This window comes from Caulobacter sp. GW821-FHT10F06 (assembly GCF_058809215.1).
The window spans coordinates 1-57,671 of record NZ_JBXASK010000008.1 but is presented as its reverse complement, the minus strand read 5'-3'; the positions used below and the strand labels follow the sequence as shown (position 1 = coordinate 57,671).

The 57,671-nt window shown below is 68.2% G+C and carries 44 protein-coding genes and 2 pseudogenes (1 of these 46 running past the window's edge); 19 read left to right on the top strand and 27 right to left on the bottom strand.

Annotated elements, in window-relative coordinates; translation table 11 throughout:
- Positions 1–3, top strand: partial view of a TonB-dependent receptor plug domain-containing protein gene (locus AC1RUS_RS17655; protein ID WP_492917912.1) — the 3' end only. It extends 2,826 nt beyond the left edge of the window; 3 of the gene's 2,829 nt are visible here — the last part of the coding sequence; its start codon lies beyond the left edge, outside the window; the stop codon is at positions 1–3.
- A 67-nt stretch (positions 4–70) separates the two neighbouring features.
- Here the strand turns inward: AC1RUS_RS17655 and AC1RUS_RS17650 are convergent, their stop codons facing one another.
- The 3 genes from AC1RUS_RS17650 to AC1RUS_RS17640 all read right to left on the bottom strand — a co-directional run bounded on the left by AC1RUS_RS17650 (position 71) and on the right by AC1RUS_RS17640 (position 8,366).
- Positions 71–2,554 (bottom strand): PAS domain-containing protein, encoded by a 2,484-nt coding sequence (locus AC1RUS_RS17650; RefSeq protein ID WP_492917911.1) that lies wholly within the window; start codon positions 2,552–2,554, stop codon positions 71–73.
- Positions 2,555–3,426: 872 nt separating this feature from the next.
- Positions 3,427–5,742 carry a TonB-dependent receptor gene (locus AC1RUS_RS17645; protein ID WP_492917910.1) on the bottom strand — a complete coding sequence of 772 codons (2,316 nt, stop codon included), beginning with the start codon at positions 5,740–5,742 and terminating at the stop codon, positions 3,427–3,429.
- Positions 5,743–5,843: 101 nt separating this feature from the next.
- Positions 5,844–8,366, bottom strand: a complete 2,523-nt coding sequence (locus AC1RUS_RS17640; RefSeq protein WP_492917909.1) for a TonB-dependent receptor — start codon at positions 8,364–8,366, stop codon at positions 5,844–5,846.
- A 289-nt stretch (positions 8,367–8,655) separates the two neighbouring features.
- Between AC1RUS_RS17640 and AC1RUS_RS17635 the strand changes: the two genes are divergently transcribed.
- The 5 genes and pseudogenes from AC1RUS_RS17635 (at position 8,656) to AC1RUS_RS17615 (ending at position 12,466) form a co-directional block, all read left to right on the top strand.
- A complete protein-coding gene (locus AC1RUS_RS17635; RefSeq protein WP_492917908.1) occupies positions 8,656–9,231 on the top strand; it encodes an RNA polymerase sigma factor in 576 nt (191 codons plus the stop codon).
- The gene (locus tag AC1RUS_RS17630; RefSeq protein WP_492917907.1) at positions 9,185–10,213 is read left to right on the top strand and encodes a FecR family protein; all 1,029 of its coding nucleotides are present in this window, start codon (positions 9,185–9,187) and stop codon (positions 10,211–10,213) included. The genes AC1RUS_RS17635 and AC1RUS_RS17630 overlap by 47 nt, the downstream gene beginning before the upstream one ends.
- A gap of 109 nt (positions 10,214–10,322) precedes the next feature.
- A pseudogene (locus AC1RUS_RS17625) lies at positions 10,323–10,448 on the top strand (hypothetical protein); the annotation flags it as partial.
- Positions 10,449–10,669: 221 nt separating this feature from the next.
- Positions 10,670–12,154 carry an amidohydrolase gene (locus AC1RUS_RS17620; protein WP_492917906.1) on the top strand — a complete coding sequence of 495 codons (1,485 nt, stop codon included), beginning with the start codon at positions 10,670–10,672 and terminating at the stop codon, positions 12,152–12,154.
- 99 nt (positions 12,155–12,253) lie between these two features.
- The gene (locus AC1RUS_RS17615; RefSeq protein ID WP_492917905.1) at positions 12,254–12,466 is read left to right on the top strand and encodes a hypothetical protein; all 213 of its coding nucleotides are present in this window, start codon (positions 12,254–12,256) and stop codon (positions 12,464–12,466) included.
- A 19-nt stretch (positions 12,467–12,485) separates the two neighbouring features.
- Here the strand turns inward: AC1RUS_RS17615 and AC1RUS_RS17610 are convergent, their stop codons facing one another.
- From AC1RUS_RS17610 to AC1RUS_RS17580, 7 genes are all read right to left on the bottom strand, one after another.
- On the bottom strand, positions 12,486–13,328 hold the full coding sequence (locus AC1RUS_RS17610) for a fumarylacetoacetate hydrolase family protein (protein WP_492917904.1): 843 nt from the start codon (positions 13,326–13,328) through the stop codon (positions 12,486–12,488).
- A gap of 22 nt (positions 13,329–13,350) precedes the next feature.
- Positions 13,351–14,226 carry a VOC family protein gene (locus tag AC1RUS_RS17605; RefSeq protein ID WP_492917903.1) on the bottom strand — a complete coding sequence of 292 codons (876 nt, stop codon included), beginning with the start codon at positions 14,224–14,226 and terminating at the stop codon, positions 13,351–13,353.
- A 9-nt stretch (positions 14,227–14,235) separates the two neighbouring features.
- Positions 14,236–14,676, bottom strand: a complete 441-nt coding sequence (locus AC1RUS_RS17600; RefSeq protein ID WP_492917902.1) for a GlcG/HbpS family heme-binding protein — start codon at positions 14,674–14,676, stop codon at positions 14,236–14,238.
- A complete protein-coding gene (mhpA, locus tag AC1RUS_RS17595) occupies positions 14,664–16,244 on the bottom strand; it encodes a bifunctional 3-(3-hydroxy-phenyl)propionate/3-hydroxycinnamic acid hydroxylase MhpA (RefSeq protein WP_492917901.1) in 1,581 nt (526 codons plus the stop codon). Before mhpA ends, AC1RUS_RS17600 begins: the two co-directional genes overlap by 13 nt.
- On the bottom strand, positions 16,241–17,041 hold the full coding sequence (locus AC1RUS_RS17590; RefSeq protein ID WP_492917900.1) for an alpha/beta hydrolase family protein: 801 nt from the start codon (positions 17,039–17,041) through the stop codon (positions 16,241–16,243). Before AC1RUS_RS17590 ends, mhpA begins: the two co-directional genes overlap by 4 nt.
- Positions 17,042–17,045: 4 nt before the next feature.
- Positions 17,046–18,287 (bottom strand): amidohydrolase family protein, encoded by a 1,242-nt coding sequence (locus tag AC1RUS_RS17585; protein WP_492917899.1) that lies wholly within the window; start codon positions 18,285–18,287, stop codon positions 17,046–17,048.
- Between the two features lie 171 nt (positions 18,288–18,458).
- The gene (locus AC1RUS_RS17580) at positions 18,459–19,364 is read right to left on the bottom strand and encodes a LysR family transcriptional regulator (RefSeq protein ID WP_492917898.1); all 906 of its coding nucleotides are present in this window, start codon (positions 19,362–19,364) and stop codon (positions 18,459–18,461) included.
- A gap of 277 nt (positions 19,365–19,641) precedes the next feature.
- Between AC1RUS_RS17580 and AC1RUS_RS17575 the strand changes: the two genes are divergently transcribed.
- From AC1RUS_RS17575 to AC1RUS_RS17550, 6 genes are all read left to right on the top strand, one after another.
- Complete coding sequence (locus AC1RUS_RS17575; RefSeq protein ID WP_492917897.1) at positions 19,642–21,963, top strand: TonB-dependent receptor; 2,322 nt, start codon at positions 19,642–19,644, stop codon at positions 21,961–21,963.
- Positions 21,963–22,898, top strand: coding sequence for an alpha/beta hydrolase (locus AC1RUS_RS17570; protein WP_492917896.1), 936 nt, complete (start codon positions 21,963–21,965; stop codon positions 22,896–22,898). The genes AC1RUS_RS17575 and AC1RUS_RS17570 overlap by 1 nt, the downstream gene beginning before the upstream one ends.
- A gap of 47 nt (positions 22,899–22,945) precedes the next feature.
- Positions 22,946–24,259 carry a glycoside hydrolase family 1 protein gene (locus AC1RUS_RS17565; RefSeq protein WP_492917895.1) on the top strand — a complete coding sequence of 438 codons (1,314 nt, stop codon included), beginning with the start codon at positions 22,946–22,948 and terminating at the stop codon, positions 24,257–24,259.
- Between the two features lie 4 nt (positions 24,260–24,263).
- Positions 24,264–24,467 (top strand): hypothetical protein, encoded by a 204-nt coding sequence (locus AC1RUS_RS17560; protein ID WP_492917894.1) that lies wholly within the window; start codon positions 24,264–24,266, stop codon positions 24,465–24,467.
- A gap of 50 nt (positions 24,468–24,517) precedes the next feature.
- Positions 24,518–27,793, top strand: coding sequence for a glycosyl hydrolase (locus AC1RUS_RS17555; protein WP_492917893.1), 3,276 nt, complete (start codon positions 24,518–24,520; stop codon positions 27,791–27,793).
- Positions 27,794–27,961: 168 nt separating this feature from the next.
- Positions 27,962–28,756, top strand: coding sequence for an IclR family transcriptional regulator (locus AC1RUS_RS17550; RefSeq protein ID WP_492917892.1), 795 nt, complete (start codon positions 27,962–27,964; stop codon positions 28,754–28,756).
- Here AC1RUS_RS17550 and AC1RUS_RS17545 read toward each other — a convergent pair.
- Positions 28,727–29,344, bottom strand: coding sequence for a TetR/AcrR family transcriptional regulator (locus AC1RUS_RS17545; RefSeq protein ID WP_492917891.1), 618 nt, complete (start codon positions 29,342–29,344; stop codon positions 28,727–28,729). The genes AC1RUS_RS17550 and AC1RUS_RS17545 overlap by 30 nt on opposite strands.
- 134 nt (positions 29,345–29,478) lie before the next feature.
- Between AC1RUS_RS17545 and AC1RUS_RS17540 the strand changes: the two genes are divergently transcribed.
- Positions 29,479–30,804 carry an oxygenase MpaB family protein gene (locus tag AC1RUS_RS17540; RefSeq protein ID WP_492917890.1) on the top strand — a complete coding sequence of 442 codons (1,326 nt, stop codon included), beginning with the start codon at positions 29,479–29,481 and terminating at the stop codon, positions 30,802–30,804.
- Here AC1RUS_RS17540 and AC1RUS_RS17535 read toward each other — a convergent pair.
- The 4 genes from AC1RUS_RS17535 to AC1RUS_RS17520 are packed head-to-tail and all read right to left on the bottom strand — an operon-like array spanning position 30,801 to position 35,522.
- Positions 30,801–31,565 (bottom strand): SDR family NAD(P)-dependent oxidoreductase, encoded by a 765-nt coding sequence (locus tag AC1RUS_RS17535; RefSeq protein WP_492917889.1) that lies wholly within the window; start codon positions 31,563–31,565, stop codon positions 30,801–30,803. The two genes, AC1RUS_RS17540 and AC1RUS_RS17535, sit on opposite strands and share 4 nt — an antisense overlap.
- 2 nt (positions 31,566–31,567) lie before the next feature.
- Entirely contained in the window at positions 31,568–32,893 is a 1,326-nt protein-coding gene (hisD, locus tag AC1RUS_RS17530; RefSeq protein WP_492917888.1) for a histidinol dehydrogenase, read from the bottom strand.
- Between the two features lie 11 nt (positions 32,894–32,904).
- On the bottom strand, positions 32,905–33,909 hold the full coding sequence (locus AC1RUS_RS17525; RefSeq protein WP_492917887.1) for a zinc-binding dehydrogenase: 1,005 nt from the start codon (positions 33,907–33,909) through the stop codon (positions 32,905–32,907).
- A complete protein-coding gene (locus AC1RUS_RS17520) occupies positions 33,906–35,522 on the bottom strand; it encodes an FAD-binding oxidoreductase (RefSeq protein WP_492917886.1) in 1,617 nt (538 codons plus the stop codon). Before AC1RUS_RS17520 ends, AC1RUS_RS17525 begins: the two co-directional genes overlap by 4 nt.
- 115 nt (positions 35,523–35,637) lie before the next feature.
- Between AC1RUS_RS17520 and AC1RUS_RS17515 the strand changes: the two genes are divergently transcribed.
- Together AC1RUS_RS17515 and AC1RUS_RS17510 are read left to right on the top strand one after the other, a co-directional pair.
- The gene (locus AC1RUS_RS17515; protein ID WP_492917885.1) at positions 35,638–36,642 is read left to right on the top strand and encodes a zinc-binding dehydrogenase; all 1,005 of its coding nucleotides are present in this window, start codon (positions 35,638–35,640) and stop codon (positions 36,640–36,642) included.
- Between the two features lie 96 nt (positions 36,643–36,738).
- Entirely contained in the window at positions 36,739–36,936 is a 198-nt protein-coding gene (locus tag AC1RUS_RS17510) for a hypothetical protein (protein WP_492917884.1), read from the top strand.
- On the opposite strand, the gene AC1RUS_RS17505 is transcribed toward AC1RUS_RS17510, so the two are convergent.
- From AC1RUS_RS17505 to AC1RUS_RS17480, 6 genes are all read right to left on the bottom strand, one after another.
- Positions 36,933–38,270, bottom strand: a complete 1,338-nt coding sequence (locus AC1RUS_RS17505; protein ID WP_492917883.1) for an MFS transporter — start codon at positions 38,268–38,270, stop codon at positions 36,933–36,935. The two genes, AC1RUS_RS17510 and AC1RUS_RS17505, sit on opposite strands and share 4 nt — an antisense overlap.
- Before the next feature lie 124 nt (positions 38,271–38,394).
- The gene (locus AC1RUS_RS17500) at positions 38,395–39,042 is read right to left on the bottom strand and encodes an isochorismatase family protein (protein WP_492917882.1); all 648 of its coding nucleotides are present in this window, start codon (positions 39,040–39,042) and stop codon (positions 38,395–38,397) included.
- A 121-nt stretch (positions 39,043–39,163) separates the two neighbouring features.
- Positions 39,164–40,336: a CaiB/BaiF CoA transferase family protein gene (locus AC1RUS_RS17495; protein ID WP_492917881.1), complete on the bottom strand. Its 1,173-nt coding sequence runs from the start codon at positions 40,334–40,336 to the stop codon at positions 39,164–39,166.
- Between the two features lie 36 nt (positions 40,337–40,372).
- Positions 40,373–42,256: a hydantoinase B/oxoprolinase family protein gene (locus AC1RUS_RS17490; protein ID WP_492917880.1), complete on the bottom strand. Its 1,884-nt coding sequence runs from the start codon at positions 42,254–42,256 to the stop codon at positions 40,373–40,375.
- Positions 42,257–42,259: 3 nt separating this feature from the next.
- Positions 42,260–44,317, bottom strand: coding sequence for a hydantoinase/oxoprolinase family protein (locus tag AC1RUS_RS17485; RefSeq protein ID WP_492917879.1), 2,058 nt, complete (start codon positions 44,315–44,317; stop codon positions 42,260–42,262).
- A gap of 154 nt (positions 44,318–44,471) precedes the next feature.
- On the bottom strand, positions 44,472–46,955 hold the full coding sequence (locus tag AC1RUS_RS17480) for a TonB-dependent receptor (protein WP_492917878.1): 2,484 nt from the start codon (positions 46,953–46,955) through the stop codon (positions 44,472–44,474).
- A gap of 159 nt (positions 46,956–47,114) precedes the next feature.
- Here AC1RUS_RS17480 and AC1RUS_RS17475 point away from each other — a divergent pair, with 159 nt between their 5' ends.
- Together AC1RUS_RS17475 and AC1RUS_RS17470 are read left to right on the top strand one after the other, a co-directional pair.
- A complete protein-coding gene (locus AC1RUS_RS17475) occupies positions 47,115–47,762 on the top strand; it encodes a GntR family transcriptional regulator (RefSeq protein ID WP_492917877.1) in 648 nt (215 codons plus the stop codon).
- 8 nt (positions 47,763–47,770) lie between these two features.
- Positions 47,771–48,694: a hydroxymethylglutaryl-CoA lyase gene (locus AC1RUS_RS17470; protein ID WP_492917876.1), complete on the top strand. Its 924-nt coding sequence runs from the start codon at positions 47,771–47,773 to the stop codon at positions 48,692–48,694.
- A gap of 7 nt (positions 48,695–48,701) precedes the next feature.
- On the opposite strand, the pseudogene AC1RUS_RS17465 reads toward AC1RUS_RS17470, so the two are convergent.
- The 6 genes and pseudogenes from AC1RUS_RS17465 to AC1RUS_RS17440 all read right to left on the bottom strand — a co-directional run.
- Positions 48,702–48,813 (bottom strand): annotated as a pseudogene (locus tag AC1RUS_RS17465) (hypothetical protein); the annotation flags it as partial.
- On the bottom strand, positions 48,812–49,234 hold the full coding sequence (locus tag AC1RUS_RS17460) for a DUF2141 domain-containing protein (RefSeq protein ID WP_492917875.1): 423 nt from the start codon (positions 49,232–49,234) through the stop codon (positions 48,812–48,814). The pseudogene AC1RUS_RS17465 and the gene AC1RUS_RS17460, both read right to left, overlap by 2 nt.
- A 4-nt stretch (positions 49,235–49,238) precedes the next feature.
- On the bottom strand, positions 49,239–50,417 hold the full coding sequence (locus tag AC1RUS_RS17455) for an aromatic ring-hydroxylating dioxygenase subunit alpha (RefSeq protein ID WP_492917874.1): 1,179 nt from the start codon (positions 50,415–50,417) through the stop codon (positions 49,239–49,241).
- Positions 50,414–51,637: a serine hydrolase domain-containing protein gene (locus AC1RUS_RS17450; RefSeq protein WP_492917873.1), complete on the bottom strand. Its 1,224-nt coding sequence runs from the start codon at positions 51,635–51,637 to the stop codon at positions 50,414–50,416. The genes AC1RUS_RS17455 and AC1RUS_RS17450 overlap by 4 nt, the downstream gene beginning before the upstream one ends.
- Positions 51,637–52,527, bottom strand: a complete 891-nt coding sequence (locus AC1RUS_RS17445) for an SMP-30/gluconolactonase/LRE family protein (RefSeq protein WP_492917872.1) — start codon at positions 52,525–52,527, stop codon at positions 51,637–51,639. Before AC1RUS_RS17445 ends, AC1RUS_RS17450 begins: the two co-directional genes overlap by 1 nt.
- Before the next feature lie 79 nt (positions 52,528–52,606).
- Positions 52,607–53,152 (bottom strand): TetR/AcrR family transcriptional regulator, encoded by a 546-nt coding sequence (locus tag AC1RUS_RS17440; RefSeq protein WP_492917871.1) that lies wholly within the window; start codon positions 53,150–53,152, stop codon positions 52,607–52,609.
- A gap of 265 nt (positions 53,153–53,417) precedes the next feature.
- Between AC1RUS_RS17440 and AC1RUS_RS17435 the strand changes: the two genes are divergently transcribed.
- Complete coding sequence (locus AC1RUS_RS17435) at positions 53,418–56,063, top strand: TonB-dependent receptor (RefSeq protein ID WP_492917870.1); 2,646 nt, start codon at positions 53,418–53,420, stop codon at positions 56,061–56,063.
- An 88-nt stretch (positions 56,064–56,151) separates the two neighbouring features.
- Complete coding sequence (locus tag AC1RUS_RS17430) at positions 56,152–57,468, top strand: MFS transporter (protein WP_492917869.1); 1,317 nt, start codon at positions 56,152–56,154, stop codon at positions 57,466–57,468.
- The last annotated feature ends 203 nt before the right edge of the window (positions 57,469–57,671 follow it).

Sequence of the window (57,671 nt, the reverse complement as noted above, 5' to 3'; positions counted from 1 at the left end):
TAGATCGGCCAAGCTCGACCAAGCGGGATCGGATGCGAAGGCGTCCGGTCCCGTCTTGCGTTCGAGAGGGTCAGATCGACGGCTCGCGCAGCATGCGGTCGACACGCCCCGCCAGTTCGCCGACGGCGAAGGGTTTGGTCAGCACCTCCATGCCCGGCTGGATGTGGCCGTGGTTGAGCACCGCGTTCTCGGCGTAGCCGGTGATGAACAGCACCTTCAGACCTGGCCGCAGAGCCCGCGCGGCGTCGGCCACCTGCCGGCCGTTCAGCCCGCCGGGCAGGCCGACATCGGTGATCAGCAGGTCGATCCGCTGGCCCGACTGCAGGATCTTCAGGCCCGCGGGACCGTCGGCGGCCTCGGCGCAGGCATAGCCCAGCTCACCCAGCGCATCGACGATCAGCATGCGGATGGTTGGCTCGTCGTCGACGACCAGCACGGTCTCGCCCGCGCCGTGGCTTGGCGCCGCGGCTGGTTCGATCGAGGTGTCGACCTCTTCCTCGCCGAAGTGGCGGGGCAGGTAGATGCAGACCATCGTGCCCTGGCCAACCTCGGAATAGATCCGGACGTGGCCGTGCGACTGGCGGGCGAAGCCGTAGACCATCGACAGGCCAAGGCCCGTGCCTTCGCCGATCGGCTTGGTGGTGAAGAAGGGGTCGAACACCCGCTCCAGGATCGCCTTGTCGATGCCGACGCCGGTGTCGCTGACGCAGACCGAGACATACTGGCCCGGCTCCAGGCCGTGTTCGCTGGCGGCCCGACGGTCGAGCCACTTGTTGCCGGTCTCGATGGTGATGTGACCGCCGTCCGGCATCGCGTCGCGGGCGTTGATGCACAGGTTCAGGATGGCGTTCTCGAGCTGGTTGGCGTCGACCAGGGCGGGCCACAGGCCGCTGGCGGCGACCGTCTCCACCGCGATCGCGGGACCGACCGTTCTGCGCACCAGATCGACCAGCTCGGCCATCAGGCGATTGATGACGATGGGCTTGGGTGACAGGGTCTGGCGGCGGGAGAAGGCCAGCAGGCGGTGGGTGAGGGCGGCCGCCCGCCGGGCCGCGCCCTGGCCGGCCGACAGGTATTTCTCGACATCGCGGGTGCGGCCCTGGGCCAGGCGCGCACCGACCATCTCGAAGGCTCCGGAAATGCCCGAGAGCAGGTTGTTGAAGTCGTGGGCCAGTCCGCCCGTCAGCTGGCCGACGGCCTCCATCTTCTGGGCCTGGCGCAAGGCCTCCTCGGCGTCCTGAAGACGCGCCTGTTCCCGAAGTCGTTCGGTTACGTCATAGCCGAACTGATAGGCGCCGATCGGTTCGCCCGTTTCGCCGCGCAGGGGTGTGAAGCGCATTTCATGGAACCGGCGATCGAGGTCCGACGTCCCGAACTCGGCGATTTCGACAAACGGCTCGCCCGCCAAGGCGCGGCTCCAGCAGGCCTGAAGGGCTGAAAGCTTTTCCGGCTGGCCGGCCAGCAGCTCCAGCATGCTGTCGCCAATGCGCGGCGTGACGCCGTAGGTCAGGCCAAACTCCCTGGCGGCGGCGCCGTTGACCGCCAGCCAACGGAAATCCTTGTCGATGACGTGGACGAACGCTTCGGTCCCTTCGACGATGTCGGCCAGGACTCTGCGCTCGGCGAGGGCCTCAGTGACCCGGGTCTCGAGCGTCTCGTTCAGGCGCTGCAGAGCCAGTTCGGCGTCGCGGCGCTCGGTGAAGTCCTGGAACAGCACCGCCACCTGCTTGCGGCTGGGCGGCTCGATGCGGAAGGCTGACAGCGACAGGTGCCGTCGGGTCGCGATCAGCTCCTGCTCGAAGCGGATCGGGACGCCCGTCCTGAGCACCTCGCCATAACGGGCGACCCAGCTGTCGGCCTCGTCCGGCACCATTTCCCGCAGCTTTTGCCCCACGACATTGGGGATGCCGGCGTGACGCGTATAGGCCGCGTTGGCGTCGACATGAATGTAGTCGCTGAGCGGACCGTGCGGACCGTCGAAGAATTCGATGACGCAGAAGCCTTCGTCCATCGAGTCGAACAGCGTGCGGTAACGCAGCTCGTTCTCGCCGCTCAGCTTGAGCGACAGGCGCAGGTCCAGCTGGCTCATGACCTGGCGGGCCAGCACCTGCAGCGTGCGCTGCTGCAGCGGCGTCAGCGTCTTGGGCTGGGTGTCGAGCACGCACAGGGTGCCGATCGGCAGGCCCTCGACGGTCTTTAGCAGGGCGCCGGCATAGAACCGCAGGCCGGGATCGCCGACGACCAGCGGATTGCCCTCGAACCGCGGATCGACCGTGGCGTTGGGCACCAGCAGGAAGTCGTCCTCGAGGATGGCCTTGGCGCAGAACGAGCTCTCCAGCGGCGTTTCGCGAACGCCCAGGCCCACCTCGGCCTTGAAGAATTGCCGGCCGTCGCCGATCAGATTGACCACGCCGATCGGAGTTCCGCAGATCTCCGCCGCCAGTTGGGCGATCTCGTCGAAAGCGGCTTCACGCGGGGTGTCGAGGATCTCATAGCGATAGAGCGCTTCGAGGCGTCGGGCCTCGCGATCCGTCAGATCGGCGTCGTCGGTCATATGTTTCGGACGCCCATGCTTGCCCCTCGGTCGCGCCATAACGCTATAATCGGCCAAGCGTTGCAGGGCTATGGCCGCGACGACCGAGCGCGGGCCATCGACCTCGCGCTTTCGCTGCGAGGATAAGGGAAAGGGTCGTGGAGCGTCCGGACGACGTCCGGATAAGAATGAAGAATTACCGTTTCGACGAAGCCGTCCGCTCCGCGCGATCGTGATCCGCCAGCCTCCCGTCGGGTGGCCCTATTCGGGCCTTACCGGGACCCGAGCTCTTCCGTTTCCGCAAGCGCCCGACGGTCTAAGAGGACGGGCTTTCAGCCAGACACGCCCTTTTGCCTTCAACCACGCCGACGACGGGCGGGCCTGGCCAGCAACCAGGTCCCCGGACACGATCGAGTATCCCCCTCGACCCCAGTCCCGCTCGATCGCACCCCGCCGCCGCATAGGTCGCTGGCCTAGCGCCCTTTCCTCCGCGACGAGGTAGGGAGAGAATACGGGAGGCGTGGGCGCGTTGGATAAGAGGCCGCGAATGCCCACTCTAGAAGCGAAAAAAGTCCGTCATCACCCGGCTTGTCCGGGTGACCCAAGCCGACATCGAAGTCGGCCAAAGTCAGCGAACGCAGCCGCCAGCGCCGCTTGGGTCCCCCGCATGAAGCGGGGGATGACGACTTTCGGGCCGGCTTTTGGTGCGCTCAGAAGAACCTGTAGGACGAGGTTGAACGCTCCGATCGTCACGCTCCCGATCCTCGCGCGGGCGGTGGGCCAGAACGCAGAAAGGGCGGCTCCGCCTAGGCCGAGCCGCCCCCACAGTCGCTCCCGACAGCTCCCTACAGGGGGAGCACCTTCAATCAATCGCGGAGCGACGGCCGCTCAAACTAGAACCGCTTACGGACCGAGAAGCCGGCCGTGCGCGGGGTGATGCTGACGACCTGTTGCTTGTTGTTGACCGCCGAGGTGACGCTCATGCGGCCCACTTCGTTGGCGACGTTGTTGACGAACAGGTAGGCGCCCCAGTCCGCGCCCTCGATCCCGCCGCGCAGGTTGGCGTAGCCGTAGTCGCCCTGCTTTTCGTAGTAGACGTAGGTCGGGCGGAACTGCGAGGCGGACTCGCCGACATAGGCGTAGTCGGCGCGCACCAGGCCGTTCAGGTCGCCCGTGATCGGCCAGGTGTATTCGGCCGAGGCCGAACCGCTGAAGTCGGCCACGTTGGGGAACTCGTCGCCGCGAAGACCGGTCGAGCCGGTGATCAGGATGGTCGAGTTGGCCTGGTCCTCGGTCAGCTTGGCGTCGACGAAGGCGGCCGTGGCGTTCAGGGTCAGGCCGCGGATCGGACGGGCGATGGCTTCGATTTCAAAGCCCTTGATGCGCGCCTTGCCGGCGTTGGTCAGGTAGCTGAAGGCCCCGTTGGCGCTGGTCGCCGAGATCTGCATGTTGCTCCAGTCGATCTGGTACGCAGCGGCGTTCACGGTCAGGCGGCGGTCGAACCACTGGCTCTTCACGCCAGTCTCGTAGTTCCACAGGCTGTCGGGCGCATAGGCCAGCAGCGCCGTGGCCAGGCCCGGGATGTTGTTGGCGCCGCCGGGACGGAAGCCCTTGGCGGCCAGGCCGTAGACCATCAGGTCCGAGGTGACCTGATAGCTGACATTGACCTTGCTGACCCAGCCGTCGGCGCTGGCGTCGACCTGGGCGGCCGGACCGACATAGGACTGGGTGATGAAGTTGCTGATCAGCACCTGGCCCGAGACGGTCTTGTCGTAGTTGAAGCGACGGACGCCGCCCGTCAGGCTCAGCTTCTCGATCGGCTTGTAGGTGATCTCGCCGAAGAACGCGGTCTGCTTGGTGTCGGTGCCGACATGGCGCCAAGCGGTCAGGTCTTGAGGGTTGATGATACCGGTCGCGGCGTCGGCCTTGGCGACCTTGCTCTCGATATAGTCCGTGCGGTCCTCGTAATAGACGCCCGCAGTCCAGTCGATCTTGTCGGCGAACAACGAGCCGTTCATCCGCAGTTCGTGGTTCCACGAGGTCAGGCCCATGGGCTGGTACAGCGCGCCGGGGGTGCGGCTGTCGGCATAGGCGGTGTACTGCGCCATCTGCGCGGTGGTGCAGGCTGGGGCCGTGCCGGTCGCGGGCGGGCCGCCGGCGATGTAGTTGCGGCACGAGGTGGCGTTGGCGCGGCTGCCCGAAAGGGTGGGGCTGTAGTCGGAATTCCGCAGCAGGGTCCACTTGTAGTAGGACGACGTGCCCGTGAGCGTGGCGAAGCCCAGCTCCCACTTGCCCGTGACGTTGTAGACGCGAAGATTGTCTTCGGTCGGGGCGATGACGCGGGCGTTGGTCGAATAGCTGTCTTCGCCCAGCGAGCGGTACCAGCTGTTCTGGCCGTCCAGGGTGGTCTTCTGGAAGATGCCCGAGGCGTTGATCGTGATGTCTTCGGTGGGCGTGAAGCCCAGCATCAGGCGGCCGCCGGTCGAGTGCTGGTCGTTGATGTCCTTCTTGTTGAGCAGGACGTCGTCGACATAGCCGCCTTGCTCGGCTTCATACAGCACCACGCGGGCGGCCAGCTTGTCCTGGATCAGCGGCACATTGACCATGCCCTTGACCGAATAGCCCGTGCCGCCGTCCTTGGTGGCCGTGCCCTGGGCCTCGACCGCGCCCGAATACCGGGTGCTGTCGGGCTTGTTGAGGATCACGCGCAGGGTGCCGCCCATCGAGCCGGAGCCGTACAGCGTGCCTTGCGGGCCGCGCAGCACTTCGACGCGCTCGACGTCGAACAGGTTGACGTCGGCGCTGGTCGAGCTGGCGTCGGCGGTGGTGCCGGCCGGGCCGGTCAGCGGAGTTTCGTCGTAATAGAGGCCGACCGTGGCCTCGCCGGCGCTGCGCACGCCGCGCAGGGTCAGGCGGCGGCTGGTGGGCGAGTTGCCGTCGACCTGCAGGTTCGGAACGGTGCGGAAATAGTCCTGGATGCCCGACGCCCCCAGGGCTTGCAGGGATTTCTCGGTGACGGCGCTGATGCTGATCGGGGTGGTCTGGATCGTGGTCGACCGCTTCAGTGCGGTGACGACGATTTCCTCGATCGAGCCGTTGTCGGTCGATTGAGCCGCCGCGTCCTGCGCGAACGCGTGGCCCGCGCTCAGGCTGGTCAGGGCGGTCGCGCCTAGCGCCAGGGCCTTAAGGCCTCGAAACTGCAGTTTCATAGAGATCCCCTCTTATCGACCGCTCGCCGGCGGCCTGTAGGATCAGACGCAAGACAGGGCCGGGCCCTCAGCGTGTTCGCAAAAAATGGGCTGGAAGCCGATCAGTAGCGGCGTTCAAGCGTCAGGCGGACGGTTCGGGGCGAGACCCCGAAATACTCCACGGGCCCTGAGGTGTTGCGCAGCGCCGAGGCGCGTCCGGCGCGGTCCAGCAGGTTGTCGAGCGAGAGGTCGGCGGTCCACAGGGCGTGTCGCAGACCCAGGGTCAGGCCGAACACGGCGTAGCCGCCCATCTTGATGTAGTCGGCGTTGTCGGGATTGAACGCCGACCGCGCCTCGCCGGCGTAGGAGGCGTCGAGCCGCAGTCGGCCGTCGACATCGGGGGTGAGCGTCCAGGTCCGCTCCATCGAGGCGGCGCTGGCGAAGCGGGGCACGGTCGGCAGGCGGTCGCCCTTCAGGCCCAGGCCGATGGCGATGTTGCTGACCTGGTCCTGGGTCAGGCGGGCGTCGGTGAAGGTGGCGCTGGCGGCCAGGTCCCAGCCCGCCACCTGACGCGCCGTGAACTCGCTCTCGACGCCGCGGATGCGGCTGGCGCCGACATTGGTCAGGAACGAGAAGGCCCGGTTCTGGGTCTGGGCGCTGTACTGCATGTCGCGCCAGTCCAGCTGGTAGACGGCGACATTGGCGGTGACGCGCCGGCCGGGCGACTGGCCCTTCACGCCGATCTCGTAATTGGTCAGGCGGTCGGAGCGATAGACCGCCAGGGTGTCGGCCAGGCCGGGGACCACGTTCACCCCGCCCGGCCGGAAGCCTTGCGAGATCTGGGCGTAGCCGAAGACGGTCGGGCTGAGCTGCTGGCTGACCAGGGCCTTCAGGCTCCAGCCGCGCTCGGGCGTGCGGGCGTCGATCGAATAGTCGGCCCAGGTGCCGGAGACCGGGTTGGGGATCTGCACCGCGCCCCGGTCGCGCTTGACGTAGTCGAACCGGCGCGCGCCCAGCGTGAAGCGGGTGTCGGGACGCGGGTCGTACGAGACCTCGCCGAACACCGCCGTCTGGCGCAGGCGATTGTCGATGTCGCGGCGGCCGATCAGGGGGACCGGGGCTATCAGGGCGCCCGTCGTGGCGTCGACATGGGCGACCTGGCTGTCGATATGGTCCTCGCGCACCTCGCTATAGGCGCCCAGGGTCCAGCTGATCGGCGTCTCCCGCACCGACGAGGCGCGGATCTCGTGGATGGTGGCGGTCAGGTTGGCCGGCTGGTTGAGGATGGCCGGATAGACGCTGTCGACATAGGTCGAATAGGTCTGCATCTGCAGGGCGTCGCAGGCGCTGGAGAGCGACAGATAGCGCATGCAGCTGGTCGGGTTGGTCCGCTCGCCGATCAGCACGCCACTGTAGTCGGAGCGTCGCGTCAGCCGCCAGCGGTACCAGGACGAGGCCGCCGTGACGTCGACCGCGTCGCCCTTCCACCGCAGGACGGCGCTGCCCAGGCCGATGTTCCCGTCGAACGGCGCGCGGGCGGCGTGGACGGTGCGCCAGGGGCCGGCGGTGTCGTTCCAGGCCGTGATGTCGTCGCGATGCGTGATCTGGGTCGTGCCCGACAGCAGCAGAGACAGGCGCGGGATCGGCTCCCAGCGCAGGCCCAGCCGTGCGCCGCGGGTGCGCGAGGCGTCGACGTCCGACAGGCCCAGCCGGGCGTTGTCGATCACGCCGGGCGTCCTCTGGTCGTAGACCGTCAGGCGGGCGGCGAGGGTGTCGGGCGTGAGCGCCAGGTTGGCGGCGGCCATCGCGCTGCCGGCTTGCTCGCCATGCGCGGCGGCCGTCACGCTGCCGCTGACCAGCAGGCTGTCGTCGCCAAGCTCGGGATGCTTGAAAAGCACGCGCAGGGCGCCGCCCATCGCGCCGGCGCCATAGAGCGTGCCTTGCGGGCCGCGCAGCAGCTCGATGCGGTCGACGTCCACGAGGGCCAGTTCCGGCGCCATGACCCCGGGATCGGCGGTGGTGCCGACCGGGCCGGTCATCGAGGTCTCGTCGTAATAGAGCCCGGTCGTGGCTTCGCCCGCGCCATAGACCCCGCGCAGCACCAGCCGCCGGCCGAAGGCGGTCGAGATCAGCTTCAGGCCGGGCAGCAGGGGCGCCGCGCGCTCGAGATCGACCATGCCCAGGCGCGACAGCTGCTCGCCGCCGATCACAGTCATGCTGATCGGGGTCTGCTGGACGAGGCTTGAGCGCTTCAGGGCCGTGACGACCACCGAGTCCAGCGCGGCGGGCGGGGCTGGCGGCGCGGCGACGGACGCCGGCGGCGCGATCAGCGCGACGGGGCGGGGCGGCGAGACCACCAGGAAACTGCGGCCTTCCAGGCGAACGTCCAGGCCCGAACCGGCCAGCAGGCGCGTCAGCGCATCCTCGGCCGTGAAGGTTCCGGTCACCGCCGCGCTGCGCCGGCCGGCGGCCACGGCGGGCGAGAATAGGATCTCGCGATTGCTCTGCAACGCCATTTGATTGAGCGCCTGGCTCAGCGGCTGGGCGGGGATGGCGAAGCGGTAGACGGGATTGGCGCGGACGGACTGGGCGGTCGCCGCCGACGGCGCGAGCGCCAGGACTGCGGTCGCGCAGGCCAGGGCCAAGGCGGCGCCGCGCCCCGCCGACGCTCCCGACCAGCTACACCCCGACACAGCGAATCCCGACCTCCCTGGATGCGGCGCGACCGCGTGGCGCGACGGCTGCGGACCATGCCTCAACCGCCTTCGCCGCCCGTCCGCCCCGTGCATCTTGGCTCCGCAAGATCGCCTGTTGCATATCCAATAGGCAACAGGCCAGCGGTTGCATGCGCCCTGTCCCATGCCGGCCGCTCGCCTTGACAGGGGAGGGAACCCACCTTCACCTCGCTGTCATCGAAGTTGGGGCCGCGAGAGAATGATACGGATCGGCAAGCCGGCGACGCCTCCGGAGGGCGATGAAGCCCTCGTGGATCTGGGCGCTCGCTTCACGCCGGCGCTGCGGGCTTTCTTCTCGCGCCGCGCTCACATCAACGACGTCGACGACCTCGTGCAGGAGGTCCTGCTCCGCATCCAGAAGCGCCAGCCCGCGCCCGTCGTGAACAATGTCGAGGGCTATCTCTTTGAGGTCGCCGCCAACGTCCTGATCGACCGCAGCCGGCGCGATCGCACCCGTCGACGGTCCGATCACTGCGAATTTCAAGAAATTCATCACCCGGTTGATGAAATGTCGCCCGAGCGCGTCTTACAAGGACGCGAGCAGATGGCGCGGGCCATGGCGGCTCTCAACGAGCTGCCGGAACGGACACGACGGGTTTTCATCCTCGTGCGCTTCGAGGAGATGAGCTACAAGCTCGTCGCCCAGCGCATGGGTGTCTCCGTCAGCGCTGTCGAGAAACATGTGATGAAGGCGCTGCGTCATATGCACGAGCGTCTGCGGGACCAGGATGACGTCGACCACGCCGGGCAACGAGATACACGACGACCCGGATAGCGCGGCGGCCGCCTGGTTCTCGCGCCTGCAGGGCGACGACGTGCTGGCGGAAGACCGTCGGGCCTTCGAACGCTGGCTGAAGGCCGATCCGCGCCATGCCGACGCCTGGGGCGGCGTAAAGTCCGTCTGGAACGACCTGAGCTTCCTGGAGGCCGATCCGTCGTTCTCCGCCCTGCGCGCGGACGCTCTGGGCGATGTCGCCGCCGCGCCGCGCGCGCTCGGCCGCCGCGCCTTCGGAGCCCTGGCCGCGGCGGGCGTCGTCGCGATCGGGACCGGCGCGTTCCTGGGGCGACGCTGGTTCGCCCCCGGCGGCAAGACCTCGACGGACGGCGCCGAGGATCCGGTCTTCACGACGGCGGTCGGCGAGCGCTCGACCTTCCGCCTGGCCGACAGCTCCGTCGTCACCCTGGGCACCAACTCGGCCGTCCGGGTCAATCCCTGGGGCCAGGAGCGCCGGCTGACCCTGCTGCGCGGCCAGGCCTTCTTCCAGGTGGCCAAGGATCCCTCGCGCCCGTTCATCGTGGCGGCCGGCGACAAGCAGGTGACCGCCGTCGGCACCGCCTTCGACGTCCGCATGGACCCGGGCAAGCTGTCGGTGACCCTGGTCGAGGGCAAGGTCCGCATCGCCGGCGAGTCGCCGCGCGGCCAGCGCACGGTCGAGATGATCGCCGGCTCGCGGTTCGTGGCGCAAAATCCCGCCGACTGGGTGATCGCCGCCGTCGACACCGCCAAGGAGTCGGCCTGGCTGCAGGGCCGTCTGGTCTTCGACGGCGAACCGCTGTCGGCGGTGGTCGACGAGATGAACCGCTTCTCCGAGCGCAAGCTGCGGGTGAGCGATCCGCGCGTGGCCGCCACGCCCGTCAGCGGCGTCTTCAAGACCGGCCAGATCGACGCCTTCGTCGCGGCGATCAAGAGCTATGGTCTCGCCGACGTGGGCCAGGCCGACGAAAGCCAGGTCGAGCTGATCCGCCCGAAGGCTTAGGTCTTTCCGGGAGTTGGCTGCTCGAGCCGTTTGCGCAGGTCAAGCCAAGGCGCACGGCTATGTCCGCCATCGACCCTGAGCGACCTTTGGCGATGCGGCCCCCGCTCGACGCCCCCTCCGTCACGATGCGTATTCGCATCGCGCCACCTCCCCCGTTGCACGGGTGAGGAGGATGAAGCTGTTCTTCTCCTGCCCCGTAGCGAAGCGTACGGGGGAGGTGGCGCGGCGCCGATAGGCGACGTGACGGAGGGGGCGCTGCTGAGCCGGCCGTCCGACATCCACTTAAGCAGACATTCGCCGGCGAGCCCCCCATCGAGCCCGACGCCATGGCGCTCAAGAAATTGCCGACCTAGATAAAATTCTCTCGCGCCGGGGGTGAGGTGCGGCTCTGGTGGTGCGTCTTATCAAGCAGCCGACCAAACGGCGCTGTTGTTCGTCCACCCGGGAAACGTCTCCATGAAGCTCTCTTCCCTGAAGCTTGCCTTGCTGTCGGCCGCGATGGCGACCGGCGTTTTCGCGACCCAGGCCTCCGCCGCGCCGCTCAAGGACGCCGACCGCGCCATGATCCTGAAGGCCGTCGACGCCGACGCGCCGCAGATCCAGGACGCGGCCCTGAAGATCTGGGGCTTCGCCGAGGTCGGCTATCAGGAGGTCAAGAGCTCGGCCGTGCTGCAGGACCAGCTCAAGGCCGCGGGCTTCGACGTCAAGGCCGGCGTGGCGGGCATGCCGACCGCGTTCCTGGCTAGCTTCAAGAACGGCGACGGGCCGGTTATCGCCATCCTGGCCGAGTTCGACGCCCTGCCGGGCCTGGCCCAGACCGCCGATCCGGTGAAGACCGGCATCCCCGGCCAGGTCGCCGGCCACGGCTGCGGCCACAACCTGTTTGGCGCGGCCTCGGTCGGCGCGGCCGTCTCGCTGAAGGAATGGATGGTCAAGAACAACATCAAGGGCGAGCTGCGCGTCTATGGCTCGCCGGCCGAAGAGGGCGGTTCGGGCAAGGTCTATCTGGTGCGCGACGGCCTGTTCAAGGACGTCGACGTCACGCTGCACTGGCACCCTGCCAACGAGAACTCGGCCGTCCAGGGCGTGTCGATGGCCAATATCAGCGGCAAGTTCCGCTTCTACGGCGTCTCGGCCCACGCCTCGGGCGCGCCGGAAAAGGGCCGCTCGGCGCTGGACGGCGTCGAGGTGATGGACGTGGCGGCCAACTTCCTGCGCGAGCACGTGCCGGACAAGACCCGCATCCACTATGTGATCACCGGCGGCGGCACCGCGCCGAACGTCGTGCCGGCCTTCGCCGAGGTCTATTACTATGTCCGCCACCCCGATCCGGCGGTGGTCAAGGACGTCTGGGCGCGTCTGGAGAAGGCCTCGCAAGGCGCGGCCCTGGCGACCGGCACCACGGTCAAGACCGAGATCACCGGCGGCGTCTATGCCCTGCTGCCCAACGACACCCTGGGCAAGGTGATGGACGCCAACCTGCGCAAGGTGGGCGGCATCACCTGGACGCCCGAGGAGCAGGCCTTCGCCAAGAAGATGCAGGAAAGCCTGCCAGGCGCGCCGTCGATCGACACCGTCAAGAGCGTCACGCCCTACAAGATTGAGATGGAAGGCGGCGGCGGCTCGACTGACGTGTCGGACATCAGCTGGGTGACCCCGACGGTGGGCCTGGGCACCGCGACCTTCGTCCCGGGCTCGGCCGGCCACAGCTGGCAGAACGTGGCGGCGGCGGGGTCGTCGATCGGCGTCAAGGGCGCGGTCAACGCCGCCAAGACCCTGGCCCTGACCGGCGCGGACCTATTCTCCAATCCTGACACCATCAAGAAGGCCAAGGCCGAGCTCGACCAGCGTCGCGGCCCGAACTTCGCCTACAAGGCCATGCTGGGCGACCGCCCGCCGGCCCTCGATTACCGCAAGCCCTCGGCCGGCGGTCAGCAATAGCGTTCGATCCTTCTCCCGATCGAGCGTTCGCGGCCGGCGCCAACACCCCCCTTGCGCGTCGGCCGCCCCCCCAATTTGCATAGAGTTTGGAGAACCTTCATGGCCGAGGTCATGACCGTCCCCCGGGAATCCTTCGAGATGCTGAAGGGGCCGCTGCCCGCGATCACCCGCGAGCACCTCTTCAGCGTCTACGGCATCAGCGAGACGACATGGTGCAAGCTGCGCAACGGCGCGCCGATCAAGCTCAGCACCTGGCAGCGCATCCTGGCGCGCTACGAGCGGGTGCGCCCGGCCCTGGTTCAGGCCGCCTGACGCACCCGAGGTTGGAGGCTCATGCCTCGTCGACGATGGTGTTTTGCAGCAGGCCGACGCCGGCGATGTCGACCTCGATGGTGTCGCCGGCCTTCATCCAGACGGGCGGTTCGCGCTTGGCGCCGACGCCGCCGGGCGTGCCGGTCAGGATCAGGTCGCCGGGCGACAGCGGCGTGAACGCCGACAGATAGGCGATGATCGTCGGCAGGGGGAAGATCAGGTCCGCCAGGCTGGCGTGCTGCATCACCTGGCCGTTCAGGCGGGTGGTGACGGTGACGGCGTCCAGGTCGGCGATCTCGTCGGGCGTCACCAGCCAGGGGCCCAGGCCGCCGGTGGCGGGGAAGTTCTTCCCGGGCGTGAACTGCTGGGTGTGCCACTGCCAGTCGCGCACCGAGGCGTCGTTGGCGCAGGCGAAGCCGGCGACGTGCTCCATGGCGTCGGCCTCGGCGATATGGCGGCCGCCCTTGCCGATGACGATGGCCAGCTCGCCTTCGTAGTCGAGGCTGGTCGAGACCTTCGGGCGCACGATCGGACCGCCGTGCGGGGTCAGGGTGTCTGCAAAGCGGGTGAAGATCGACGGATGGCCGACCTTGGCCCGGCCGGTCTCCTGGCGGTGGGTCTCGTAGTTGTGGCCGACGCAGAAGATCTTGCCCGGGGTGGTGACCACCGGCAGCAGCTCGACCTCGGCGAACGCGATGTCGAAGGCGGCCTCGGCGGCCAGGTCGGGAAGGGCGCCGACCGTGAGGGCCGCGACCAGGTCACCGGCGTCTGGGCCGGCGATCGTCCCGAAGTCGGCGACGCGGTCGCCCTGCACCGCGCCGTAGGTGGCCGCGCCCTTGTGGCGGAAGCTGATCAGTTTCATGGGAAATCTCGTGCGTGAAAGGTCAGCCGGCGGTCAGCGGCAGGTGTCTGAAGGTGCGTTCGGCCACGCCCAGATTGGCCAGGTCCTTGTCGGACATGCCCCACTGGTCGATGCGGCCCTCGGGCCAGGTCCAGTCCTCGGGCGCGCCGACGCGGTAGTCGTCGGGGACGATCTCGACGGCGGTCGAGAACTCCACGACCGCGCCGAACGGCGAGATGTAATAGGCGAAGACGTTGTCGCCCGGTCCGTGGCGGCCTGGACCCCAGGCGGGGGATGCGCCGGCGTCGCGCAGGCGGCCGATGCCGCGCATCACCGCGTCCAGGTCGGCCATCTCGAAGGCGATGTGGTTGAGCGAGGTGAAGCCGGCGCGGGCGAAGGCGGTGGAGTGGTGCGAGGTGTTGCAGCGCACGAACACCATGCCCTTGGTGCGGTCCGAGACCTTGAAGCCCAACACCGCCTCGGCGAAGTCGGCGGTGGCCTCGGCGTCGGCCGAGTTCATCACCACGTGGGTCAGCTTGACGGGCAGGTCGCGGCCTTCGATCGGCGGGACGGTCTCGTCGCCGTGCAGGAAGCGCAGCACCTCGCCCTCGGGCAGCTGGACCAGGATCCCCTGGCCGCCGCCCAGATCGGTGGAGACCGTGTCTTGGCAGGGCGCGCCGGCCGCCTTGGCGCGCTCGGCGATGGCGGCGACCTCCTCGGCCGTGCCGACGAAGGTGGTGCTGCGGATCGACGGCGCGTCGGCCTCGGTCAGGGAGACCAGGTACGGAAACGCGCCCGAGCCACGCACATAGACGGTGGCGCCGACCGCGCCGGCGTCGGCCGCGCCCCAGATGTCGGTCAGGAAGTATTTGGCCGCGACGGCCTGCGGAACGTTCAGTTCGATGCTGCGAAGGCGCATGGCGGGGCTCTAGGCTTGCGGGGCGGGATCGGAGATGAGACCGGCCGCCAGGACGCCAGCGATGGCGCAGACCTCGTCGGCGTCGCCGGTGTCGCCGCTGACGCCGACCGCGCCGATCAGCTGGCCGTCGGCGTTGCGGATCAGGACGCCGCCGGGCGAGGGGGCCATGGCGCCGCCGCTGATCGCGAAGAGCGCGGTGTAGAAGACCGGGCTGCCGTTGGCGCGCTTGGCCAGCTCGCGGCTGCCATAGCCCATGCCCAGGCCGCCGGTCGCCTTGGCGATGGCGATCTGCGAGCGCATCAGGCTGGCGCCGTCCTCGCGCTTGAGGGCGATCAGGTGCGCGCCGGCGTCCAGCACCGCCACGCACAGCGGCGAGTAGCCTTGGCGGCGGGCTTCGGCCAGGGCGGCGTCGACGATGGTCGAGGCGGCGTCGAGGGTCAGGCGGTGCATAGGGTGTCCTCGGGAACGCGCAGGGAGAGGTCTGCGGCCAGATGGTCGAGCAGGGCAGGGAGGTCGGCGGCCGCGTCGACCAGGCCATAGACATAGGCGTCGGGGCGCAGCAGCACGGCGCGGGCCGACTTGGCCTCGAGCCAGGCGGCGATCGCGCCGTCGGTGTCGACGAGGTCGGCGCCGAGCGTGAAGGCTTGGCCATCCAAGGCCTTCCAGGTCGCCGCCTGGGATGGCGTGAGGCCCTCCAGCGGCGCGGCGTCCAGCGTCAGCAGCACGAAGCCGCCGCCGGTCACGTCGTCGAGCAGCGCGGTGCGCTCGCCCTGGCCGACGCGGGGATGGATGAAGCGCTCGCCGCTTTCAGGGCGGGCGACGCCGGCCTGGTAGCGCGGGATCAGGTCGGCCGCCGACGCGCCGGGCTTGGCGGCGGCCATGGCGGCGCGCAGTTCGACGTCGCGCTGGGCGGCCAGGGCCGGGTCCAGCTGGCAGATGTAGCGTCCAGCCCCGACCGCCGCGCCGATCACGCCACGCACATGCGGATCGCGCTCCGGCTGATAGGTGTCGAGCAGCGCCGCGTCGGCCTTGCCGTCCAGCACCAGTGGCAGCTTCCAGGCCAGGTTGGAGACGTCGCGCAGGCCATGGCACATGCCCTGGCCGAAGAACGGCGGGGTCTGGTGGGCGGCGTCGCCGGCCAGGAACACTCGGCCCACCTGCCAGCGCTCGGCGACCAGGCCATGGAAGCGATAGGTTGCGGCGCGGACGATGCGATGGGGCGAGCCTTCGACCCAGGGGGCGATCAGGGCCTGGACGGACTCCGGCGCCATCATCGCCTGGTCGTCCTCGCCGGGCAGCAGCATGAACTCCCAGCGCCGGTGGTTTCCGCGTCCCGGCACGATGGTCGCCGGGCGGCGCGGATCGCACAGCATCACCGACAGCTGTTGCAGGTCCGCGCCCTGCGGCACGCCGGTGAAGGCCGGAAAGGCGATCGGGCCGTCGACCTCGGCGTCGACCACCAGCCAAGGCTCCTCGAAGTCGAGGTCGTCCAGCTTCACGCCCAGGCTCTTGCGCACCGCGCTGCGCGCGCCGTCGCAGGCGATGACGTAGCGGGCGCGCGCCGCGACGCCGTCGGCCAGGGTCAGGGTGACCGCCTCGGCGTCCTGGATCAGGCTCTCCAGCTTGGCCCCCAGGCGCAGTTCCACCTTCGGGAAGCGGGCGAGAGCCTCGCGCAGGTGGGCTTCCAGCTCCGGTTGGTAGAAAAAGTAGTCGTTGGACCAGCCGAACCGCTTGGCGTGACCGGCGGTGCCCATGTAGCGGATCACCCCGCCGTCGGCGCCGATGTGCAGGTGGCCATGCGTCTCGCGCATCAGCGGCAGCAGCTGGTCGGCCAGGCCCGCGCCTTGGAAGAGGCGCATCATCTCGTGGTCGATATGGACGGCGCGGGGCAGGGGATGCGGCGCGTGCTCCTGCTCGAGAACCAGCACCGACAGGCCCGCCTGGCCCAGCAGGTTGGCGGCCATGGCCCCGACCGGGCCGCAGCCGACCACGGCGACGTCATAGGTCATCGCGCTCATGCCAGGTGCTGCTTCAGGAACGAGACGAGGGCGGGCGCGACCTTGCCGGTGTTGCTGTTGGGTCCGTCGATCGGCTCGTCGCTGAACCAGAAGTGGCCCGCGCCGGGCACGGCCAAGGTGCGGACGAAAAACCGCGCCTGGCGCAGGGCGCGGGCGAAGCTTTCGGACTGGGCGGGCAGCACGTCGGCGTCGTCCGCGCCCCAGATCAGCAGGGTCTTCAGGGCGTTGCGGGCGTAGCGGACATGGCGGATCGGCGAGGCGTCGAAATAGAGCTGCTGGTCGTCATAGGGCGTTGCGCCCAGCATCCGAACGGTGTGGTCCTGGCCAGGCTCGGGGTTCTTGTCGAGGTCGGCCTGCCAGTGGGCGAAGAGGTCGTAGACGCCATAGACGCCGACCAGCGTCTTGAAGGTCACGGGCGCGTCGTGGGTCAGGGCGGTCAGCGCCGCCAGGTGCGCGCCGGCCGAGGCGCCCAGCAGGCCCAGCCGAGCCGGGTCCAGCGACAGCTCGCCGGCCTTCTCGACGAGGAATCGCGCCGCCGCCAGCACGTCCTCGGCGTTCTTCGGGAACACCTTTCCGGCCGTGGCGCGGCGATAGTCGATGGCGAACACCGCAAAGCCGGCCGCCGACAGGTGCCGGCCCCAGTGGTCCAGCTGCTTCTTGTCGCCGCGCAGCCAGGCGCCGCCAGGAACGGCGACCAGGACAGGGTGCGGACCGTCGCCCTCGGGCAGATAGAGATCGCCCTTCAATTCGACGCCGTCGGCGGTCGCGAAGGTCAGGCCGGACTGGATCGTGGTCATGGCGTCAGGCCGCCTGGGTCGCGGGCAGCAGCGACTTGTGGGCCTTGCCGCCCTTCATGATCATCAGCAGGTTGGCGCGGTTCTGGAGGATGGAGACGTCCTGGGTGGGGTCGCCTTTGACCAGCAGCAGGTCGGCCAGGTAGCCCGGCTTGATCTGGCCCAGCTCGTGGGCCCGGCCCATCAGCTCGCCGCCCAGCTTGGTGGCGGCCACGAGGGCCTCGGTTGGGGTGTAGCCGAAGAGATCGACGAAGTGCTGCAGGTCGCGGGCGTTCGTGCCGTTCGGATTGAACGGGAAGCCGTAGTCGCCGCCCGGTAGGATGCGGACGCCGCGCCGCTTCAGCTCGGGAATGAGCTTTTTCGACAGCTCGATCACCGGTACGGCCGCTTCCTTCATGCCGCTCATGTCGATGTGCGGCGGCGGCTTGGCCTCCAGGGTGGCGACGATCACGCCGATGGCCGGGGCGACGAAGATCTCGTCCTTCTTGGCCTCCAGCATGTCGAGGGCTTCGGCGTCGGCGTAGGTGCAGTGGTAGAGGACCCGCACGCCGGCTCGCAGCGCCATCTTGATGGCCTCGCTGGCCTGGGTGTGGGCCGACAGCCAGATGTCGCTCTCGCGGGCCTGCTCGCCGGCCGCCTGGGCTTCTTCTTCCGTGTACAGAATGTGCTGCGAACTGCCGGGCAGGAGAGCGTCTTCGCCGGAGATCTGCAGCTTGACCTGGTCGATCCCGATCTCCTTGCAGAACTTGACGAAGGCCTTCATCGCGTCGGGGCCGCGGCCGTGATGGATGTCGCCAGTGGCGATCGGGTCGCCCTCGGGGCTGCGCTCGATGGTCGAGGCGCGCAGGCGCGGACCGGGGGTCCAGCCGCCGTCGATCTCGTTGCGGACCACCACCTCGATGCGCTCGCCCAGGGCCCCGGCCGAATAGGCGCTGGTGAAGCCGCTCTCCAGCAGGATGCGGGCGTTGCGCACGGTGGCCAGCAGCTGCTCCTCGGGCGGCAGCACGAACTCGGGGATGAAGCGCTCGATCGAGGAGGGCCAGGACAAGTGGGCGTGCGCCTCGACCATGCCGGGCATCAGGGTGGCGCCGCCGCCCGAGATCACCTCGGCTCCGGCCGAGGCGAGGGCGGGTTCGCCGCGACGGCCGACCTGGACGATGCGGTCGCCCTCGATCAGGACCTCGCCCTCGAACAGCGCTGCTCCGGAGCCGTCGAAGATCCGGACATTGGTGATGAGCAAACGCGACACGTCGATTTCCACCCTTTGATTTCTCGTTGGGCGGCGTCTGATCGTCTCGGAAGGACCGGTTACGCCACCTAGGGTCCATCTAGGGACAGGCGGCGTCTCGGCGGAAATTCAATCGCGGAATGTCTCGCATCATCGCCGGTGATGCGAAGATATCGTAGGGGAAACAGTCGGTTATAAGTCGCGCGCGTGGTTGACCAGGAAGTCTCGCATCCAGATCGTGCCGGCGTCGGCCTGCTTGTTCTTGTGCCACTGCAGGCACTCGGTGAAGGTCGCGATCTCGACCGGCGGCGGATAGACCTTGATCGGCAGCCGCTGGGCGTAGAGCTCGGCCGCGCGCGCGTGGACGGTGGCGATCAGGTTGCCGCCGACGACGGCCTCGGCCACCGCGTTGAAGGTGGGGGCGTGGACGGCGATCTTGCGGATCACCCCCTGGGCGTCCAGCGACTCCTGCTCGATATGCGGCGGATTGTGGGGGCCGAGCACGACGCTGACATGCTCCAGCTCCAGGTACTTCTCCAGCGTCAGCACGTTGCCGATCAACGGGTTCTGGGCCCAGGCGATGCAGGCGAAGCGGTCGGTGAAGATCGGCGCGGAGGGGTGCTGCAGGTCGCTGCGGCGCTCGGGCACCACCATGAAGTCGACCTTGCCGTCGGCCAGCAGGCCTCGGGTCAGGTCGGTGGATAGCAGCACCTGCAGGCGGATGCGCGGGGCGATGGTCGCCAGCTTCTGGATGGCGCCGGTCAGCAGGACGCTGAACACATAGTCCGAGCAGACGAAGCTGAAGGTGCGCTCGGCCACCGACGGGTCGAACTCCGACCGCGTGACCACGATGCGGCGCAGGTCGATCAGCGCCTGACGCACCGGTTCGGCCAGGCTTTCGGCGAACGGCGTGGGCACCATCTTGCGGCCGACCTGCACCATCAGGTCGTCCTGGAAGTGCTGGCGCAGGCGCGACAGCGCGTTGCTGATCGCCGGCTGGGTCAGCCGTAATTCCTGCGCGGTCTGGCTGACGCTGCGCTCGCTGAGCAGCGAATCGAGGACGACGAGCAGGTTCAGATCGAGATTATGGAAGCGCATCGCCAATCCTTAGGCGCGTCGCGCAGGGGTCGGCAATGCCGTTTGACCTGCGTCAATGACAGTCCGAAGGCCGCATCATTGGCGATGATGGATGGTGTTCAACGATTGAATTGGTCTCGCCGGGCCCATGTCCCTAGCGTGACCATCAACGAACAGGCGGCGCGAGCGACAGCTCCGAACCGTCGTCGGGAGTGAAACAAGGCCTTCGAACCGACCTCGCGTCGGCCGCAGGCCAGGCCGGTCCGAAGACCGGTCCATAACAGGACGGGGAACCACCATGACTTCCTTCAAGGCTCGCCTGCTGGCCGCGACCTGCGTCGCGCTGGCGTCATCGGCCGCCACGGCCCACGCCCAGACCGCCGCGCCGAGCGACACGATCTCGCTGGAAGAGGTGGTGGTCACCGCCACCCGCCGTTCCGAGCGCTTGCAGGACGTCCCCCTGGCCGTGTCGGCCGTCAGCGGCGACCAGCTGGTCAAGACCGGCGGCAAGAGCGTCACCGACCTTCAATATTCCGTCAGCGGCGTGCAGTTCGGCACCACGCCCAACGACAGCGGCTTCCGCCTGCGCGGCGTCGGCTCGGCCGGCGGGTTCACCAGCAGCTCGGAATCACCGGTCGGCCTGGTGGTCGACGGCGTGGTCGTGTCGTTCGGTTCGCCCGTCGACAGCCTGGGCGACCTGGAACGCGTCGAAGTTCTGAAGGGCCCGCAGGGTACCCAGTTCGGCAAGAACGCCTCCAGCGGCGTCATCTCGATCACCACCCGCAAGCCCAGCCTGGGCGCGGCGACCGGCGACTTCTTCGCCTCGTACGGCTCGCTGAGCGAGCGCGACATTCATGGCGGCGTCACCACGCCGCTCACCGACGACCTCGCCGTCGGCATCTTCCTGTTCGACAAGGCCTACGACGGCTATGTCCGTAACGTGGTTCGCAACGAGGACTGGGGCGGCATCCACAACAAGGGCGCGCGCGGCAAGCTGTACTTCAAGCCCAGCGACACCTTCAGCGCCTATCTGATCGGCGACTATTCGCGCCAGACACAGAAGGGGCCGGGCCAGCTGTGGACCCTGAACAAGGCGCCGACGACCGATCCGAGCTTCCTGGCGCCCTTCACCAACCTGGCCACGCTGGGCGTCACCCCGGGCGCCGAGAACGACAAGTCGATCGAGAACGGCGGCGGCTCGCTGGGCTCCAAGAACTACGGCGCTTCGCTGGAGCTGAACCTGGAGTTGGGCGAGTACACCCTGACCTCGCTGACCGCCTACCGTGGCTACAAGGATGATCCGTACGACTATTCGATCGACGCGTCGCCCTACAGCAAGTTCACCGCCCACTCCAATGGCCAGGTCAAGGATCTGAACTCGCAGGAGTTCCGACTGACCTCGCCGGGGACCGGACGCCTGTCCTATGTCGCGGGCGTCTTCTTCTCGCGGCTCCAGACCGAGCTGACCGGCGAGAGCGCCCAGCTGCGCCCCGCCACGCCCTTCAGCGCCGCGCCGGTCGTCTCGATCACCGCCGGCATGAACTACGGCCGGACCACGACCAAGAGCGCTGCCGTGTTCGCCGACGGCCGCTTCAAGCTGACCGACACCCTGAGCCTGTTGGGCGGCGCGCGCATGACCAAGGACAAGGTCGAGGCCTCCAACTGGTCGGTGATCGATCCGTCCCTGCCGCCGTTCCTGACGGCCGGCGGCACGGTGGTGCCCTATGGGCCGCGCGCCCTGCAGACCGGCGCGACGTCGAAGTCCAGCCCGTCGGGCCGTATCGGCCTGGACTACAAGCCGTCCGACGACGTGCTGATCTTTGGCACGATCGCCCGTGGCTATCTCGGCCCGACTGTGACCTTCTCGGCGCTTAGCGGCACCAAGACCAATGTCGCGCCGCAGACGGTCGACGACATCACCATCGGCGCCAAGACCACGCTGCTGGATCGTCGCCTGACGCTGAACGGCAACATCTTCCACGACAAGTACACCGACCTGCAGACGGCGGTGCTGCGCAACAACGAGTTCGTCACCGAGAACGCCGGCGGCCTGAAGGCCCAGGGCTTCGAGATCGAGGCCAACCTGCGGGTCAATTCCTCGCTAAAGCTGAACGCCTCGACCACCTATTCCGACGCCAAGTACACCGACTACCTGACCAGCTGCCCCAACAGCGTCCTGGCCGCCGGGGCCTCGGCCGTCGCGGCGACCTGCAACGCGCCGGGTTCGACCGCGGCCAACCCGCTCTACCAGGCCAAGGGTCAGACCCTGGCCGGGGCGCCGAAGGTCACCGCCGTGGTAGGCGGCAATTTCGAACACGCCATCTCCAACGCCCTGACTCTGGACGCTTCGGCCAACTATTCCTACCGCACCAAGACCCAGAACGCCGTCGGCGACCGCAACACGATCCAGAAGGGCTACGGCGTGCTGAACGTCTCGGCCGGCGTCGGTCCCGAGGATCGCCAGTGGCGCGTCGGCGTCTTCGCCCGCAACCTGCTGAACCAGGACTTCAACGCCGCGATCATCACCCTGCCGTTCCAGACCGGCTATGACGGCTACATCAACTGGCGCACCCGCGAAGCCACCCGCACCGTCGGCGTGAGCCTGGAAGGTCACTTCTGATGCGGGCCGCTCACCTCCTTGCGGTTCTGGCCATCGCCGCCTCGGCCTGGGGAGTCGGGGTCCAGGCCCAGACCTTTCCCAAGCCGGAGATCAAGACGATCCCGACTCCGGCTGAACCCAACGCCATTCCGCTCTATGCCGGGGTGGCTCCGGGCTCGGAAGGCGCCAAGCAGGTCGAGCACTGGAACTTCCTGATGGGCGCGCGGGCGATCCGCAACGTCACGCGGCCGACCCTGACGCCGTTCCTGCCGGCCAAGGACAAGGCCACGGGCGCAGCGGTGATCGTCGCCCCCGGCGGGGCCTACATGCTGCTGTCGATCGACCAGGAAGGCATCCAGGTCGCCCAGTGGCTGGCCGACCACGGGATCGCGGCCTTCGTCCTGAAGTACCGCCTGGACGCGACGCCCGACGACGACAGCGCCGCGCTCGACGCTGTGGGCGCGCGCTTCGGCGCGGCGGCTAGGGCCGGAGCCGACAAGGCTCCGCCGGTGTTCCAGCCGCTGGCCATCGCCGACGCCCAGGAAGCGCTGCGCCTGGTGCGCAAGCGGGCCGGGGAGTGGGGCGTGGATCCCAAGCGGGTGGGCATGGTCGGCTTCTCGGCCGGCGCCATGACCACCCTGCAGGCGGCGCTGAAGGACGCGCCGGACGCGCGGGCCGACTTCATCGCGCCGATCTACGGTCCGATGAACACGGTGACCCCGCCGGCCAATCCGCCGCCGATCTTCGCCGCCATCGCCGCCGACGACCCGCTGTTCGGCAAGACCGACTTTGGCCTGATCCAGGCCTGGCGCGCGGCGGGCGGCTCAACCGAGCTGCACGTCTACCAGAAGGGCGACCACGGGTTCGGCATGCGCAAGCAGGGCACGACCAGCGACCTGTGGATCGACGAGTTCTACGCCTGGATGAAGGCCATGGGCTTCCTGACCAAGTCCTGACGCCCCGCTTCGTATCCGCTTACAGTTCGCCTTTCGGAGGCTCTTGAATGACCGATCCCGCCGTTTCCCGTCGCGCGCTTCTCTCCCTGGCGGCCGTCGCCGCCGCGACGCCCGCCCTGGCCGCAAAGCCGACGGCGCCGGCCGGCAACATGCCCAAGGGCTTCCTGTGGGGCGCGGCCACGGCCGGTCACCAGGTCGAGGGCAACAACGTCAACAGCGACACCTGGGTGCTGGAGCAGTTGAAGCCCGGTCCGTTCATGGAGCCGTCGGGCGACGCGTGCGACCACTATCACCGCTACGAAGACGACATCGCCATGCTGGCGAAGCTGGGCTTCAACACCTATCGCTTCTCGCTGGAGTGGGCGCGGATAGAGCCGGCCAAGGGTCAGTTCTCGGCCGCCGAGCTGGCGCACTATCGCCGCGTCGCCACCACCTGCCGCCAGCACGGCCTGACGCCGGTGATCACTTTCAACCACTTCGTCGTGCCGCGCTGGTTCGCAGCCCAGGGGGGCTGGGAGAACCCGGAATCGCCGGCGTTGTTCGCCCGCTATTGCGACTATGCGGTCAAGGGCGTGGGCGATCTGACGGGCGCGGCGTTGACCTTCAACGAGCCCAATATAGGCCTGCTGCTGCACTGGATGCTGCCGCCGTTCATCCTGGATCAGATGAAGCAGGCGATGGTCGACGCGGCCAAGGCCTGCGGCAGCGCCACCTTCTCCAGCGCCCAGTTCGGTCGCCAGGAGGTCATGATGCCCAACCTGATCGAGGCCCACAAACTGGGCTACGCGGCGATCAAGGCGGGACCGGGCGACTTCCCCGTCGGCCTGTCGCTGGCGATGATGGACGATCAGGCGGTCGGCCCGAACAGCCGTCGCGACGAGAAGCGGGCTCAGTGCTACCAGCCCTGGCTGGACACCCTGAAGGCCACCGGCGACTTCGTGGGCGTGCAGACCTACAGCCATGCGCTGATCGACGCCAAGGGCCAGATGCCGGCGCGCAAGGATGTCGAGCAGACCCAGACCGGCGAGGAGTTCTCGCCCCAGGCCCTGGAGCAGACGATCCGCTACGCCCACGCCGCCACGGGCAAGCCGATCTATGTCACCGAGAACGGCGTCGCCACCGAGGACGACACCCGGCGCGTCGCCTACATCAAGATCGCCGTGCAGGGCGTGAAGGCGTGCCTGGCCGACGGCGTGCCGGTGAAGAGCTACATCCACTGGTCGCTGATGGACAATTTCGAGTGGGTGTTCGGCTACGGACCCAAGTTCGGCCTGGTCGCCGTCGATCGCGCCACCCAGGTCCGCACGCCCAAGCCCAGCGCGATCTATCTGGGCGCCATCGCCCGCGCCAACAGGGTCTAGAGCCATGAAGAACGCCGTCATCGCCGGGATCATCGGCGGCCTGATCGGGGCTGTCATCAGCGCCCTGGTGGGCTATCTCGTCCCCGTGCCGCCCGACGCCGCGGCCAACGCCGTCGGCAACGGGATCAGTGGCCTGTTCAGCGGCTTTTTCGGGGGCTTCATGGCCCTCGTCGTCGAAGGCCTGAAGGCGCGCCGCAAGGCCGCCTGACCACGATTGTTGCGCCGGGCGCGTGTCTGTCCGGCCCGGAGCTGACGCCCATGACCCTCGCTCGTCGCCTGATCGCCGGAGCGGCTCTCGCCGCCATGCTGGCCGGATCGCCCGCCCTCGCGCGGCAGGAGACCGACGCCCTGAGCAAGGGGTTCGTCCATCCGCCCCAATCGGCGCGCCCGCGCGTCTGGTGGCACTGGATGAACGGCAACATCACCCAGGACGGGATCGACAAGGACCTAGCCTGGATGAAACGCATCGGCCTGGGCGGGGTGCAGAACTTCGACGCCTCGTTCAACGAGCCGGCCGGGCCCTTCAACACGCCCAAGGTGGTCGACAAGCCGCTGGTGTTCATGACGCCGGAGTGGCGCGCGGCCTTCAAGCACGCCGTGGAGACGGCCGACGCCGACGGCTTCGAGTTCGCCATTGCCGGCTCGCCGGGCTGGAGCGAGACGGGCGGTCCGTGGGTGACGCCGCAGCAGGCCATGAAGAAGCTGGTCTGGAGCGAGACCGTTGTCGAGGGCGGTCGCAAGCTGACCAAGCCCCTGGCCGCGCCGCCGTCGATCACCGGACCGTTCCAGGCGGTGCCGGGCGGCGGTTCGGCCATGGGCGCCGCCAAGGGCGTCACCCCGACCCTCTATCGCGACAGCGCCGTGGTCGCCTATCGCGCCCCGGCCGCTGAGCAAGCGCCGGTCGCGACCGCGACGATCACCGCCAGCAACGCCATCGACGCAGCGGTGCTGGGCGACGGCGACCTGGTCAAGCCGGTCGAGTTGTCCTTCGCACCGGACAAGGAAACCTGGGTCCAGTTCGACTACGGCCGGCCCCAGACGCTGCGCGCCCTGCGCATCGCGGCCGAGCACGCCGGGGGCTTCGGCGAGTTCGGGGCCACCGCGCCGGAGGGCCGGATCGAGGCCAGCGACGACGGCAAGACCTTCAGGACGCTCCGCGACCTGCCGGTGCACGGCGCGCCGCAGCAGACCGTGGCCTTCGCCGCGACCACGGCCCGCTATTTCCGGGTCGTCTTCCTGCCGCGCAAGCCCGACCCGGCCTCGACGATGTTCGGGATCCCGGTCCCGACCGCCCACAAGATCAGCGAGCTGGCCTTCGAGGTCGCCGCCCGCGTGCACCGTTTCGAGGACAAGGCCGGCTGGTCGTCCGCCCAGGGCCTGGGCGGAGAGGCGACGCCCGACATCGCCGCCGACGCCGTCATCGGCCGCGCGGACGTGGTCGACCTGACCGACCGCCTCAAGCCCGACGGTACGCTGGATTGGACACCGCCGGCGGGCAAATGGGTCGTACTGCGCTACGGCTATTCGCTGACCGGTCGCCAGAACAGCCCGGCCTCGGACGCCGGCACAGGCCTTGAGGTCGACAAGCTGAGCGCCCAGCACGTCCAGGCCTATGCCGACGCCTATCTGGGCGAATATGAGAAGGCCGTCGGGCCGGAGCTGATGGGCCAGCGCGGCGTCCAGGCGATGATCACCGACAGCTGGGAGGCCGGCTCGGCCAACTGGACCGAGGCGATGCTGGCTCAGTTCCAGACCCGGCGCGGCTATGATCCTCGGCCGTGGCTGCCGGTCCTGTCGGGCCGTGTGGTCGAGAGCGCAGCCGCCAGCGACGCCTTCCTGTGGGACTTTCGCAAGACCATCGGCGACCTGATCGCCGACGAGCACTACGGCACGCTGTCGGCCGCCCTGCACAAGCGCGGCATGAAGCGCTATGGCGAGTCCCACGAGACCGGCCGCGCCTTCGTCGGCGACGGCATGCAGGTCAAGAAGAGCGCCGACGTGCCGATGGGCGCGACCTGGACCGAGGTGCCGGTCACCAACGATCCGCACAGCTATGACGCCGACATCCGCGAGTCCGCCTCGGTGGCCCACATCTACGGTCAGAACCTGGTGGCGGCGGAGTCGTTCACGGCGGCCAGCAACACCTTCGGCTACGACCCGGCCAAGCTGAAGCCGGTGGCCGACGCCATGATGGCCAACGGCCTCAACCGCTTCATCATCCACACCTCGGTGCACCAGCCGGTCGAGACCGAGGGGCCTGGCATGACCCTGGCGATCTTCGGCCAGTGGTTCACCCGCAAGGAGACCTGGGCCGAGCAGGCCGGTCCGTGGATCGACTATCTGGCGCGCAGCTCGCAGATGCTGCAGCAGGGCCGCTTCGTCGCCGACATCGCCTGGTTCTACGGCGAGGATGGCAACATCACCGAGCTGTTCGGCAAGTCGATGCCGGCGGTCCCGGCCGGCTACGCCTACGACTTCGTCAACGCCGACGCCCTGATCAACAAATTGGAGGCCAAGGACGGCAAGCTCGTCACCGCCTCGGGCATGAGCTACCGGACCCTGGTCGTCGATCCGTCGGTCCAGCGGATGACCGTGCCCATTCTGCGCAAGCTGGACGCCCTAGCCAAGGCCGGCGTGACCATCGTGGGCGCGCGACCGACGGCCAGCCCCAGCCTGTCGGACGATCCGGCGGAGTTCCAGCGCCTGGCCCAAGCCGTGTTCGCGGGGCAGGGCGGCGATCTGGGCCAGGCCCTGGCCAAGGCCGGGCCCGATGTCGACGCCCACGGCGCAGGGCTGCGGTTCGTGCACCGCAAGCTCGACGACGGCGACGTCTATTTCGTCTCCAATCCCGACGCCAAGGCCAAGAGCGTGACGGTCGACTTCCGTGTCGCCGGACGCGCCGCCGAGCTCTGGCGCGCCGACACCGGGGCGATCGCGCCCGCCGGCTATCGCGTCGAGAACGGCCGCACGGTCGTGCCGCTGGAGCTGGCGGCGAACGACGCGGTGTTCGTGGTGTTCCGCAAGGCCGGCCCGCCCGAAGTGAAACTTCCGCCGGTCCAGGTCGCGACCCTGGCCACGATCGCCGGTCCCTGGACGCTGAGCTTCCCCAAGGGCCCGACGATCGCCCCGGCGACGTTGGGATCCTGGACCCAGAACAGCGACGCCGCCGTGCGCTACTTCTCCGGCGTGGCGACCTATTTCACGACCTTCCAGGCCCCCAAGGCGGTGAAGGGCGGGCGGGTGCTGCTGAACCTCGGCGAGGTCAGCAACCTGGCGGCGGTCACCCTGAACGGCAAGTCGGTGGGCGTGGCCTGGAAGGCGCCGTTCGAGCTGGACGTCACCGACGCCTTGAAAGCGGGTCAGAACAGGCTGGAGATCCAGGTCGCCAACCTGTGGCCCAACCGCCTGATCGGCGACCATCAGCCGAACGCCACGGGACCCAAGGCCTTCGCGTCGTTCAGTCCGTTCCCGCCCAATGCGCCGCTGTCGCCTTCGGGCCTGATGGGGCCCGTGACCCTGACCAGTCGCCGATAGGCCGCGCCATGGGCGATCGCGCATCGTTTCAGCCTGGAAGCGGACCGGATAGACGGCGGCAAGCTAGACACCTTATGGGGGCGGCCTCATCATCGTTCGACTCATCGGGCTTCGCCTGAACGGGTGAGGCTGGCCGCCTTCGGGCGACGATCGGAAACGGGAGCGCTCTTGTCGGCCAGGTCTGACTCCAACAGTGACGGATCGACCGATCGCGCCAGCCAGACCCTGCACCGTGCGCTGGACATCCTCGACGCCGTCGCCGGCGGCGCCCACGCGCTGGCCGACATCCAGACCGACCTTGGCCTGACCCGCAGCACCACCCACCGGCTGGCGGCCGCCCTGGGCGATCGCGGCCTGCTGTCGACCTCGGGACGCAGCTACCGACTGGGCGCGCGGCTCGTGCATCTGGCGTCGCGGGCGCGGGAGTCGATCAGCCTGATCGGCGTGGCCCAGCCGCACATGTCGCTCCTGTCCGGCGACACTCAGGACGCCACCAATCTGGGCGTGATGTCGGGCGACGACATCCTCTATGTCGCCCAGGCGCCCGGCCGTCGCCGGCTCGAGATCCGCCACCGCGTCGGCGATCGCAACAGGATCCGCGACACGGCGCTGGGCAAGGCGCTGCTGCTGGACGCCGCGCCCGAGCGCTGGTCTCAGCTGTTCGCCGACCTGGGCGCGGACTCTGCGGAAGCCCTGGCCTTCAAGCATGACATGGAGGTCGCCGGCCGGGCGGGTCACGCGCTGCACATGCAGGACGGCGGCGACAGCATCCGCTGCATCGCCGCGCCGATCCGCGACGCCAGCGGCGCGATCGTGGCGGCGATCAGCCTGTCCAGCGTCCCGCAGTATATGGACGAGGCGCGGATGGCCGAACTGATCCCGAGAGTTGGGGAGACGGCGCTGAAGATCGGCGAGGAGCTGGGGTTCGACCCGTCACGCTTTCCGCGGACCGCGCGCCCTTAGGCCCGTCAGCGCGGCGATATAGGCTTCCATCAGCCGCACCAGTTCATCTTCCAGCTTCGCCGGATCCAGGCCCAGGTCCTGCTCGGCCGCGGCGGCGCGCAGCAGGCTGATCACCGAATGGGTGAGGACGAAGGCCGACTCGTTGGTCAGTTCCACCTCCAGCCGCGCCTTGCCGGCGATGGCGGCCAGGAACGCCTGGTGATGGCGCATCAGCATCGCATCGCCGCCCTTGTGGAACAGCGCGTCCAACAGGGCTTGGCGCGTGGCGGGCGAGCCCTCGAAGCTGTTCATCAGGGACCGTACGATCGGACGGACGCTGCCCAGCTCGGGCCGTTCGATCAGGGTTTCGGCGATACCTTCGCGCACCGTCTCGGCGCGGCGTTGGGCCATGGCGGCCAGGATGTCCTGCTTGCCGCCGAAGTACTGGTAGAGCGTGCCGATGCTGACCCCGGCGCGTTCGGCGATGTGATTGGTGGTCAGGCTCTCGACGCCGTCGGCCTCCAGAAGTTGAAAGGTCGCGCCCAGGATCGCGTCGATCGTCGATTCCGCCCGCGCCTGGCGCGGCGTTCTGCGTTGCTTTTCAGCCATTTGCGACGACCTCTTGGTGCTGCGCCTCGCCGATCCGGAAGGCGAGTAGGAACATGAGCATTGCTTACATAACCTGAGGGCTGCCAACAGGATCCGTCGATCGCGACGGGTTCGAGAATTTTCAAGGAGCGCCCATGAGCCCCTCCATCGAACAGGTCCGCGCCAATGTCGCATCGCAGAAGACGCTGCTGCCGGCCCTCTATGGCGACGTCGACTTCGACGCCATTCCCGAACGCTTCACGCTGGACGCCAGCAAGGCGGTCGTGCGCGACCGCGCCCCGATGGGCGTGGCGGTCGGCGAGACCGAGATCGAGCTGGTCCGCGCCTACACCATGCTGGGCGACATCGTCTCCGACGCCTATGCGGCGCTGATCCCGCAGCACGGTTTCCGCAAGCTGATCGCCATGCTGACCGAGGCCTGCGACAAGGGGATCGACGCGGTCGCCGACGCTCCGCCCGAACTGGCCGCCTTCATCGCCGACATGGAGCGCACGCCCGACTGGGTCGACATGGACCTGGTGCGGGAAGGGGCGCGGCTGGATCTCAACGCCACGGCCCATCTGGCGCCGTTCGCGATCCGGGGCGCGTTCGTGGCCACCTTCCTGAACAAGTACTCGGCCCTGCCGATGGCCCTGACCGGGACGCTGAGCAACGACACCGCCGCGCGGCGGGTCAACGAGACGGCGACCTTCTTCGCCACCACCGTGCTGCCGGGCGCGCTGGAGCGGCACGGGGCGGGCTTCAAGGCCGCGGCCATGGTGCGGCTGATGCACTCGATGGTGCGCTTCAACGCGCTGCGCTCGGGCCGCTGGGACGTGTCGGTCTATGGCGTGCCGATCCCGCAGGTCGACCAGATGCCGGCCGGCCTGATCCCGGTGTTCCTGATGGCCTTCCAGATCCTGCGGTCGGGCCGCAAGACCTTTACCCGCGAGGAGCGGGCCAAGGTGGAGCTGAGCCGCTATCGGTGCTTCCTGCTGGGCCTGCCCGAGGACCTGCTGGCCGACACGCCGGAAGGCGTGGTGCGGATCATGACGGCGCGCAACAGCACCTTGCGTCAGGGTTTCGACGACGAGACCTGCGGGGCGCTGATCCGCGCCACCCTGGCGGCCTATCTGCCGCCCGACCAGTCGCCGGCCAACCGGCTGCACGACCGGATCGAGCGCCGTTTCGCCAAGGCCTTCTTCCTTCGCCACTTCATGAACGGCGACAAGGCCGCCGCCGCGCGGATGGGGGTCGAGATCAGCCCGCTCGACCAGGCAGTCTTCGCGGTCGTGGCGCTGTGGGTGGTCACCGAGATGGCGGCGTTCAAGGCGGCCGAGCGCGTGCCGGGACTGCGGGACTTCGCCAACGCCCAGCTGGTGGCGCGGGTGCGGTCACTGCTGGCCCGCTATGGCCACGCCGAATACGTCACCGACTCCGCCCAGTACCGGCCGGCCAGGCCGGCGACGGCGGCGGCCTAGTCGGCGGTCCAGCCGCCGTCGATGACCATCGACGTCCCGGTCATCAGGGCCGAGGCGTCGCTGGCCAGGAAGACGACCGCGCCCATCAGGTCCTCGACCTGGCCCAGGCGCCCCAACTTGATCTTGGCCAGCACGCTATCGAGGAAGGCCTTGTCCTCGAAGAAGGGCCTGGTCAGGGGCGTTTCGATGAAGGTCGGGGCGATGGTGTTGACCCGGATCCCGTCGGCCGCCAGGTCCAGCGCCATGGCCTTGGACAGACCCTCGATCGCCCATTTGCTGGCGCAGTAGAGGGTTCGGCGCGGCCCGCCGACATGGCCCATCTGCGACGACAGGTGGATGATCGAGCCGCCCTTGCCGGCGTCGACCATGCCCTTGGCCACCGCCTGGGCGACGAAGAACGCGGCCTTCAGGTTCAGGTCCAACACCGCGTCATAGTCGTCGACCGTGACCTCGGCGAACGGCTTGGGGCGGTTGGTCCCGGCGTTGTTGACCAGGATGTCGAAGGCCGGCCGCTCGGCCAGCGCCGCCTGGACGGCCCCGATGTCGCCGACGTCCAGCGCCAGGGCCTCGGCCGCGCCGCCGGCTTTGCGGATGGCGTCGACGGCCGCCTCGATCTCGTCGCGACTACGGGCCGCGAGGGTCACGTGCGCGCCCGCCTCGGCCAGCGCCGCGGCCGAGGCCAGACCGATGCCGCGCCCGGCCCCGGTGACCAGGGCGCGGCGGCCGTCGAGACGGAACGAGGGCGTGCGGGGCAGGCTCACGGCTATTCGGCCGCCAGCACCGGTTGCGCGGCGCCGGCATAGGGCACGTCGCGATGGCCGTAGCGGCGCACGCGGATATTGGCCTGCTCGCCATGCCCGGCGAAGCCTTCCAGGGCGCACAGGCGCGAGCAGTATTCGCCGACCAGGGCCGAGGCCTCGTCGGTCAGAACCTTCTGGTAGGTGCAGGTCTTCAGGAATTTGCCCACCCACAGTCCGCCCGTGTAGCGCGCGGCCTTCCGGGTCGGCAGGGTGTGGTTGGTGCCGATCACCTTGTCGCCGAACGAGACGTTGGTCCGTGCGCCCAGGAACAGGGCGCCGTAGTTGGTCATGTGCTTGAGGAAATAGTCCGGGTCGCGGGTCATGACCTGGACGTGCTCGGAAGCGATGTCGTCGGCGATGGCGACCATCTCGTCGTCGCTGTCGGCGAGGATCACCTGACCGAAGGTTTCCCACGCGCGGCGGGCGACGGCGGCGGTCGGCAGGATCGTCAGCAGGCGCTCGACCTCGCGGATCGTGTCCTCGGCCAGCTGGCGCGAGGTGGTCAGCAGGATGGCCGGGCTGTCGGGGCCGTGCTCGGCCTGGCCCAGCAGGTCGGTGGCGCACAGCTCGCCGTCGACGCTGTCGTCGGCGATGACCAGGGTCTCGGTCGGGCCGGCGAAGAGGTCGATGCCGACCCGGCCGAACAGCTGCCGCTTGGCCTCGGCCACGAAGGCGTTGCCGGGACCGACCAACATGTCGACCGGGGCGATGGTCTGCGTGCCCAGGGCCATGGCGGCGACGGCCTGAATGCCGCCCAGGCAGTAGATCTCGTCGGCGCCGGCCAGGGCCTGGGCGGCGACGATGGCCGGGGCGGGCTTGCCGTTGAACGGCGGGGCGCAGGTGACGACGCGTGGCACGCCGGCGACCTTGGCGGTCAGCACCGACATGTGGGCCGAGGCCAGCAGCGGATACTTGCCGCCGGGCACGTAGCAGCCGGCCGCATTGATCGGCAGGTGCTTGTGACCCAGGATCACGCCCGGGAGGGTCTCGACCTCGAGGTCCTTCATCGTGTCGCGCTGGTGCTGGGCGAAGTGGCGCACCTGGGTCTGGGCGAATTCGATGTCGGCCAGGTCCTGGTCGCTCAGCTGAGCGACGCAAGCCTCGATCTCTTCGGGCGTCAGGCGATAGCTCTCGCGATCCCAATTATCGAACTTGATCGACAGTTCCCGCACGGCCGCATCGCCGCGCTCGCCGATGTCGGCGAGGATCACCTCGACGGTCTCGCGCACCTGCTTGTCGGAATTCGCGATCGCGGTCGCATCGGCGTCGCGCTTGAGCCATTCGGCCATTGTTCTTCTCCCTAAAGTCGGACCATCACCTTGCCCATCGACCCGCCGGCGTTCAGCCAGTCGACGGCGTCGTAGACACTGTCCAGGCCCACGAAGGGCTTGGCGTCGGCGACAGCTTTGAGTTTTCCGGCCGCGACCAGTTGCGCCAGCTCGGCGCGGGCGGCAGGCCAGTGTCCGGCCAGCAGGCCGTTCATGAACCCGCGTACGGAGGCGGCCTTGTAGTAGAGCTTGTGGGTGATGCGCGGGGCGGTGACGACCTCGGCCCCGCCGTCCATGTCCTGGGCGACGCCGCCCACCACCAGCCGGCCGTGGCGGGCCAGATTGTCGGAGAAGGCGTCGAAGATCAGCCCGCCGACGGTGTCGATGGCCACGTCCAAGGCGTCCTTGAAATCGCGGTTCAGCGCCTCGGCCACCGAGCCGGCGCGATAGTCGATGACCACGTCGGCGCCCAGCTCGCGCACGAAGGCGGCCTTGGTCTCGCCGCCGCAGACGGCGATCACCTTGCAGCCCTTGGCCTTGGCCAGCTGCATCAGGATGTGGCCCAGCCCGCCGGCCGCGGCCGAGATGGCCACGGTCTCGCCGGCCTTGGCCTCGCCGATGACGTTCAGGGCGACATGGGCCGAGACGCCGGTGGAGGCCAGGATCAGGGCGGCCGGATCGGCGGCGTCCACCTTCACGAAGCTGGCGGCCGAGGCGATGTTCATTTCGCGATAGCCGCCGCCGAAGCGGACGCTGGCCACCGCGTCGCCGATGGTCAGGTCGGTCACGCCGTCGCCGACCGCCTCGACCACGCCGACCGCCTCGACGCCCATCGCGCAGGGCAGGCCGATCTTGACGTAGTCGACGGCGTTGCGCGCGATCTGGACGTCGAACAGGCCATTGACCCCCGCCCAGCTGTTACGCACCGCGACCTCGCCGGGACCCGGCGCGCGCAGGGGCAGGTCGACGATCTTGGCGGCTTCCCGCAGCGTGCGAGCGAACTGCTGAAGTTCCAAGGCGCGATAGGTGGCGCTCATTGACCGGTCTCCTTGGTGAGGCCCAGCACGCCGGGATTGATGCGGCCTTCCGGATCGACGAAGGCCTTGATCGTCTCGAGCAGCGCCCACGAGGCGTCGTCGCGGCTGGCGCGATAGGGATAGACGCGGCCGATCTGCAGGTGGCCGGTCCCATGCTTCTGGAAGATCGCCATCACCCGGTTGCGGGCCTCGGTCACGACCGCGAAGGCGGCCGGGTCGTCGGGCAGGGCGGGCAGACGGGCCAGGTGCGCCGGCTCGATCAGCGTCTCGTGCAGAGCATGGCGCGCGCCGGGCCAGTAGAAGGTGGGCTCGATGATGAAGGCGTTGGTCGACAGGCTGGTCAGCATGAAGGCCGTGTCGATGCCGTGCTCGGCATAGGCCTTGGCCAGGTCGGCGTGGACGGTCTCGATCTCGGCGAAGATCGCGGCGGCCTTCGACAGCGGCGCGACGCATTGCAGGGTAGCCCAGCGCTCGCCGCCGGGGCCCAGGATGCTGTTGGCGGCCGGGAAGGGCTGGGCGCGGATGACGCGCGGAATGCTGTTCTCGATCTCGCGCCCGCCGGCGGCCAGGGCCAGCCGTCGGACCTCGGCCAGGTCTTCGGCGACGCCGGCCTTGGAGCGGTTCTCGCAGATCACGTGCAGCGGATAGTCGTCGACCCCGATGAAGTCGCGGCCGGCCAGGGCGATCCGCGCGGCCGAGAACAGGCCCTTCAACCAGCCCGACTTGGCGACCACGTCCTTGAGCACGCCGACATCGGTCGCCAGTGACGCGCGGCGCATTCGCACCTTGGTCAGGTTGGGATCGAAGCCGCACAGCTCGCTGGCCACGCCCGCCCGGGCCATGGCCGCCATGGCCGAGATGATCGCCGGGGCGCTGTCGAAGGCGAACGACGCATAGGCCTCGTGGGCGGGCGTCTGGATCAGCCGCAGGGTGATCTCGGCCTTGATGCCCAGCGCCCCGCAGTCGCCGCAGAACAGGCCGGTCAGGTCGGGGCCGTAGTGGCGCCAGAACGGCCGGTCGCCGCCTTCGCCGCGCGCGCCGGTCCGCAGCACCTGGCCGTCGCCCAGCACCATGGTCAGGGCCACGACGCTCTCGCTGGTGGTGCCGTGATGGCCCGCGCCGAAGAAGGCGTTCTGCTGCGACAGCCCGCCGCCGATGGTCGACAGCAGGCCCGACATCGGTCCCCAGAAGGGCGTGCGCAGGCCCAGCGGCTTCAGCGCGTCGTTCAGCGTTTTCCACGTGCAGCCGGCCTGGACAGTGACGGTCATGTCGTCGGCGTCGATGCGCAGGATTTTGTCCATGCGCGACAGGTCCAGGCTGAGCGTGTTCTGCGCCGTCGGGATGTAGCCCTTGGTGTAGCTGAGGCCGCCGCCGCGCGGGGCCAGGGCCAGGCCTTCGCGGGCCGCCAGGGCGACGACGGCGGCCAGCTGCTCGGTGTCGGTGGGCGAGACCACGGCCAGCACCAGGGTGGCGGCGACGGCGAAGATGTCCTGGCTGAACAGGGCGCGGGCGGCCTCGTCGTCGCGGACATTGGGGCCCACCGCCTGCTTCAGCGAAGCGACGAGGGCGGCGGACGCCCGACTGGCGGAGGAAACGGAACGCGCGACGGCCAAGGCGGGGCCCCTAGAGCTAGAGTTGCCCGCATCGATAGTCCCTTCGTCGGGGCGGCCGGGAGCGGGCTGAGGCTTTCTCCGACAGGCGGCGCCGGCGTCCTTCAGGCGAGCTCCCATGTCCAAGACCCTCGAAGTCGTCCTCAAGCGCCAGATCGAGGATCTGCCGACCGCCGCCGATTTCGAGGTGATCGAGAAGGCCCGCCCCACGTCGGCGCCGGCCGGCCAGCTTCTGGTACGCGTGCTCTATCTGTCGCTGGATCCCTATATCGGCTCGCGCCTGCGCGGCCGGCACATGGGCGAGCCGCGTCCTGGTCCGGGCGAGACCCTGCCGGGTTCGGCCGTGGGCGAGGTGATCGCCTCGGGCCATCCCGATTTCGCCGTCGGCGACCATGTGGTTGGCGAGGCCGGCTGGGCGGAGTACGGCCTGATCGACGCCAAGGAAGCCCGCAAGGTCGATCCGTCGCTGGGCGTCGCCAATCACCTCGGCGTGCTCGGCATGCCCGGCCTGACCGCCTGGGCCGGCGTCACCCAACTGGCCAAGGTGGGGCAGGGCGACGTCTTCACCGTCGATGCGGCCGCCGGCAGCGTGGGCGGCACGGCGGGGCAGATCGCCAAGATCCTCGGCGCCAAGGCCGTCGGCATCGCCGGCGGGGCCGACAAGATCGCGCTGGTTAAAAACAGGTATGGCTTCGACGACGCGGTCGACTATCGCGCCGAGGGCTGGATCGAGATGCTGAAGGCGGCCACCGACGGCGGGCCCACCGTCCACTTCGAGAATGTCGGCCTGCCGATCCTGCAGCCGGTGTTCGGCCTGCTGAAGCTCTATGGCCGCGTGGTGCTGTGCGGCCTTTCGGCGCACTACCATGCCGACGGTCCGCCGCCGCAGTTCGGCCTGGGCCCAATCGTCGGCAAGCGCGCCCAGATCCTGGGCCTGGTGGTCTACGACTTCTATCCGCGCTGGGCCGAGTGGGTGGCCACCGCCGAGCCGTGGATCAAGGACGGCCGACTGGTGCAGGTGGCCGACGTGGCTCCGAATCTCGTCGGCGCGCCGGCCCAGTTCGAGCGCTTGATGAACGGCGCGAACGAGGGCAAGACCCTGGTCAGGATCGCCGAGGGCTAGTTCCGAAAACGGCGTCGTGGGGAGAAGCTGTGGACATCTCTGGACAGGCTTAGAATCGTTGGAGAAAGTTCAAGGGTAAGCGTGGAGTACACCGACGTGACCCGACCAACGAAGCCTGGATATGACGGTTTTGGCTTCTACCGCGACCCGACCAATCCCCGGCTGCTGGTGCCCAAGCCGGCGGCTGAGACGGGGGTGACCCTCAATCTCGGCCACCGGCATGCGCCCTTGGCGATCGCGGTGGCCTTCAGCCCGATCATCGCGATCGGGCTCTACGCCGCCTCCCAGTTCTAGCGACCAAACTTCGCATAGAGACCCGCGGCCGCCAGGTTGAAGGCGGCCGGCGCGAAGGCGAAGGCGATGGCGACGCCGGTCAGGGCCGAAGCCGGCTGGGCTGCGCCGGTCACGGCCAGGGCGCTCGAGAAGCCGAAGGTCGACAGCACCAGGCCCGTCAGCAGGGTGCCGCCCAGGGCGAAGCCGAGCTTGTCGGCGCCGGTCCACAGGGCCGAGAACACGCCGGCCCGGCTCTCGCCGCGCGCTTCGTCGTCCTTGGCGATGACGTCCGACAGCAGGGTGTAGCCCATCAGGGTCGCGCCCGAGGTGAAGAGGGCGAACAGCACGACCAGCACGTAGATGGCGGAGAGCGGCGCGCCGGGCGACAGGCCCCAGACGATCTGCACGATCCCATGGCTCAGCGCGGCGGCGACATAGATCCGCTTGCGGCCGAAGACCGAGCTCAGCTTGATCCACAGCGGCTGGGCCAGCATCACGACGGCGCTCATGGCCAGGACGATGAAACCCAGCTGGTTCAGAGCGTCGGTGCGGCCCATGTTGTAGGTCAGGAAATAGACCATCGAGGCATAGCCCAGGCCCGAGCCGATCAGCTGCAGGACATAGGCCGAGATCAGCGGCCGAAACAGCGGATCGGTCAGGGCGGTGAAGATCGCCTTGATGCGGATCGGCGGCGCGGCGGTTTCGATCGCCGGTTTGCGGGGCGAGGTCAGGAAGGTGATCAGCAGGCTGATCGTGCAGACCGCCGCCAGCACCAGCGACATCCTGGAATAGGCCGGCCGGCCGCCGCCCAGGCTCTGGACCATGATTGGCGCCACGGCGTTGCCGACAATCAGGCCGACCGCCGAGAAGCCCATCCGCCAGGCCATGACCACGGTGCGCTCCTTGGGATCGTCCGACAGCTCGGTTCCGATGGCCAGATAGGGCACCGAGAAACAGCCGAAGACGATCATGTAGAGGCTGAAGGCTCCGGCCACGTACAGCGCCATGGCCTGGCTGGTCCCTTCGGGCACGTGGAACAGCAGGATCAGCGCCAGCGGCGCCAGTATCGCACCGATCAGCAGCCAGGACTTGCGCGGAAAGCGGTTCTTCCAGCGGTCGGAGACCAGGCCGACCGTCAGGTCGGCCAGCACGCCCCAGAACAGCTTGGGAAAGAAGATCGCCGCCCCGGCCAGGGCCGGCTCGACCCCCAGAGCGTTGGTCATGAAGAACAGCAGCAGCAGCGACGGCGCGTCGCGGAAGATCTGGCCGGCCACCTGACCCACGCCATAGCCGGCATGGACCAGCAGGGGCAGTCGGGCTGAAGGCGCGGCGGTGTCGGCGGGCACGGCGGTCATGGGCAGGCGTCCGGAAGCTGTGTCGATCCGGTGACGCTAGGCGGCTTTGCGGGCTTGAAACGACGAGCCGGGCCGGCGCCCGACTGGCGGAGACTTTGATGATCTCGCCGTCTGGACTGACTGGCTAGCGGGCGGTGGCCGCCGCGCCGGCGATCAGGGCCAGGGCCTCGCTCTCGGCGACGACCTCGGCGTACTTGGCCTGCAGGTCGAAGAGGTTGGCCTCCTGCACGCGTTCGTCACGGTCGCCGGCGGCTTCGCGCACGACGAACGGGATGAACCCGTACTGCAGGGCGTCCAGGGCGCTGGCCCGCACGCAGCCCGAGGTCGAGAAGCCGCCCATCACCACGGTGTCGACGCCCATGGCCGTCAGGGTCGAGGCCAGGTGGGTGCCGAAAAAGGCCGAGGCGTATTGCTTGGAGATCACCACCTCGCCCTCGATCGGCGTGATTTCCTTGGGGAAGGCGCCCAGGGGCGAGCCGGCCTGGAAGGCTTTCAGCGCCGGCACCTTTCGATAGAAGACGCCGCCGTCGCGACCGCCGACGCCGGCCTGGTAGACGACGTTGGTGAAGATCACCGGGATGCCGGCCTCGCGCGCCGCCTTCAGGAGGCGGGCGTTGCTGGCCAGGGCTTCCTCGACGCCGGCATAGAGCGGCGAGTCCGGCAGCAGATAGGCGTCCACCACGTCGATGATCAGTAGGGCGGGCCGCTGGCCGAAGGCCAGGCGTCCGCCGAAGCCGGCCTTGTGATAGTCCGCGTTCAGGTCTTCGGCCATGTCTCGTTCCGTGCGTCGCCCTCGTCCTTCGACAAGCTCAGGATGAGGGCGAATTTGATGTCCGTGCAGTCGAAATCCTCATTCTGAGCCTGTCGAAGGACGAGGATTTCGTTCGAGGCGGTTAGATGACCCCGCTCTTGGCGAAGGCGGAAAGCTGATCGGCAGACAGGCCCAACTCCGCGCCCCACACCGCCGCATTGTCCTGGCCGACCGCCTGGGAGGCGATGGCGCGGACGCCGCCGGGGGTCTTGGACAGCTTGGGCATGACGTTCTGCATCGGCAAGGCCCCCCAGCGCGGGTGGTCCAGGGTGACGATCGACTCGCGGGCCTCGAAGTGCGGATCGGCCAGCATCTCGGGCGCGCGATAGATCTTTCCGGCCGGCACGCCTGCGGCGATCATCTTCGCCTCGACGGCGTCGACGGTCAGGGTCTTGGTCCACGCTTCGATCAGGGCGTCGAGCGCCTTCTGGTTCTTGCCGCGCTGGACGTGGTTCACATAGTCCGGATGCTGGGCCAGATCGGGCTGATCCATGGCCTTGCACAGGCGTCCGAACACCGTGTCCTGGTTGGCGGCGATCAGGTAGTCGCCGTCCAAGCAGTGATAGACGTTCGACGGCGCGATGCCGGGCAGGACCGAGCCCGAGCGCTCGCGGATGTAGCCCATCACCTGGTAGTCCGGGATCAGGCTTTCCATGACCTGAAGCACCGCCTCGTAGAGCGAGCTGTCGACCACCTGGCCTTCGCCGGTCTTGTCGCGATGGCGCAGGGCGGCCAGGGCGCCGAGGCACCCGTAGGTCGCCGCCAGGGCGTCGCCGATCGAGATGCCCATGCGCGAGGGCGCGCGATCCGGGTCGCCGACGATGTGCCGCCAGCCGCCCATCGCCTCGCCGATGCCGCCGAAGCCGGCGCGGTCGGCATAGGGACCCGTCTGGCCATAGCCCGAGACGCGCACCACGATCAGGCCGGGATTGGCCTTCTGCAGCTCCAGCGGATCCAGACCCCAGCCCTCCAGCGTGCCGGGGCGGAAGTTCTCGATCAGGATGTCGGCCGTCTCGATCAGCTTGCGGGCCAGGGCCTGACCTTCGGGCACGCGGAGGTTGGCCGAGACCGTGCGCTTGTTGCGCGCCACGACTTCCCACCACAGCGGATAGTCGCCGCGACCCCAGTCGCGCATCGGGTCGCCCTTGCCGGGCGGCTCGATCTTGATGACGTCGGCGCCCATGTCGCCGAGCAGCTGGCCGCAGAACGGACCGGCGATCAGCTGGCCCATTTCCACGACGCGGAGGCCCTTCAAGGGGCCTGTGTTTTCAACCGTCATGACGCTTACGACCTACTCCGCCGCCAGGGCCAGCGGCGCGTTGCGCCACACGGGCGGACGCGGCGCGGGCAGGCCGGTGTCGGCCAGGCACGAGGCGCGCAGCTCGTCCAGCGACGGGCCGCGATCGAACACTTCCAGCGGGCCGCGTTCGCCGCGAATCTTGGCGCGGAGGGCCTCGGTGGCGGCCGCATCGACCTTGCCGGCCGCGTCCAGCACTACGCCGAAGCGCTTGGCGCCCTCGGCGCTGACCAAACCGCGCGCGACTTCCAGCTCGACCAGTTCGACCTCGCGCTCCAGCGGATCGCCCCAGCCGCCGCCGCCCCAGGTGACGAAGTGCAGCAGGTCGCCCTTGTCGACCTGGACGCCGTCGCACTTGGAGGGCAGGGCGATGCTCTCGCCATTGGCCTTGTCCAGGCGCTTCCACGAGCGCGCGCCCGGAGTCCCGCCGTTGACGCCCCACGGCGGCACGAACCAGCGGTCGTCATGGATGGCGATCACGCCCGGCTCGGTGAAGCGGTAGGTCATGTGGATGCCGTTGCCGCCCCGGAAGCGCCCGGCGCCGCCGCTGTCGGCCACGCTCTCGTAGCGCTCGATGACCATCGGGAAGTAGCGTTCCAGGAACTCGTTCGGCACGTTGGTGAAGCCCGGCCACAGCGAGTGACCGTCGGCGCCGTCGCCGAACGGACGGCCCGGAATGCCGCCGAAACCGATCTGGAACAGCTGGAACCATTCGCCCTTGCCGTCATAGCCCGAGAACATCAGGTGCGGCGACGACGAGAAGCCGGCGGCGCACAGGAATTCCGGAGTCTTTTGGCCCAGCAGCGCGCCCAGCACGTCGAAGATGCGGCCCAGGGCGTGGGTGCGGCAGGAGAGGGCGGCCGGGAACTTCGGCTTCAGCAGACTGCCTTCGGGGATGCGCACGTCGACCAGATCGTAGAACCCGTCATTGAACAGGATCTGCGGGTCGAAGACCATGATCATGTAGATGCCGAAGAACATCTTGAACATGTTCTCGTTCATCAGGAAGTTGATCGACGAGTCCGACTGCGGATCGGTGCCGTCGAAGTCGAGGATGACCTTCGAACCCTCGCGCCACATGGTGCACTTGATCTTGAACGGACCGGCGCCCTTGCCGTCGTCGCAGATATAGTCCTCGAACGACACCGGCTCTTCGCCGATCGCGGTCGAGATCAAGTGACCCATGGCGCGATGGTTGCGGGCCAGCAGTTCCTTCAGCGCCGAGGTGAAGACGTCGTCGCCGAAGCGCTCGCAGATCTCGACCACCCGGCGGCCGGCCACGCGGCACGAGGCGACGATGGCGTGCAGGTCGGCCTTGAACCACTCGGGCATGCGCGATTGGTGGGCGGCGATGCGAACGATATCGCTCTGCAGTTCGCCCTTGCGGTACAGCTTCACCGGCGGCAGGCGGAAGCCTTCCTCGAAGATCGAGTTGGCGTCGGTGGGTAGCGAGCCGGGCACCTTGCCGCCGACATCGGTCATGTGGCCGAACATCGCCGACCAAGCGATCAGGCGGCCATCGCGGAAGATCGGCGCGATGCACAGTTGGTCGGAGGTGTGGCTGATGGCGCCTTCGACCGAATAGGGGTCGTTGACCAGGATGATGTCGCCTTCCTCAATCTCGCCGTCATAGCCCTTCAGGAAGCCGTCGATGAACGAGCCGAACTGGCCGACCACCATCTTGCCGTCGCGATCGGCGATCAGCGGGAAGGCGTCGCCTTGCTCGCGGATGCCGGGCGACAGGGCGGTGCGGAACAGGGTGGCGTCCATCTCGACCCGCGCGTTGCGCAGGGCGTTCTCGATGATGTCCAGGGTGACCGGATCGACGTCGGCCTTGCCGAACGGGGCCGGGTTGGTTTCCAGGATGCGAGCGGCCATGACTCAGGCCTCCTTCACGGGATTGATCAGGATGACGCCATAGGCGTCGACGACCGCTTCGCAGTCGGGGAGGACGAGCGTGGTGGAGTCCATCTCGGTGACGATGGCCGGGCCGACGATCCTGTCGCCGGCGCGGAGCTTGGACCGGTCGTAGATCACCGCAGGGCGCATGGCGCCGTCGGCCCAGACCTGGTGGTCGCGGATCTTGGCGCGCGACGGATCACCGTCGCCCTTCTCGATCTCCAGCGTCGGGATTTCCTGCACCTTGCCCATGGCGACGGCGCGCAGGTTCACGAACTCATGCTCGGCGTCCATGTTGAAGGTGAACAGGCGCCTGTGCTCTTCGTCGAAGGCCGCCGCCAGGCGGGCCAGACCGCCGGCCTTCAGGTCGTCCAGGGTCACGACCATCGGCACTTCGAAGGCCTGGCCGTGATAGCGGACGTCGATCTCGAAGCTGGTCTCGATCTCGGCGTCGGTGACGCCGTCGGCCTTCAGCGTGGCGCGGATCTGGTCGTCCATCTCCTTGAAGAACGACAGCACCTCGGTCTCGGTCGCCGATGAGATCCGCTTGGAGTAGGAGCGCGCCGTTTCCGTGCGCATGCGGGTGGTCGCGTCGCCCAGGGCGCACAGCACGCCGGGCGAGACGGGCGACACGGCGGGCCAGGAGCCCATGAGCTTGGCCACCGCGTTGACATGCAGGGGGCCGGCGCCGCCGAAGCCCATCAGGGCGAAGTCGCGCGGGTCATAACCCTGCTGCACCGAGATCATGCGCAGCGCGCCGAACATGTTCTCGTTGACGATGTCGATGATGCCGCGCGCCGCTTGATAGAGGTCGATGCCGAGTGCGTCGGCGATGGTCTGCACCGCCGTGCGGGCCGCTTCGCGATCCAGCTTGAAAGCGCCGCCCAGCAGGTCTTCCGGCAGGTAGCCCAGCACGACATTGGCGTCGGTGACCGTGGGAGCGGTGCCGCCCTTGCCATAGGCGGCCGGCCCCGGCGCGGCGCCGGCCGACTCAGGGCCGACACGCAGGGCGCGGGTCAGTTCGGGGACCTTGGCGATCGAGCCGCCGCCGGCCCCGACCGTCTTGACGTCCAGCGACGAGGCGCGGACCGTGAGGTGCCCCACGTCGGTGGTGCGCACGCGGCGCGGCTCACCGTTCTCGATCAACGCCACGTCGGTCGAGGTACCGCCGACGTCGAGCGTCAGAATGTTCTTCAGGCCCGAATTGCGGGCCACCCACAGGGCGCCGGTGACGCCGCCGGCCGGGCCGGACATCAGCAGACTGACCGGATGCTCTTCGGACTTCTCCGACGACATCAGGCCGCCGTCCGAGCGCAGCAGGGCGATGCGGCCCTGCATGTCCAGGCCCCGCAGTTTGTCGCGCAGGTTCTTGACGTACTTGCTGACGACGGGACGGACCGAGGCGTTGGCGACGGTGGTCAGGGTGCGCTCGTATTCCTGCATCTCGGGCAGGACCTCGTGCGACAGCGACACCAGAACGCCCGGTAGGATCTCGGCGGCCAGCTCGGCCACGCGGCGCTCGTGCGCGCCGTTGAGGTAGGCGTTCATCAGGGCGATGGTCACCGCCTCGACGCCCTGGACCTTCAGCTTGGTCAGCTGGGCGCGGACATCGACCTCGTCCAGCGGGCGAACTTCCTTGCCGGCCGCGTCGATGCGGCCCTTGATCTCGACCGTGTCCTCCAGCTTGGCCAGGGGCTCGGGCTTGGGCCAGATGATCCAGGCGGCCAGACCGCCGGGCACCAGCGAGCGGGCGATCTGCATCACCTGCTGATAGCCCTCGGTGGTCACCAGGCCGACCCGCGCGCCCTTGCCCTCGAGTACGGCGTTGGTGGCCACGGTGGTGCCGTGCAGGAAGACGTCGACGTCCGACGGCTTGACCCCGGCCTTCTCGCACACCGCATTGACGCCGGTCATCACGCCTACCGAGCTGTCGTGCGGCGTCGACGGCGTCTTGTGGCGCCAGAAGTCGCCCGTCGCCTCGTTCAGCAGCAGGAGGTCGGTGAACGTCCCCCCAACATCCACGCCCAGTCGGTAAGCCATCTTCTCGTGTCTCTCTTCTGGCGACGTCGGGCCCAGGAACGCGGGCCGCGACGACGATCGGCTCAAGATTCCATGATCGCGGCGGACGACCCGCCGCGAGATGGTTCTGACCGCCCTGCGGGCGCCGTCGCCGACGACCGCGGGGCGGGTGGGACTAGAACTTCACGCTGAGCTCGACCCCGTAGGATCCGCCGGCGGCCGGCGACCCGAAGGCCCCGCCGAACTCCGGCGCGGGGATCACCTCGGTCAGGTACTTCTTGTCGAGGATGTTCTGGCCGAAGGCGGTCAGCGACCAGGTGTCGGCCTCGATGCCGACGCGCAGGTCGACGGTCGTGAAGGCGTCGCGGCGGGTCTTGCTGTAGTTGGCGCGACCAAGGGCCCCGTAGCTCAGCTCGAACACCGTCGGGTTGTCCTGGCCCTGGACGACGTGGAACCAGGTCGGGCCGGTGCCGCGCACGTCGGCGCGGACCTTCAGGGTCAGGTCGTCGGGCAGGGGCTGGGCGTAGGTCGCCGCCAGGTTCCAGGTGTATTTGGGCGTGTAGGGCGACTCGTTGCCGACGGTGTCGGGCCGCACGCTGTTCTTCTTGATCTCCGAGTCGGTATAGGCGCCCGAGGCTTCCAGGGTCAGCCGATCGGCGACCTTCCAGCCCAGGCCCAGCTCCGCGCCCTGGATGTCGACCTTGTCGATGTTGGACACCACCCGCAGCAGGCCGAACGGGCCGACGAAGAACTCGAAGAACTGCATGTCGTCGACGGCGGTGCTGTAGGCGGCCGCGTCCACGGTCAGGCGGCCGTTGAAGAGGCGGCCCTTGGCGCCGATCTCGAAGCTGTCGGACACTTCCTTGGCGAAGTCGTCGCGGATCGTGACGGGCTTGTAGCCGGCGGCCACGCGCACCGGATTGATGAAGGCGTTGACCGTCGCGGCGCTGCCCTGGCTGTTGAAGCCGCCCGACTTGAAGCCCACGCCCCAGTCGGCATAGACCGTCCAGTCGGGGCTGGCCTTCCAGCGCAGGGCCACCTTGGGCTGGACCTGATCGAAGGTCTTTTCCTGGTCCTTGATGCCGCCCGGATTGAGCGTCGGATCCAGGCCCGGATTGAGCGGAGCCGAGCCGGTGTAGGGCGGGCCGTTGAAGTCGATATATTTCGTGCGGGCCGCCGTCGGGATCAGGTTGTGGACCTTGCGGTCCTCGCGGTCGTAGCGCAGGGCCAGCGAGGCCTCTACGGACGGGACGATGTCATAGGCCAGCTGGCCGAACACCGCGCCGACGTCGCTCTTGAAGTCGTCCCAGACCAGCTGCTCGGTGGAGTAGGGGCCGGTGGCCACATACAGCGACTTGGGAACCTCGCCGCCGCCGTCGATGCCCGTGGCGACGCCGACCTCGCGATCGATGTGCAGGTAATAGGCCCCGGCCATCCAGCGCAGGCGCTGGTCTGACGGCGAGGCCAGGCGGACCTCGCCGCTGACGTCCTTCTGGTCGCGCTTCTGGTACTGGTAGCCGTCGCAGGTGGTGGGCGAATAGGCCCCGAAGAACGACGCGCCCGGCGTCGGGGCCAGGAACTGCGGCGAAGGCATCGTCACGCCGTTGGCCGCAAGGTTGGCCACCGATCGTATACAGGCCGGGTCGGCGTTGAAGAACCCGAACGAAGCCGAGGTTCCATCGGCGACTAGGTCGTTACGGATGTCGGAATACAGCGCCCAGGCTGTCAGGGTGGCGAAGCCCAGGTCGTGGTCGAGCTTCAGCGAGGTCTCGAACGCCGTCTGGTTGTTGGTGTGCGGGACGTTGTTCTGGAAGGTGAACTTATGGTCGTTGACGTCCTCGTTGTACGAGGGCGTGGCCAGCACCGAGGCGAAGGACGGCAGCGAGAAGATGGCGTTGTAGGCGATCGATCCAGCTTCCAGCTCGCCGTAGCGGATCTTGAAGTCCAGCTTGGTGTCGTCCGACAGGCGGGCCACCAGGCGGCCGTTGATGTTGCCGCCGCTGAAGCGGTCGACTGCCTTGCCGCCGAAGTCGCTGTCGTAGAAGCCGTCGGTCTTGCGCCAGTCGGCCGACAGGCTGCCCGAGAGCGTGTCGCTGAGCGGACCGGCCAGGCGTATCTCGCCGGTATAGGCGTTGCGGTTGGCGGCGCTGATCTTGGCCCCGCCCTCGAAGCTGTCGCCGGGCTCGACCGTGGTGACGATGATCGCGCCGGCGGCGGCATTGCGGCCGTAGACCGCGCCCTGCGGGCCCTTGACCACCTCGATCTGGCGCAGATCCGAGAACTCGCGGTTGAAGGCGGCGGGGTTGGCCATCTGCACGCCGTCGATGACGAAGGCGAACGAGGCCTGGGCGTCACGGGCGCTATTGACGCCGCGGATGTTGACCTGGGCGTCGCCCTGTTCGGCGGCCTGAACCAGGCTGACGCCGGGGGTCAGGGCCACGAAGTCACCGGCCCGGGCGACGCCGGCGGCTTCCAGCGTGGCCTGGCCAAGGGCCGAGACGGAGGCGGGCACGTCGCGCAGGCTTTCGGCTCGCTGGCGCGCCGTGACGACGATTTCCTCGACCGCGATCGGCGCGGATTGGGCCAGAGCAGCGCCCGCCCAGGCCAGCGCCAGGATGGAACCGCCGGTCAAGGCCATGGCCTTCTTCAGAGTCGTCATGATCAGCCCCTCAGTGATCCAGATTGTGTGCAAAGTCGTTCGTGTTTATCCGTCAGGCGGCGTTTGATAGTCGTATATCGGCGTTATCAACGCAGATTGTATACAACTTTGCAAAGCGTCAATGTGTATGCTGCGACCGGAACCCGACGGAGATGTGCTGTGTCGACCGTGAGCGCTCGCGCCTACGAAATGGTCAGGTCCCTGATCGTGGAAGGGCGTTTCGGGCCTGGAGAGCGTCTGAAAGAGGATGAGCTGACGGCTCTGTGCGACGTCTCGCGCACGCCCGTCCGCGAAGCCCTGCGTCGCCTTGCGGTCGAAGGCCTGGTGGTGATTCTGCCCAACCAGGGCGCCCATGTCGCCGCCATGGACCCCAGCGAGATCGAGGAGATCTATGCGCTGCGGGCGATGATCGAGAGCCACGCCGCCCGCCGCGCCGCCACGCGCCTGACGCCCGACGCCTTGGTCCGGCTGAATGAGCTGGCGGGCGAGATGGAGGCCGTGGTCGCCACCGGCGGCGCCAATGTCCACGAGCGGTTCCCGGTGCTGAACGGCGAGTTCCACCGACTGATTCTCGACGCCGCCGCCAGCCCGCGCCTGTCGACCATGGCCGGCATGGTGGTCGAGATCCCGCTCGTCCTGCGCACCCTGGCGCGCTACTCCGACAAGGAGCTGGAGCGCTCGCAGCACCATCACCGTGAGCTGATCGCCGCCTTCGAGGCCCGCGACGCCGAATGGGCGGGCGCGGTCATGCGCAGTCACATCCAGGCCGCCTCGCACGCCGTCGTGCGCGGTCTCTCCCAACCGTAGAGCGTTCCATGACTTCCAGGCTTGATATCATCGAGGTCGCGCCGCGCGACGGCCTTCAGAACGAGAAGGTCATGGTCGACGCGGCCGACAAGGCCGCGCTGGTGCTGTGCGCCGTCGAGGCCGGGGCGCGTCGCATCGAGGCCGTTAGCTTCGTCAATCCGCGCGCCGTGCCGCAGATGGCCGACGCCGAGGCGGTGATGGAACGGCTGCGCGGCGAACGCGACCTGCGGGCTGAAGGCGTGTCGCTGATCGGCCTGGTGCTGAACCGCCGGGGCCTGGACCGCGCCATCGCCGCCCAGGTCGACGAGGCCAATTTCGTGGTCGTGGCCAGCGAGACCTTCAACGCCCGCAACCAGGGCGTCCCGATCGCCGAGACCCTGCGCCAGATCGGCGAGGCGCCGGCCGTGGCGCGCCAGGCCGGCCTGAAGCTGGGCGTCACCATCGGCGCGGCCTTCGGCTGTCCGTTCGAGGGCGAGGTGTCCCAGGATCAGGTGGTGCGGATCGCCGCCGAACTGGCCGACTTCGGGGTCGAGGAGATCGCCCTGGCCGACACGATCGGCGTGGCCGATCCCCTGGTCGTCGAGCAGCGCTTCGAGGCGGTCCGCGCAGTCGCGCCGAACGTCCGCCTGCGGGGGCACTTCCACAACACCCGCAACACGGGCCTGGCCAACGCCTTCGCCGCCTGGCGCGTGGGGGTGGAAAGCCTGGACGCCTCGATCGGCGGCATCGGCGGCTGCCCATTCGCCCCGGCCGCCACGGGCAACATCCCGACCGAGGACCTGGTCTACATGCTGGGGCGGATGGGGGTGGAGACCGGCTACGACCTGGACCGGCTGATCGCCGCCGCGGGCTGGCTCAAGGGCGTGCTGGGCGCGACCAGCCTGCCGGGCATGGTCTCGAAGGCGGGCGGGTTTCCGGCGGCGGCGGCCTGAACGGCATTGCGTCCTTCGAGGCCCGCTGCGCGGGCGCCTCAGGATGAGGAGCATGTTGCTCTGAATTCCTCATCCTGAGGTGCGAGGCGTAGCCGAGCCTCGAAGGACGCAGAGCGCCTAGTACTTCAACCCCACCGCCACGCTCAGCGGCGCGGCGCCGACCTCGACGGCCGAGTCGTCGAACTTCGGCGGGCCGAAGCGGGCCTTGGGATCGCGTGACAGGCCCACGCCGTCGGCGGGCAGGCCCAGGGCGGTCTTCTTCATCACGCCGTCGCCGTCCTCGTCATGGAAGGCCATGAACGACCATTGACCGGCCGGCACATTGGGCAAGCGGACGGTGACCGTCCCGGCCGCGGCCGCGGTCTTGGCGTTGATGGGGCAGGTCTTCAGGAACGTGGCCTTGTCGCAGGCCGAGACCACGATCTGGCCCTTGGCGCTGGAGACCCCGGAAACGCGAACCTCCACGGAGGCCGCGTGCGCGACCCCCGTGGCGGCCAGCGCGGCAAGAAGGGCGAGGATGCTCGGTCCCGCGATCTTCATGGCGCTACTCCGCGGCCTGGGGCGTTGCAGCGCCGCCATGCCGTTGCTTGAGGGCTTCCTGCCGGATGCGCTCGCCGTCGATCAGCGGCACGGTCTTGAGCAGGAAGTCCTTGGCCTCCTTGGGATCGGCGCGATCGGGCGAGGGGATGACCATCGCCCGCTTGCCGTTGATGTCGCGCTCCATGGCGTCGACATCCAGGGCCCAGCCCTTCTCGATCAGCTCGCGGCGCTTGTTGCGCCAGGCCACCATGATGCCGTCCGACTTCACGCTGACTTCCTCGTGCAGATAGACCGGCAGCAGTTCGGGGCAGATCTTTTCCATGATCACCCGGTCCTGCTCGAAGATGCGCAGGGTGCGGCGGCGGCTGTCGCCGTCCCACATCTTCGCGGTCAGGAAGTTTCGAGCCATGATCCAGCGGGTGATCGTGGTGGTCTCATCGATCGGCGTGTTGACGTCGAAGATCACCGTCGACCAGGTCGGCGTCGGCCGGATCTGGATGCGCACGTGGGCGCCCGAGACGTGGAAGCCGTTGCGCACCGTGACCATGCTGCGCTTGGACTTGCGGAAGAGCTTCCACACGCCCTTGTACTCGGGCGGCACGAACTTCAGTTCGGCATAGGCCGACCACTCGTCCTGCTCGAGCGTGAACTCGTGCACCTGCGGGGCTTCCTTGTCGCCGAACGAGGGGTGGACGAAGGCCGCGTGCGAGGGGTCGATGCCGTTCTCGGTGATACGGGCGTAGTTGGCCTTCCACTCGTAAGTTCCGCGGATGCAGCGCCACGCGGGGTCCTCAAATTCGGGGAAGGGCGGCAGGGGCGGGCGGTCGGCCTCGGCGGCGTCGCCCATAAACACCCAGATCATCCCGTACTTTTCCTGCACGGGGTAGGAGTCGATCTTGGCGCGGGGCGGGATCTTGGCGGCGGGATCCTGGGACGGGATCTTCACGCACTTACCGCCGCCGTTGAAGCGCCAGCCGTGATAGGGGCACTCGATGGCGTCATCGACGACCATGCCGCTGCCCAGGGACGCGCCCCGGTGGATGCAGACGTCCGACAGGCAGCTGACCTTGCCCTTGGAGTCGCGGAACACCACGAACTCCAGGCCCAGCATCTTGACCCGCTTGTGGCCGCCCTTGGGAATCTCGTCGCTGTACTCGGCGACGTACCATTGGTTCTTGATCATCGCGCCATCTCCGGCTCGGGTTGGCGCGGCGCGGCGGCATCAGCCGTCAAGCCGCGAAGAATGAGATTGGGGATGAGGGTGTCATCCCAGTCCTCGACATCGACGCCGTCGCGCAGGATCACCAGCTTCTGCGAGGGGATGATCCAGAGGCGACGCTTGCCCCAGCCGTCAAGGAAGATCGCGTCCTCGGCGTCGATCGGCGCGGTGGCCTTCTGGCTCTTGTCGGGACGCACGGGGGAGTAGATGCGATTGGCCACGAACGGGCGGCCGCGCCAGATCTGGTAGCCGTAGCCGGGATTGGCCTTGGACGGCGCGCTCATCGCGGCGACGTAGTCTGCGGGGAGGACCTGCTGGTCGTTCCAGGTACCGCCGTTGGCCAGCATCGCGCCGATCCGCACCCAGTCCTCGATCTCCGAGGCCATGCAGCAGTCGCCGTGTGCCAGGCCGCCGTCCTTCGACAGCCAGACCCGGCCGTCGTGCATCCCCAGCGGCTTGAAAAGCTTGCGGCTCATATAATCGGCGTAGCGTTCGCCGGTGGCGCGCTCGACGATCAGGGCCAGCACGATCGGGTCGGTGTTGTGGTGGCCCCACACCTTGCCAGGCGGATTCTTCAATGGCAGGGCCAGGTTGGTCTTGGCCAGTTCCGGCGACAGGAAGGTGCGGATCGTCACCGAGTTCGGGCCATAGGCGAAGTCCGGCGGGGTGATGCCCGACGACATCTGCAGCAGGTTCTTGATCGTGATCGTGCTGCGCTCGTCGCCCTTCCATTCCGGCAGGAAATCGGCGGCCGGCTGGTCGACCGACTTGATCTTGCCGTCGGCGATCGCCGCGCCGATCAGCAGGCCGGTCACGGTCTTGGTGAAGGAGTGGGCTTTCATCATCGTGCGCGGGCCTGCGCCGTTCCGGTAGCGCGAATAGATCAGCTTGCCGTCGCGAACGACGACCAGGGCGTCGCTGCCATGGCCTTGCGCGTAGGCGGCGGCCTTGTCGAGCGCCTCGGGCGAGACACCGACGGCCTGCGGCGCGGCCTTGGGCAGGCCGGCGTCCGGCGCGCCCTTCACCACCTCGATCGGCTTGTACCAATCCAGCGGCGGCTCCAGCGGGTTGACCGTCAGGGCCTTGAAATAGCGACTCCAGAAGAGCGGCTCGGTGGCCCAGGTCGCGGCGCCGGCCAAGGCCAGCACCCCCGCGCCGATCAGCAGGATCCGGCGCTTGCGCATCAGGCGGCCTTCACTTCGGCGATTGAGGTGACGCCGAACGGGATGTCGAGCTTGACGCTGGCGACGGTTTCGCCGCTGGTGAGGTCGATCTTGGCCAGGGCGCCGGAGAAGAAGTCGCCGGCCCAGAAGGCCTTGCCGTCGTCGGTGGCGCGGATGAACGACCAGCCGCGGCCTTCCGGCACGGCGTATTTGCGGACGACCTCGCCGGCCTGGTTCACGCGGCGAACCTCGCCGCCGCAGCACACCAGCACGTCGTCGCCCGGGATGGCGGCCAGACCGAACACCATGCCCGGCGGGTCGGCGCGGACATAGAGCGGCTCCAACTGCTGGTCGGCGTCGATGTCGTAGCGATAGACCGTGTTGCCGGTCTCGGAGACGTAGGCCACGGTCTTGCCGTCGCTGAACAGAGTCAGGTGTGTCACGCCGAGGAAGCCCATGACGCCGCCGTGATATTGCGGACGGTAGAAGCGCACCAGGCGGCCCTCGGCGTCGAACCGCGCCAGGCGGCCTTCGCCGTTGAACGGCGGGGCGATGCCGCACAGATGCTCGCCCGCCAGCGCGCCGCCGTCCTTCAGGAAGACCATCGAGCCCAGGCCGCGCCCGGGCAGCAACGGCGCCGAGGGGAGGCGGCGGCCGTCGGCGGCGATGCGGGTGACGCTGCGCGCAAAGGGGTCCAGCGCGGTCAGATCGCCGGTGGAGGGGTTCACCGCGATCCCGGAGACCATCCCGAAGTCACCGGTGTGAAGCGTGGCTTTCACCGACAGGTCTGGTCCCAGCAGCAGGATGCGCGACAGGCCAAGCTTGAGAGACTGGTCAGTGACCAGGGTGGCGGCCACCCATAGATCACCCGTTTCGGGTTTGACGGGGAACGAGAGGGGATCGCCAAACATCGATGTCTCCGCACAATGCGCGAGTCCGCGAAGGCGGACCTGATGAGACCATCTATAAAAGTGACCGATCGGTCAAGTTTTATTGTTCTGCGGTTTCTCGCCTGGTGGGGATTCCGGATTCATAACGCTGCATGACGTGGTCCAGCATGCCGACCACCTCGTCCCACGCCTTGTCCTCGTTGAGGTCGAAGCCGAAGAAGTTGGGCTCGAACTTGGCGCGCATGCCGATGTACGAGACCGCCGGCAGCATCATCATGGCGATGGCCAGCAGTTCGCGGTCGGTGCTGCGCTCGCCGATGAACAGGCGCTCGTACTCTTCCCAGATGCGAATCCGCACCGCCATGACCGCGTCGCGCAGCTCGGGCGGGCCTGCGAACTCGCCGGCCATGATGGTGGCGACGGCCGGGTGGGCGCGCAGGCTGCCGGCATAGGTCTTCACCAGCACGCGTAGGCGCTCCATGGCCGGGCGCTGGTGGAAGGTGTCCAGCGGTTCGGCGATCATGTCTTCCAGGCGCGGCCAGATTCCGGTGCGCCGCACCCAGGCGTCGGCCACGCCGCCCAGCCCGCCGAAATAGTCATAGATTTGTTTCTTGCCGACGCCGGCTTCTTTGATTAGGGCGTTCACACCCGCATCGTGAACGCTTCCGCGCTCCATCAGGCGGCCAAAAGCCTCAACGATCGCCTCTTCCGTGGCGATCCGTCGCGACTGACGTGGCTTGGCAGCGGGGTCGACCTTAGTCAGCATCATAAAGCTTACCTGAACTCCTATCCGATGGACGGTCAAACACGTTATCGCAAGTCCTGCCGCGTCCGCGCTCCATCATCTTCCTTCTCGGGGAACAACCGTACGTAAAACTGCGGGGTCTGGTCGAGATACGAAGAGGGGTGTCATGACTAAGTCGGCAATGAATATCTACTGCGCCAGTGCGAGCGCTCTTACACTTTTGATCTGTGCGGGGGAAGCTTCCGCGCAAGCGACATCTTCGGGAGAGGCCACCGTAATTGGTGAAATCCTGGTTACGGCCCGCAACAAGGCTGAATCACTGCAATCGGTTCCGATCACGATCAACGCCGTTTCGGCCGAGACGATCGAGCGTCGCAATATCTCCGATATCTCGCGGGTCGCGCAATCGACCTCGGGCCTGACCTTCGACCAGGGCCTGACGCCCAGCGACACCCGTCCCGCCCTGCGCGGCGTTCAGGCGGTTCGCGGTCGTCCGAACGTGGCGATCCTGGTCGACGGCGTGGACACCTCGTCGGAAGCCTTCGCCACCGCCGGCGGCGGTGCCCTGGCCAGCCTGCGCTTCGTCGACGCCGAGCGGATCGAAGTGGTGAAGGGCCCGCAGAGCGTGCTCTACGGCCGTTCGGCCTTCTCGGGCGCGATCAACTACATCTCCAAGCGTCCGAACACGGACGAGTTCGAGGGCAAGATCAGCCTGGAGGCCGGCGACTTCGGCCTGAAGGAAGGCAAGATCTCGCTGTCGGGTCCGGTCGCGCCGGGCCTCTCATTGGGCCTGAACCTGGGCGCCTGGGAGAATGACGGCCAGTACCGCAACTTCACCACCGGGGCCCGCGTCGGCGGCGGCAAATCGACTGGCGGCGCGATCAGCGCCCTGATCGAACCGACCAGCAATCTGTCGCTGTTCGTTCGCCTGCAAAGCTCGCACGAGGAATACGATCAGACCTCGCGTGTCCTGGTTCAGTCGGTCGACCCGCAGACGGGCCTAGCCAACACGGCCAACCTCGGCGTCTCGGTCACCGATCCGAAGACTCGCTATCCGGGTTACACGATCAAGGGCGATCTCAGCGACGCCGCCGCCGTCCGCAGCCAGCGCATCAACTATTCGGTCGATCCGCGCACCGGCAAGGACTTCGCGGGCACCGTGACCGACGCCACGCGTCTGACGTTCGACCTGAACTACGAAAGCGACTGGGGCAAGTTCACCGCCCTGACCGGCGCCACCACCGGCAAGACCACGCAGCTCCAGGACTTCGACAACGCCAACTACACGCTGTCGTCGAACGTGCTGCCGTCCTACGCGCCGCTGCTGAGCTTCTACGGCCCGCTCTATACCTATCTGGGCTTCCTGCGGTCGTACGGCGTGAACCTGTCGACCGTCGCGCCGGTCGGCGGCCTGCCGGCCATCGGCTATTCGGTGTTCCTGGACGACGTCTTCGACACCGACCAGTTCAGCCAGACCCTGCGCTGGAGCAAGGACTTCGGTCGCCTGCGGACGTCGGCGGAAGGCCTGTACTTCCACGAGAAGGCCAGCCAGATCAACAAGGACCAGTTCTGGCTGCGCGACGGCTCCGACCCGCGCCTGTCCGTTTTGACGGCCTTGTACCTGGGCGGCCTGGCCACCGAGAGCGGCGCCTATCGCGCGCCGACCACCTCGGCCAAGGAGACGGCGGACTATCCGCTGAAGATCTCGCGTGAAACCGACTCGCTGTCGTGGGCCGGCAGCGTCGAGTTCGACGTCACCGACAAGCTGACCATCCGCGGCGACGGCCGCTACATCGAGGAGCGGATCGCCTATCGCGGCAGCCCGTTCCAGCCGATGTACTACCGTCTGTTCGGCACCCAGCTTGTCTGTCTGGCTCCGCTGGGCTGCACCGCCGGTCCGGCCGCCACGGCCTCGGTCCGCGCGGCTCAGATCGCCCTGACGCAGCGCGTCGACAAGAAGACGGTCAAGGACCACGCCTTCACGCCGAACGTCGTCGTCAACTACGAGCTGACCCCGAAGAACTCGGTCTATGCGTCGTACGGCGAAGGCTTCAAGCCGGGCGGCGTCGACACCACCGGCACCAGCGGCTCGGTGGACAGCACCTTCAAGCCCGAGAAGCTCGAGACCTTCGAAATCGGCTCCAAGAACGTGTTCCTGGGCGGCGATCTGGTTCTGAACGGCGCGGCCTACTTCAACCGCTACAAGAACCAGCAGATCGGCACCACAAAGGTGCTGGGCGGCACCTCGGTTCCGTCGGTCGAGAACGCCGGTGAAAGCGAGAGCAAGGGCTTCGACCTGTCGGCCGACTGGCGCGTGACCCGCTGGGCTTCGCTGAACGCCAACTACACCTACACCAAGGCCAAGTTCACCGACTATGTCGTCACGACCCCGGGCTACTTCGACCGGATCGAGTCGAACAACGGTGTCTACACCGGCAACGCGGTGCCGCTGACGCCCAAGCACAGCCTGAACGTCTCGGCCCTGTTCCGTGGCGACGTGCCGTCTGTGGAGGGCTGGACCTGGACGACCGAACTGAGCGGCCGCTACCAGTCCAAGCGGTTCATGACCCAGAACAACCTGACCTGGCTGCCGAGCTACTTCGTCTCGGACCTGCGGGCCGGGATCACGGATGGCTCGTGGAGCGTGGATCTGTCGGTGACCAACCTGTTCAACGACGACACGCCGAAGAACGCGATCGCCGCCACCGATCTCAGCTTCTTCGACCTGTTCAACAACACGCCGCCACGCGCCTACGTGGTGAGCCTGCCTGAAAAGCGGGCCGGCTCGCTCCGCATCAGCCGCACCTTCTAGTCGCGACGCGGACATCACCAGGAAAGGCCCGGCGCCACCGCGCGCCGGGCCTTTTTCTTTGCGCTCAACAGTTTCCCAGGAGTCCGGCATGTCGTCGAAACCCGCGTCCGAAAACCGCTTCGGCTTCGTCGCCACCGAGCCCGGCGTCCGCGCTGGCAACATGTGGACGGTGCTCTACGCCTCGTTCGTCAATATCGGCCTGGCCACCACCGTGGCGATCATGACGCCCTACGTGCTGAGCGCCAATCTGGGCATCCCACTGGACCGACAGGGCACGGCCCTGGGCGTCCTGAACCTCGTGAACGAGTTGGCCCTGCTGGTGGTGTTCAGTCTGGCCGGCGCGCTCGCCGACCGGGTGGGTCGGCGGACGGTCTACGCCTTCGGCTTCCTGGCCACGGCGGTGGGCTATCTGGTCTATCCGCTGGCGACCAACCTGGTCGAACTCAGCGCTTTCCGCGTGGTCTACGCCGTCGGCATCGGGGCCACGACCGGCATGCTGTCGACCGTGCTGGCCGACTATGTGCAGCAGCGCGACCGGGGCAAGATCGTGGCCCTGTCGGGCATCCTCAACGGCCTGGGCGTGGTCAGCCTGGCGCTGGTGATCGGCCAGCTGCCGGCGATCTTCGTCAATTCCGGCATGGGCGAAAAGCAGGCCGGCCAAGTCGCCCTGGCCATCGCCGCGGTCATGTGCGTGATCTCGGCCGGCGTGATGTGGCTGGGCCTGAAGCCCGGCGCGCCGGCCCAACCGGGCGAGCGCGTGGGCCTGGGCAACCTGCTGGCCGTCGGTGTCGCCGCCGCCAAGGACAATCCCCGCATCGTGCTGGCCTACGCCTCGGCCTTCGTGGCGCGGGGCGACCTGGCCATCGTCGGCTCCTATGCCATCGCCTGGGGCAAGAAGGCCGCGCTTGAGAACGGCGCGACTCTGGCCGACGCGCTGGACAAGGGCCGCATCCCCTTCATCATCGCCCAGTCGGCGGCGCTGCTGTGGCCGGTGGCCATCGCTCTGATGATCGACAAGACGCACCGGCTGACGGCGCTGGCGATCTGCATGCTGCTGGGCGCGGTGGGCTATCTGGCGACTCTGCTGATCTCCGATCCGCTGGCCAGCGCAGCCATCCCGCTGTTCATGCTGCTGGGCGTTGGCCAGATCAGCGCCTTCATCGGCTCCCAGGCCCTGATCGGCAAGGAAGCGCCAGAAGCGGGCCGAGGCGCGGTCATCGGCTTCTTCAACCTGTGCGGCGCGGGCGGCATCCTGGTGCTGGGCACCGTGGGCGGCGTGATGTTCGACACCGTCGGGCCGCAAGCGCCGTTCGTGCTGGTGGGGGTACTGAATTTGGCCGTGGCCTTGGGCTGCATCGCCCTGCGGCTGCGCGCCCGCAACGATGCGGTGACCGCCTCGGTCTGACGCCGAAACGAAATCATCCGGATCGGCTGGGCCGATCCGGATGATGATTGGGTTTAGTCCCCGTAGCGAAAACCTCGTCCTTTGACAGACACAGGATGAGGTTTTCGATCGAAGGCTCGCAGTGGACCTTGTGTCTTGGATCTGAGTTTAAAGTGGTGATGCGGGCGGCTGTTAGCAGCAGCCGCCCGCCGCGACCTTGAGCC

Excerpts from the sequence above, each read along its gene's own strand:
- AC1RUS_RS17525 (WP_492917887.1), bottom strand. The coding sequence starts at position 33,909 with ATGAGCGCCACCTATCGCGCCTTGGAACTTCAGCAGTTCGCTCGCACG.
- AC1RUS_RS17610 (WP_492917904.1), bottom strand. The coding sequence starts at position 13,328 with ATGAAACTGATCAGCTTCCGCCACAAGGGCGCGGCCACCTACGGCGCG.
- AC1RUS_RS17515 (WP_492917885.1), top strand. The coding sequence starts at position 35,638 with ATGTCCAAGACCCTCGAAGTCGTCCTCAAGCGCCAGATCGAGGATCTG.
- AC1RUS_RS17570 (WP_492917896.1), top strand. The coding sequence starts at position 21,963 with ATGCGGGCCGCTCACCTCCTTGCGGTTCTGGCCATCGCCGCCTCGGCC.
- AC1RUS_RS17460 (WP_492917875.1), bottom strand. The coding sequence starts at position 49,234 with ATGAAGATCGCGGGACCGAGCATCCTCGCCCTTCTTGCCGCGCTGGCC.
- AC1RUS_RS17505 (WP_492917883.1), bottom strand. The coding sequence starts at position 38,270 with ATGACCGCCGTGCCCGCCGACACCGCCGCGCCTTCAGCCCGACTGCCC.
- AC1RUS_RS17545 (WP_492917891.1), bottom strand. The coding sequence starts at position 29,344 with ATGGCTGAAAAGCAACGCAGAACGCCGCGCCAGGCGCGGGCGGAATCG.
- AC1RUS_RS17620 (WP_492917906.1), top strand. The coding sequence starts at position 10,670 with ATGAAGCTCTCTTCCCTGAAGCTTGCCTTGCTGTCGGCCGCGATGGCG.
- AC1RUS_RS17480 (WP_492917878.1), bottom strand. The coding sequence starts at position 46,955 with ATGACGACTCTGAAGAAGGCCATGGCCTTGACCGGCGGTTCCATCCTG.
- AC1RUS_RS17485 (WP_492917879.1), bottom strand. The coding sequence starts at position 44,317 with ATGGCTTACCGACTGGGCGTGGATGTTGGGGGGACGTTCACCGACCTC.
- AC1RUS_RS17645 (WP_492917910.1), bottom strand. The coding sequence starts at position 5,742 with ATGAAACTGCAGTTTCGAGGCCTTAAGGCCCTGGCGCTAGGCGCGACC.
- AC1RUS_RS17615 (WP_492917905.1), top strand. The coding sequence starts at position 12,254 with ATGGCCGAGGTCATGACCGTCCCCCGGGAATCCTTCGAGATGCTGAAG.
- AC1RUS_RS17600 (WP_492917902.1), bottom strand. The coding sequence starts at position 14,676 with ATGCACCGCCTGACCCTCGACGCCGCCTCGACCATCGTCGACGCCGCC.
- AC1RUS_RS17605 (WP_492917903.1), bottom strand. The coding sequence starts at position 14,226 with ATGCGCCTTCGCAGCATCGAACTGAACGTTCCGCAGGCCGTCGCGGCC.
- AC1RUS_RS17630 (WP_492917907.1), top strand. The coding sequence starts at position 9,185 with ATGACGTCGACCACGCCGGGCAACGAGATACACGACGACCCGGATAGC.
- AC1RUS_RS17580 (WP_492917898.1), bottom strand. The coding sequence starts at position 19,364 with ATGCGCTTCCATAATCTCGATCTGAACCTGCTCGTCGTCCTCGATTCG.
- AC1RUS_RS17490 (WP_492917880.1), bottom strand. The coding sequence starts at position 42,256 with ATGGCCGCTCGCATCCTGGAAACCAACCCGGCCCCGTTCGGCAAGGCC.
- mhpA (WP_492917901.1), bottom strand. The coding sequence starts at position 16,244 with ATGAGCGCGATGACCTATGACGTCGCCGTGGTCGGCTGCGGCCCGGTC.
- AC1RUS_RS17445 (WP_492917872.1), bottom strand. The coding sequence starts at position 52,527 with ATGTTTGGCGATCCCCTCTCGTTCCCCGTCAAACCCGAAACGGGTGAT.
- AC1RUS_RS17635 (WP_492917908.1), top strand. The coding sequence starts at position 8,656 with ATGATACGGATCGGCAAGCCGGCGACGCCTCCGGAGGGCGATGAAGCC.
- AC1RUS_RS17560 (WP_492917894.1), top strand. The coding sequence starts at position 24,264 with ATGAAGAACGCCGTCATCGCCGGGATCATCGGCGGCCTGATCGGGGCT.
- AC1RUS_RS17590 (WP_492917900.1), bottom strand. The coding sequence starts at position 17,041 with ATGACCACGATCCAGTCCGGCCTGACCTTCGCGACCGCCGACGGCGTC.
- hisD (WP_492917888.1), bottom strand. The coding sequence starts at position 32,893 with ATGGCCGAATGGCTCAAGCGCGACGCCGATGCGACCGCGATCGCGAAT.
- AC1RUS_RS17650 (WP_492917911.1), bottom strand. The coding sequence starts at position 2,554 with ATGACCGACGACGCCGATCTGACGGATCGCGAGGCCCGACGCCTCGAA.
- AC1RUS_RS17455 (WP_492917874.1), bottom strand. The coding sequence starts at position 50,417 with ATGATCAAGAACCAATGGTACGTCGCCGAGTACAGCGACGAGATTCCC.
- AC1RUS_RS17500 (WP_492917882.1), bottom strand. The coding sequence starts at position 39,042 with ATGGCCGAAGACCTGAACGCGGACTATCACAAGGCCGGCTTCGGCGGA.
- AC1RUS_RS17430 (WP_492917869.1), top strand. The coding sequence starts at position 56,152 with ATGTCGTCGAAACCCGCGTCCGAAAACCGCTTCGGCTTCGTCGCCACC.
- AC1RUS_RS17575 (WP_492917897.1), top strand. The coding sequence starts at position 19,642 with ATGACTTCCTTCAAGGCTCGCCTGCTGGCCGCGACCTGCGTCGCGCTG.
- AC1RUS_RS17470 (WP_492917876.1), top strand. The coding sequence starts at position 47,771 with ATGACTTCCAGGCTTGATATCATCGAGGTCGCGCCGCGCGACGGCCTT.
- AC1RUS_RS17540 (WP_492917890.1), top strand. The coding sequence starts at position 29,479 with ATGAGCCCCTCCATCGAACAGGTCCGCGCCAATGTCGCATCGCAGAAG.
- AC1RUS_RS17435 (WP_492917870.1), top strand. The coding sequence starts at position 53,418 with ATGACTAAGTCGGCAATGAATATCTACTGCGCCAGTGCGAGCGCTCTT.
- AC1RUS_RS17555 (WP_492917893.1), top strand. The coding sequence starts at position 24,518 with ATGACCCTCGCTCGTCGCCTGATCGCCGGAGCGGCTCTCGCCGCCATG.
- AC1RUS_RS17450 (WP_492917873.1), bottom strand. The coding sequence starts at position 51,637 with ATGCGCAAGCGCCGGATCCTGCTGATCGGCGCGGGGGTGCTGGCCTTG.
- AC1RUS_RS17565 (WP_492917895.1), top strand. The coding sequence starts at position 22,946 with ATGACCGATCCCGCCGTTTCCCGTCGCGCGCTTCTCTCCCTGGCGGCC.